Annotated in this window: 53 protein-coding genes and 2 pseudogenes (2 of these 55 only partly in view); 38 read left to right on the top strand and 17 right to left on the bottom strand. The window is 64.9% G+C overall.

Going from position 1 to position 57,301, the window contains the following annotated elements:
• The 4 genes from ACRYA2_RS19295 to ACRYA2_RS19280 all read left to right on the top strand — a co-directional run.
• Nucleotides 1-606, top strand: the 3' portion of a protein-coding gene (locus ACRYA2_RS19295; RefSeq protein WP_433631910.1) for a WD40/YVTN/BNR-like repeat-containing protein. It extends 372 nt beyond the left edge of the window; only the last 606 of its 978 coding nucleotides appear in the window; its start codon lies off the left edge, out of view; it ends in the stop codon at nt 604-606.
• Nucleotides 607-708: 102 nt separating this feature from the next.
• Nucleotides 709-948, top strand: coding sequence for an amphi-Trp domain-containing protein (locus tag ACRYA2_RS19290; protein ID WP_433631907.1), 240 nt, complete (start codon nt 709-711; stop codon nt 946-948).
• Between the two features lie 114 nt (nt 949-1,062).
• On the top strand, nt 1,063-1,233 hold the full coding sequence (locus ACRYA2_RS19285; RefSeq protein ID WP_433631905.1) for a DUF7501 family protein: 171 nt from the start codon (nt 1,063-1,065) through the stop codon (nt 1,231-1,233).
• A 147-nt stretch (nt 1,234-1,380) separates the two neighbouring features.
• A complete protein-coding gene (locus tag ACRYA2_RS19280; protein WP_433631903.1) occupies nt 1,381-1,608 on the top strand; it encodes a hypothetical protein in 228 nt (75 codons plus the stop codon).
• Between the two features lie 183 nt (nt 1,609-1,791).
• On the opposite strand, the gene fer is transcribed toward ACRYA2_RS19280, so the two are convergent.
• Together fer and ACRYA2_RS19270 are read right to left on the bottom strand one after the other, a co-directional pair.
• On the bottom strand, nt 1,792-2,433 hold the full coding sequence (gene fer, locus ACRYA2_RS19275) for a ferredoxin Fer (RefSeq protein ID WP_433631900.1): 642 nt from the start codon (nt 2,431-2,433) through the stop codon (nt 1,792-1,794).
• Nucleotides 2,434-2,530: 97 nt separating this feature from the next.
• Nucleotides 2,531-3,697: an MFS transporter gene (locus ACRYA2_RS19270; RefSeq protein ID WP_433631898.1), complete on the bottom strand. Its 1,167-nt coding sequence runs from the start codon at nt 3,695-3,697 to the stop codon at nt 2,531-2,533.
• Between the two features lie 95 nt (nt 3,698-3,792).
• Between ACRYA2_RS19270 and ACRYA2_RS19265 the strand changes: the two genes are divergently transcribed.
• Nucleotides 3,793-4,029: a hypothetical protein gene (locus ACRYA2_RS19265; RefSeq protein WP_433631895.1), complete on the top strand. Its 237-nt coding sequence runs from the start codon at nt 3,793-3,795 to the stop codon at nt 4,027-4,029.
• 87 nt (nt 4,030-4,116) lie between these two features.
• On the opposite strand, the pseudogene ACRYA2_RS19260 reads toward ACRYA2_RS19265, so the two are convergent.
• The 3 genes and pseudogenes from ACRYA2_RS19260 to ACRYA2_RS19250 form a co-directional block, all read right to left on the bottom strand.
• A pseudogene (locus ACRYA2_RS19260) lies at nt 4,117-4,318 on the bottom strand (DUF7835 family putative zinc beta-ribbon protein).
• 778 nt (nt 4,319-5,096) lie between these two features.
• The gene (locus ACRYA2_RS19255) at nt 5,097-5,837 is read right to left on the bottom strand and encodes a class I SAM-dependent methyltransferase (protein ID WP_433631892.1); all 741 of its coding nucleotides are present in this window, start codon (nt 5,835-5,837) and stop codon (nt 5,097-5,099) included.
• A gap of 112 nt (nt 5,838-5,949) precedes the next feature.
• Nucleotides 5,950-7,488, bottom strand: coding sequence for a SagB family peptide dehydrogenase (locus ACRYA2_RS19250; RefSeq protein ID WP_433631890.1), 1,539 nt, complete (start codon nt 7,486-7,488; stop codon nt 5,950-5,952).
• Between the two features lie 381 nt (nt 7,489-7,869).
• Here ACRYA2_RS19250 and ACRYA2_RS19245 point away from each other — a divergent pair, with 381 nt between their 5' ends.
• From ACRYA2_RS19245 to ACRYA2_RS19235, 3 genes are all read left to right on the top strand, one after another.
• A complete protein-coding gene (locus tag ACRYA2_RS19245) occupies nt 7,870-8,835 on the top strand; it encodes an ABC transporter ATP-binding protein (protein WP_433631887.1) in 966 nt (321 codons plus the stop codon).
• A complete protein-coding gene (locus ACRYA2_RS19240; RefSeq protein ID WP_433631885.1) occupies nt 8,832-9,677 on the top strand; it encodes an ABC transporter permease in 846 nt (281 codons plus the stop codon). Before ACRYA2_RS19245 ends, ACRYA2_RS19240 begins: the two co-directional genes overlap by 4 nt.
• Before the next feature lie 138 nt (nt 9,678-9,815).
• The gene (locus tag ACRYA2_RS19235; protein ID WP_433631882.1) at nt 9,816-10,733 is read left to right on the top strand and encodes a glycosyltransferase family 2 protein; all 918 of its coding nucleotides are present in this window, start codon (nt 9,816-9,818) and stop codon (nt 10,731-10,733) included.
• Between the two features lie 7 nt (nt 10,734-10,740).
• On the opposite strand, the gene ACRYA2_RS19230 is transcribed toward ACRYA2_RS19235, so the two are convergent.
• The 3 genes from ACRYA2_RS19230 to ACRYA2_RS19220 all read right to left on the bottom strand — a co-directional run bounded on the left by ACRYA2_RS19230 (nt 10,741) and on the right by ACRYA2_RS19220 (nt 13,794).
• Complete coding sequence (locus ACRYA2_RS19230; protein ID WP_433631879.1) at nt 10,741-12,054, bottom strand: TIGR00341 family protein; 1,314 nt, start codon at nt 12,052-12,054, stop codon at nt 10,741-10,743.
• 195 nt (nt 12,055-12,249) lie between these two features.
• On the bottom strand, nt 12,250-13,434 hold the full coding sequence (locus tag ACRYA2_RS19225; RefSeq protein ID WP_433631877.1) for an AI-2E family transporter: 1,185 nt from the start codon (nt 13,432-13,434) through the stop codon (nt 12,250-12,252).
• Nucleotides 13,435-13,608: 174 nt separating this feature from the next.
• Nucleotides 13,609-13,794 carry a hypothetical protein gene (locus ACRYA2_RS19220; RefSeq protein ID WP_433631874.1) on the bottom strand — a complete coding sequence of 62 codons (186 nt, stop codon included), beginning with the start codon at nt 13,792-13,794 and terminating at the stop codon, nt 13,609-13,611.
• A gap of 231 nt (nt 13,795-14,025) precedes the next feature.
• On the opposite strand from ACRYA2_RS19220, the gene ACRYA2_RS19215 reads away from it, so the two are divergent.
• The 8 genes from ACRYA2_RS19215 (at nt 14,026) to ACRYA2_RS19180 (ending at nt 21,281) form a co-directional block, all read left to right on the top strand.
• Nucleotides 14,026-14,427 (top strand): DUF5518 domain-containing protein, encoded by a 402-nt coding sequence (locus ACRYA2_RS19215; protein ID WP_433631871.1) that lies wholly within the window; start codon nt 14,026-14,028, stop codon nt 14,425-14,427.
• A gap of 131 nt (nt 14,428-14,558) precedes the next feature.
• On the top strand, nt 14,559-16,634 hold the full coding sequence (locus tag ACRYA2_RS19210; RefSeq protein WP_433631869.1) for a prolyl oligopeptidase family serine peptidase: 2,076 nt from the start codon (nt 14,559-14,561) through the stop codon (nt 16,632-16,634).
• Between the two features lie 120 nt (nt 16,635-16,754).
• Nucleotides 16,755-17,378 (top strand): HAD family hydrolase, encoded by a 624-nt coding sequence (locus tag ACRYA2_RS19205; protein ID WP_433631866.1) that lies wholly within the window; start codon nt 16,755-16,757, stop codon nt 17,376-17,378.
• Nucleotides 17,375-18,277 carry an adenosylcobinamide-phosphate synthase CbiB gene (cbiB, locus tag ACRYA2_RS19200; protein WP_433631863.1) on the top strand — a complete coding sequence of 301 codons (903 nt, stop codon included), beginning with the start codon at nt 17,375-17,377 and terminating at the stop codon, nt 18,275-18,277. Before ACRYA2_RS19205 ends, cbiB begins: the two co-directional genes overlap by 4 nt.
• The gene (gene cobS / locus ACRYA2_RS19195; RefSeq protein ID WP_433631861.1) at nt 18,268-19,008 is read left to right on the top strand and encodes an adenosylcobinamide-GDP ribazoletransferase; all 741 of its coding nucleotides are present in this window, start codon (nt 18,268-18,270) and stop codon (nt 19,006-19,008) included. The genes cbiB and cobS overlap by 10 nt, the downstream gene beginning before the upstream one ends.
• Nucleotides 19,008-19,577: an NTP transferase domain-containing protein gene (locus tag ACRYA2_RS19190; RefSeq protein ID WP_433631957.1), complete on the top strand. Its 570-nt coding sequence runs from the start codon at nt 19,008-19,010 to the stop codon at nt 19,575-19,577. Before cobS ends, ACRYA2_RS19190 begins: the two co-directional genes overlap by 1 nt.
• A complete protein-coding gene (locus tag ACRYA2_RS19185) occupies nt 19,574-20,584 on the top strand; it encodes an aminotransferase class I/II-fold pyridoxal phosphate-dependent enzyme (RefSeq protein WP_433631858.1) in 1,011 nt (336 codons plus the stop codon). Before ACRYA2_RS19190 ends, ACRYA2_RS19185 begins: the two co-directional genes overlap by 4 nt.
• Entirely contained in the window at nt 20,577-21,281 is a 705-nt protein-coding gene (locus ACRYA2_RS19180) for an adenosylcobinamide amidohydrolase (protein ID WP_433631856.1), read from the top strand. The genes ACRYA2_RS19185 and ACRYA2_RS19180 overlap by 8 nt, the downstream gene beginning before the upstream one ends.
• 74 nt (nt 21,282-21,355) lie before the next feature.
• Here the strand turns inward: ACRYA2_RS19180 and ACRYA2_RS19175 are convergent, their stop codons facing one another.
• Nucleotides 21,356-21,583, bottom strand: coding sequence for a DUF7576 family protein (locus tag ACRYA2_RS19175; protein WP_433631854.1), 228 nt, complete (start codon nt 21,581-21,583; stop codon nt 21,356-21,358).
• Nucleotides 21,584-22,345: 762 nt separating this feature from the next.
• Between ACRYA2_RS19175 and ACRYA2_RS19170 the strand changes: the two genes are divergently transcribed.
• From ACRYA2_RS19170 to ACRYA2_RS19150, 5 genes are all read left to right on the top strand, one after another.
• Nucleotides 22,346-22,714, top strand: a complete 369-nt coding sequence (locus ACRYA2_RS19170) for a rhodanese-like domain-containing protein (RefSeq protein ID WP_433631851.1) — start codon at nt 22,346-22,348, stop codon at nt 22,712-22,714.
• 305 nt (nt 22,715-23,019) lie between these two features.
• Nucleotides 23,020-23,703 carry a cob(I)yrinic acid a,c-diamide adenosyltransferase gene (locus ACRYA2_RS19165; protein WP_433631849.1) on the top strand — a complete coding sequence of 228 codons (684 nt, stop codon included), beginning with the start codon at nt 23,020-23,022 and terminating at the stop codon, nt 23,701-23,703.
• The gene (locus ACRYA2_RS19160) at nt 23,703-25,190 is read left to right on the top strand and encodes a cobyric acid synthase (RefSeq protein WP_433631847.1); all 1,488 of its coding nucleotides are present in this window, start codon (nt 23,703-23,705) and stop codon (nt 25,188-25,190) included. The genes ACRYA2_RS19165 and ACRYA2_RS19160 overlap by 1 nt, the downstream gene beginning before the upstream one ends.
• A gap of 70 nt (nt 25,191-25,260) precedes the next feature.
• Nucleotides 25,261-26,610: a cytochrome P450 gene (locus ACRYA2_RS19155; RefSeq protein WP_433631844.1), complete on the top strand. Its 1,350-nt coding sequence runs from the start codon at nt 25,261-25,263 to the stop codon at nt 26,608-26,610.
• A gap of 337 nt (nt 26,611-26,947) precedes the next feature.
• Nucleotides 26,948-28,054 carry an MBL fold metallo-hydrolase gene (locus ACRYA2_RS19150; RefSeq protein WP_433631841.1) on the top strand — a complete coding sequence of 369 codons (1,107 nt, stop codon included), beginning with the start codon at nt 26,948-26,950 and terminating at the stop codon, nt 28,052-28,054.
• Nucleotides 28,055-28,495: 441 nt separating this feature from the next.
• On the opposite strand, the gene ACRYA2_RS19145 is transcribed toward ACRYA2_RS19150, so the two are convergent.
• Nucleotides 28,496-30,736, bottom strand: coding sequence for a TrmB family transcriptional regulator (locus tag ACRYA2_RS19145; protein WP_433631838.1), 2,241 nt, complete (start codon nt 30,734-30,736; stop codon nt 28,496-28,498).
• Between the two features lie 286 nt (nt 30,737-31,022).
• Entirely contained in the window at nt 31,023-31,322 is a 300-nt protein-coding gene (locus tag ACRYA2_RS19140; RefSeq protein ID WP_433631835.1) for a hypothetical protein, read from the bottom strand.
• Nucleotides 31,323-31,376: 54 nt separating this feature from the next.
• Between ACRYA2_RS19140 and ACRYA2_RS19135 the strand changes: the two genes are divergently transcribed.
• From ACRYA2_RS19135 to ACRYA2_RS19100, 8 genes and pseudogenes are all read left to right on the top strand, one after another.
• Complete coding sequence (locus ACRYA2_RS19135; protein WP_433631832.1) at nt 31,377-33,206, top strand: glycoside hydrolase family 32 protein; 1,830 nt, start codon at nt 31,377-31,379, stop codon at nt 33,204-33,206.
• Nucleotides 33,207-33,269: 63 nt separating this feature from the next.
• Nucleotides 33,270-34,394, top strand: coding sequence for an ABC transporter ATP-binding protein (locus ACRYA2_RS19130; protein WP_433631830.1), 1,125 nt, complete (start codon nt 33,270-33,272; stop codon nt 34,392-34,394).
• 129 nt (nt 34,395-34,523) lie between these two features.
• Nucleotides 34,524-35,906, top strand: a complete 1,383-nt coding sequence (locus ACRYA2_RS19125) for a substrate-binding domain-containing protein (protein ID WP_433631827.1) — start codon at nt 34,524-34,526, stop codon at nt 35,904-35,906.
• 7 nt (nt 35,907-35,913) lie between these two features.
• Complete coding sequence (locus ACRYA2_RS19120; RefSeq protein ID WP_433631824.1) at nt 35,914-36,855, top strand: carbohydrate ABC transporter permease; 942 nt, start codon at nt 35,914-35,916, stop codon at nt 36,853-36,855.
• Nucleotides 36,848-37,744 (top strand): carbohydrate ABC transporter permease, encoded by an 897-nt coding sequence (locus ACRYA2_RS19115; protein WP_433631821.1) that lies wholly within the window; start codon nt 36,848-36,850, stop codon nt 37,742-37,744. The genes ACRYA2_RS19120 and ACRYA2_RS19115 overlap by 8 nt, the downstream gene beginning before the upstream one ends.
• A 67-nt stretch (nt 37,745-37,811) precedes the next feature.
• The gene (locus tag ACRYA2_RS19110; protein WP_433631819.1) at nt 37,812-38,426 is read left to right on the top strand and encodes a hypothetical protein; all 615 of its coding nucleotides are present in this window, start codon (nt 37,812-37,814) and stop codon (nt 38,424-38,426) included.
• Nucleotides 38,427-38,462: 36 nt separating this feature from the next.
• Nucleotides 38,463-38,678 (top strand): annotated as a pseudogene (locus tag ACRYA2_RS19105) (gamma-glutamyltransferase); the annotation flags it as partial.
• A gap of 47 nt (nt 38,679-38,725) precedes the next feature.
• Nucleotides 38,726-39,622, top strand: coding sequence for an NAD-dependent epimerase/dehydratase family protein (locus ACRYA2_RS19100; protein WP_433631816.1), 897 nt, complete (start codon nt 38,726-38,728; stop codon nt 39,620-39,622).
• Between the two features lie 181 nt (nt 39,623-39,803).
• Here ACRYA2_RS19100 and ACRYA2_RS19095 read toward each other — a convergent pair whose 3' ends face one another.
• Nucleotides 39,804-40,904 (bottom strand): nitrilase-related carbon-nitrogen hydrolase, encoded by a 1,101-nt coding sequence (locus ACRYA2_RS19095; RefSeq protein ID WP_433631814.1) that lies wholly within the window; start codon nt 40,902-40,904, stop codon nt 39,804-39,806.
• Between the two features lie 284 nt (nt 40,905-41,188).
• Between ACRYA2_RS19095 and ACRYA2_RS19090 the strand changes: the two genes are divergently transcribed.
• Both ACRYA2_RS19090 and ACRYA2_RS19085 read left to right on the top strand, forming a co-directional pair.
• On the top strand, nt 41,189-42,157 hold the full coding sequence (locus ACRYA2_RS19090) for a glycerophosphodiester phosphodiesterase (RefSeq protein WP_433631954.1): 969 nt from the start codon (nt 41,189-41,191) through the stop codon (nt 42,155-42,157).
• Between the two features lie 90 nt (nt 42,158-42,247).
• Nucleotides 42,248-43,252 (top strand): AI-2E family transporter, encoded by a 1,005-nt coding sequence (locus ACRYA2_RS19085; RefSeq protein WP_433631812.1) that lies wholly within the window; start codon nt 42,248-42,250, stop codon nt 43,250-43,252.
• Between the two features lie 92 nt (nt 43,253-43,344).
• Here the strand turns inward: ACRYA2_RS19085 and ACRYA2_RS19080 are convergent, their stop codons facing one another.
• Nucleotides 43,345-44,871, bottom strand: a complete 1,527-nt coding sequence (locus tag ACRYA2_RS19080; protein ID WP_433631809.1) for a (R)-citramalate synthase — start codon at nt 44,869-44,871, stop codon at nt 43,345-43,347.
• Nucleotides 44,872-45,206: 335 nt separating this feature from the next.
• Here ACRYA2_RS19080 and ACRYA2_RS19075 point away from each other — a divergent pair, with 335 nt between their 5' ends.
• Entirely contained in the window at nt 45,207-46,355 is a 1,149-nt protein-coding gene (locus ACRYA2_RS19075; protein WP_433631807.1) for an acyl-CoA dehydrogenase family protein, read from the top strand.
• Here the strand turns inward: ACRYA2_RS19075 and ACRYA2_RS19070 are convergent.
• A complete protein-coding gene (locus ACRYA2_RS19070; protein WP_433631804.1) occupies nt 46,337-46,477 on the bottom strand; it encodes a hypothetical protein in 141 nt (46 codons plus the stop codon). The genes ACRYA2_RS19075 and ACRYA2_RS19070 overlap by 19 nt on opposite strands.
• Before the next feature lie 75 nt (nt 46,478-46,552).
• Here ACRYA2_RS19070 and ACRYA2_RS19065 point away from each other — a divergent pair, with 75 nt between their 5' ends.
• Both ACRYA2_RS19065 and ACRYA2_RS19060 read left to right on the top strand, forming a co-directional pair.
• Nucleotides 46,553-46,717 carry a hypothetical protein gene (locus ACRYA2_RS19065; RefSeq protein WP_433631801.1) on the top strand — a complete coding sequence of 55 codons (165 nt, stop codon included), beginning with the start codon at nt 46,553-46,555 and terminating at the stop codon, nt 46,715-46,717.
• A gap of 149 nt (nt 46,718-46,866) precedes the next feature.
• Nucleotides 46,867-47,112: a DUF7127 family protein gene (locus ACRYA2_RS19060; RefSeq protein WP_433631798.1), complete on the top strand. Its 246-nt coding sequence runs from the start codon at nt 46,867-46,869 to the stop codon at nt 47,110-47,112.
• A 279-nt stretch (nt 47,113-47,391) separates the two neighbouring features.
• Here the strand turns inward: ACRYA2_RS19060 and ACRYA2_RS19055 are convergent, their stop codons facing one another.
• Nucleotides 47,392-48,489 carry a YihY/virulence factor BrkB family protein gene (locus ACRYA2_RS19055; RefSeq protein ID WP_433631795.1) on the bottom strand — a complete coding sequence of 366 codons (1,098 nt, stop codon included), beginning with the start codon at nt 48,487-48,489 and terminating at the stop codon, nt 47,392-47,394.
• Between the two features lie 26 nt (nt 48,490-48,515).
• Nucleotides 48,516-49,904, bottom strand: a complete 1,389-nt coding sequence (locus ACRYA2_RS19050; protein ID WP_433631792.1) for a TIGR00341 family protein — start codon at nt 49,902-49,904, stop codon at nt 48,516-48,518.
• A 634-nt stretch (nt 49,905-50,538) separates the two neighbouring features.
• On the opposite strand from ACRYA2_RS19050, the gene ACRYA2_RS19045 reads away from it, so the two are divergent.
• From ACRYA2_RS19045 to gdhB, 4 genes are all read left to right on the top strand, one after another.
• A complete protein-coding gene (locus ACRYA2_RS19045; RefSeq protein ID WP_433631791.1) occupies nt 50,539-51,111 on the top strand; it encodes a DUF2238 domain-containing protein in 573 nt (190 codons plus the stop codon).
• Between the two features lie 194 nt (nt 51,112-51,305).
• A complete protein-coding gene (locus ACRYA2_RS19040) occupies nt 51,306-54,167 on the top strand; it encodes a bacterio-opsin activator domain-containing protein (protein WP_433631789.1) in 2,862 nt (953 codons plus the stop codon).
• Nucleotides 54,168-54,249: 82 nt separating this feature from the next.
• Nucleotides 54,250-54,399, top strand: a complete 150-nt coding sequence (locus ACRYA2_RS19035) for a rubrerythrin-like domain-containing protein (protein ID WP_433631786.1) — start codon at nt 54,250-54,252, stop codon at nt 54,397-54,399.
• Nucleotides 54,400-54,419: 20 nt separating this feature from the next.
• Entirely contained in the window at nt 54,420-55,709 is a 1,290-nt protein-coding gene (gdhB, locus tag ACRYA2_RS19030) for a glutamate dehydrogenase GdhB (RefSeq protein ID WP_433631783.1), read from the top strand.
• Between the two features lie 241 nt (nt 55,710-55,950).
• Here the strand turns inward: gdhB and ACRYA2_RS19025 are convergent, their stop codons facing one another.
• Nucleotides 55,951-57,301, bottom strand: partial view of an outer membrane protein assembly factor BamB family protein gene (locus tag ACRYA2_RS19025; RefSeq protein ID WP_433631780.1) — the 3' portion only. Its footprint extends 302 nt past the window's final position; the window shows 1,351 of its 1,653 coding nt (coding positions 303-1,653); the start codon falls outside the window, past its right edge; its stop codon occupies nt 55,951-55,953.

The following is a 57,301-nucleotide window of genomic DNA, read 5'->3' as shown; positions in this document are numbered from 1 at the left end:
GCGGAGTGGGGAGTGCCGCGTCACGACGACGTCGCCCAGGTTCGAAGTCTCCGTACACATCCCGATTCGCCGCGCAGGATAATCGCCGGCGTCGAACCCGGCGGTGTCCACGTCAGTGACGACGCCGGAGAAACGTGGACGGAGCGCAAGGCGGGAGTTCACGACGACGTTCACGCACTCCACGTCGTTGGCCCCTCGGAGTACGTCGCGGCAACCGGCGTCGGCCTGTACCACACGGACGACGCCGGTCGGTCGTGGACGCGGCTCGACGAGACCATCGAACAGCGGTACTTTCGAACGGCCTGCACCCACGATGGCGTGTTGTACACGTCCGCAGCACGCGTCCCGCCGAACAGATGGGAAGACCACGACGCCGACCCCTCCCTGCTGGAGTGTCGGGACGGCCATACGCTGGCCGTCGTGGAGTCTCCACGCCCCGACGAGGTCGTCGTCGGATGGACCGAAGTCGACGGCACTCTCGTCGGCGCAACGCACCGGGGAACGCTGCTCGCGAAGCGAACGGACGGATGGACGGTCGTCGGTGACGTTCCGACTCCCGACGGCCTGTACGGTCGGTACGTCAACCTCTCGTGGTACGAAGAGTGAGGCGTCCGAGTTCTCTCCCGGCCTCGAAGACGCGGCGCTGTCTTTCTCGGCCGTACTGTTTGCCCAAAACCTCTGTGCAAAACGGTTGAATAGAACGTTTCGATGGCCGAAAAAACGCTACACGAGGAGAGAATCGCTCGCGACGAGGCAGCGGACCGACTCGAAGCGATCGCCGACCAGCTTCGCGGCAGTGAGCAGGCCGACATCGACGTGGGAAACAAGACGGTCACCCTCTCGCCCCGGGAGGAAATCGCCTACGAGGTCGGCGTTCGAGAGTCGTCGTCCGTGCTCCGGGGGAGCCGTGAAACCGTGTCGCTCAAACTGGACTGGAAGCCCGAATAAACTCCCGAGGACAACGTGACTGCCGGAAGTAAAATGGCATATTAACACATTATAGGTACATAAGCCATATTGGGACAGAATTTATACGCGAGGCCGAAGTCCATCCGTTCGTCCATGGCTCCAACCTGGAACGACCCGAACCACTGTCCGTTCTGCGAAGCGGAGCTTGCGGATCCGGGCGCCGGATTCGTAGACCACATCGACGACCATCCGGACTGCGAGTCCGGATTCGAAGCCTGGCGGAACAACGTCGCGGACGACATGCACGGTGGCTGGGCGAAGTAGACGCCGGCGGCACGCTCGCCGCCGTCGAACGCGCGACTGCTCCGGCAGCGACTCCCGGCTACTACCGGTCCGGGGCCAGCGGAGAGACCCGAACTCACGGAGGTATCGTCCCCGGGGTTTACTTGCCTCCTGGTCGAAACTACCGCTATGGCCTCGGATGGGGATTCCTCGCTCACGCCACTGGCCCAGGACGCCGTCGACGCCCTCGCCACGGCAGTCCCTGCGAACGAGAGTTTCGGCTACGACCGAGCGTACTCGATCCTCGCGGAGGCGGAAGGTCTCGACAAACCGGCCGCCGACGATATCCTCGAACGGCTGCTCTCACGGGGATATCTCTACGAGGTAGACGGGTCGCTCCGCCTCACCGACTCGTAACGAGCCGACTGCCGGTGACGACGGCCGCGGCCGGCAGACGCGAACGTCGAGTCGAACCACTGGACCTACCGCTGGTGGTCCCGGAGTGACGAGGCGAGCGTCGACGCCGTTCTCGGTCAGGCGGACGTCGTGATTGCGGGCGAACCTGGGGACGGGTGACCTGAACGGCGACCGGCGTGGCGGCTAATCGTCGGAGTGCGCTTGCCCGAACTGGCGGGGTGGTAACCGGAGTTCGTCGAGGTCGGGGAGGTGTTTGACGTTGTAGACGACCTTCATCTCGTCCGTCGTCGGCGTGCCGATGCAGGACAGTCGGAGACCGCGTTCGATCATGTCCGAGGAGAGAACGTGATTCGAGGGCATCTCCAGTTCTCCTTCCAGGACGGCGACGGCGCAGTTCGCACACGCGCCACCTCGACAGGCGTACGGCCACGCGTGTCCGCTGTCCTCGGCGGCCTCCAGAAGGGTCTCGTCGGGGGGCGCCCGGAACCGACCGCCGTCCGCCGGGTCCAGTCCCTCGTCTGCTGCTTTCTCGAACAGGCTTTCGTCGTCGACGTCCCAGGCGTAGTCGTCGAGAATCGCGTAATCTATGTACTCGACCTGGGTTCCCGGTTGCCGTTGTTCGACGATGCCCTCGCGCTCGGGGTCGTACTCCTCGGTCCCGTATCCGGCCTGGATTCGCTCGTACGCCGTCCGAACCGCCCGAAATTCGCTAACGGATCCACCCTGGTCTGGATGTGCCTCCTTCACCCGCTCTCGATACGATTCGACGATTTCCGCCTCGTCCGCATCCGGATCGACTCCGAGTACGTCGAACGGGGAATCCACACGTAATGATAGGAAATCAGGCCCATAAATCCTCTCCAGGAACCGTGGTAACGAGGGACGCGCCGAAACCGGCGACGACGTATCGGCGGTACCCGCGTCACCCGCCACTGGGGAGGCGCCCCGTCACGTACAGCGCCGCGACCACCAGTACTACCGCACCGACGAGCGCCGCCAGCGCGCCGAACACCGCGTCGAATCCGTATCCGGCTTCGGTCAGCGTGCCGACGGCTGCGGTGCCGTTCGCCTCGACCAACAGGGAGAGGCCGGTGAACGACGCGTACGCGGCGTCCCGGTTCTCGTCCGGGAGGGCGCTGAGGACGTAGGTGTCCAGGGCGGGAAAGAGGCTGTGGATGGAGTAGCCGATGGCGATCGAGACGACGAGCACGGCGAGCGGATCGCCGACGCGAGTGAGCGCGACTACCGAACCGACGAACCCCGTCAGGATGGCCAGGATGTAGGGAACGTGTGGCAGGCGGTCGGCGAGCCGTCCGCCGAACCAGAACGCGGGCAGTCCGGCCGCGAACACGACGGTGAGGAGGAGATTCGCCGTCGAAGCCGGTATCCCTTTGGTCGCTTTCAGATACGTGACGTAGAAGTTGAACAGTCCCTGCCAGGTGAAGCCGGCGACGCCGACCATCAGGAGTCCGGTCGCGACGAGTCGCCAGTGCGACTGCAGGGCGGCGAGGAACTCGCGGTCGGGCGTGGCGCCGTCGGCGGTTTGGGACTCTCGAACGACCGCGGCCAGTACGACGCTGAACGAGACCGCAGCGACCGCCAGGAGGGCGAACACTGCCCGCCACGAGGCGAAAAACAGGACGCCGATAACGATGCTCGGGGCGAGAACCGCCGCCAGTTGGGCGGCCGCGCCGTGGATGCCGACGTTTCGGCCGACCGCGTTCGGATAGAGTTCTGCGATGAGCGGCACTGCGGCGACGAAGTACGCGCCGGTGGCGACGCCGAGCAGCAGCGTCCCGGCCTGGACGACGATCAGGGAGTTCGCGACGACGAGGAGCCCCGACGCTGCAGACAGCAGAACGCCGGTGGCGAGGACCGCTCGACGACGGGACACGTGGGTGAGGACGTACCCCATCGGGATGCGCGGAATCGCGGTTCCGAGCCATACCAGCGAAACCAGCACGCCGACGGTCGCCTTGTCGACCGCGAAGGCGACCATCAGCGGCTCCAGCAACGGTGCGAACACCGTTCGCCCGAAGTTCATCAGGAAGACCAGCCCACAGAGGGTTCCGAACAGATGCCGTCTCACTAAGTGTCCGTACCGAGGCGGCCGACTCAACTATTCCGGCGACGGCAACGGAGCCCCCGTCGGCTTTTCCCGGTCGAGCGCCTACCGGACGACGCATGGTTCGCTCTCGAACGGTCACCGCGGTGGTCGGCCTCGTCGGCAGCCTCCTCGTCAGCGCTCTCCTCTGGTGGTACTTCGACACCGTCGCGTTCTTCCTGTTCGTCCCGTTCGTCCCCTTCCTGTTTCGAAGGGGCGAACCGGACGAACCCGTCCGGGAGTGTCCCGCCTGCGGGTTTCGGACGACGGACGACGCGTACGAGTACTGCCCGCGAGACGGAACGAGGCTGGAGTAGACGGACCCCGATCGGCGACGGCGCGGCCGCTCCGGGTCGCGGAGACGTCGAAATCGAAGAATCAGTTGTCGACAGCGAGCTGGGCGGTCACGCGTTGTTCATCCGCTGGCTCGCCGTTTCGCCGCACATCCGGCAGCGAGTAACTCGGTACGGTTCGCGAGAGAACTCGGCGTTTTTTTTCTTTGTCGCTTTCGGTGCGAATTTCGATAGATACGTCGTGCGGCGTCTGGACGGCGCAGGTCTCGCACCGCTCGACACCGTCACCCGCACTGTGGTCGGTTCCTATCATGGTTGTCGTTCCTCTTCGCCGGGGTTCGCCGGCGTGTCTCTGTCGGAAGCGCCGGCCGTGGGTAAGGATTCGCTCGAACTGATTAGGTCATTCCCGACGAATCGACGCGACATCGCCGAAGCCGACGGCGTTCTTTCCGACGCTCCGCTTCCGGATGGTTTCCAGAGCACCTCGGTACCGACCAGCACCCGCGACTCCTCCGGCAGAGGATAGAGAAGCGATAGCTAGTAGCAAGGAACGAGTCGCGCCGAGGACGTCGGCGACCGACGCCACAACGACCGCGGTGCCGCGTCGCCCCGTCCTCCGCACGACGATCGCGTCGCGGGCGGCCGTTTCGACGGGCCGGAGCGAAGCGCACGACTCCGACCCCCTTCGTTCGGCAGCGATGGCTGGACGCTACCGTTACGGAAGTGCGAGGAGAAAGCCCCGCCGTTTACGGCGGGGATAAATCCTCACCCCCACCACAGACCACGTTCGATGTGCAGGACGGCTGTTTTAAGTCATCCAATCCCGTACTATTAGTCGACCGAGGCGGCCTGCCCGCCCACTTACTCGGACAATATCGGGATTCCCTGATTCCACTCAGAAAGCACCCTCTTTCTGTGGTGGGACTTCGGGGTGCAGTCAGCAAAAGTACCTCCGAATCCCCTGCCAGGATAGGAGTAACGGCTGGTTGGCACAGCCAGTAGCCGTCCAACGCGGTGGCTACAAACCGTAAACATCCCACCCCAGCGGTGCGGTGCCGTGGGAATCCTCGCCCTTCAGGGCGGGGAGGATGTCAAGGGAAGAGGTTCCTGGCGGTGACGAGCTGAAAGCGCCGGAGTCGCGGGACGAGGTCCGTCACTCGCTCCGCGACCGTCATCTTCAGGGAGGCGTCGTCGTCGACGTAGTGCCAGTTCTGATAGTCGACGCTCACCACCGTCAACCCGTAGGTGGTCAGGAGTTTTCTGACCTCCGACGTCGACCAGTGTCGAACGTGACCCATGTGGCCTCGCTCGCTGAGTTCCGCGTACTCGCTGGTCGGCGACGGTCCGACGTTACCTCCCAGCAGATAGTCGTAGAGGTCGAAAATGGAGTGGGCGTTCGGGGTCGACAGGAACAGCGTCCCGCCGGGTTCCAGCACTCGCTCGATCTCTTCCATCGCGTGGAGCGGGTTCTGCCGCAGATGCTCGAGGACCTCCGAGAACAGGACGACGGAGACGCTGTCGTCCGCGAGGGGAAACGGTTCGGTCTCGATATCGCACGCGTGAACTGTCAACGCGTGCTCGTCGACGTACGACGCGTGCCGGGACGGGTCGAGGTCGATACCTGCGACGTCGTACCCCGCGTCGTCGAGGAGGTACGTGAAGTGGAACGGGGCGGCACCGACGTCGAGGATGGCGTCATCGTGGCTGGCTACCTGCGTCGTCCGGTCGTACAGTTCGTGATAGCGGTGGTCCGGCGTGTACTTCTCGCTCCAGGCGGCGTAGTCACCCTCAGCCTCGGAGAACGATTCCTGGAGCGCCTCGAAGTCAGCCATCTGGTGTGCCTCCCCCGGCTAAAATCAGGGAGTTCCCTTAGGTGACACGGCCGGCGGTTCGCGTCGGCGACCGCCGGACTGCGAGCCACGCCCCGACCGGGCCACGGACGAGTCACGTCTTCGGTTTCCCGAACGCAAACAGCGTCATCGGCGTCTGGTTCGCTGCCCGGGGGGAGAACTGCTCGGTCACGAGGTCGTCGAAGAACGTGAAGCCGCGGCCGCCCAGGGCGCGGTGGGCGTAGGTGGCGAGGTACAGCCGTCCCAGCTCGATTCCGGCCGCCAACTGGGCGACACGATAGCCGCGATTCCCGACCGCCTCCACGACGGCGTCGACGTCCGCCATGAGGTAGACGTTCACCGCGGCGTCGCCGACGACCGACTGGCCGAGCGCGAGGCGGCCGGCGGTGCGACGGTCGGCGTCGCCGAGACGTTCGAGGACGTTCGCCTCGGGATGGTACTGGTAGGCTCCACTCGGAACGTCGTCGACGGCGTGGACAAGACAGTAACAGTCGACCAGTCGCCGACTGCCGTCGGACCCGAGGCAGTCGAACGGCACGCCGCGAAGCGCCCGGTCGAGCACCGTGGCGAACTGTCGCGGACTGACGGCGTCGTGGCCGTACTCCCGCAACGACCCCCGGCGCTCGACGGTGGCGCTCACGGGACGACTCGACGCCGTCTCGGCGTCGACCGGGTCGAGCGCGATCGTCTCGCCGTCGCCCGGCCCGTGGGTTCCGAGGGCGTCTTCGGGGAGTTCGTCGAAGCCGTTGCGCCACGCCCGCGCCGCCTCGCCGTCCGCCACCCTGCTCTGGCGCCACGCGTCGGGGACCAGCGGATAGTCGACGACCTCCTCCGACGGCGGCGTCTCGTCTGGGTCGATAGCCGCGACGTCCGACGCGTCCGGGACGGGGTCCCCGCTGCCGACGGGAACGAGTTCGAGGGGCGCTTCCTCCTCGGGGTCGACGCCGAGCAGTCGGGTGACGGCGTCGTCCGCGAACCCGGTGACGACGGTCGCTCGGCGTCCGGTCCCGTGCGCGACGGCCAGCAGGTTGGCGAGGATGGTGCCCGAGTCCCAGAACGCGTGGCGATATGTTCGCTCGCGGTACTTCCAGGCGTTGCGCCACCACTCGGAGGTGGCGACGAACGTTACCGGTGCGTTCGACACCGACCGCTGGCTTCCCGCCGCCCGTGCGAGCGCGCCGCGGTAATCGCCCTCGCGGAGCACGTCGAAGGACCCGGAGTCGGGGTCGAAATGGTAGACGCCCGGGGCGACCCCGTCGACGTCGCCGACGACGGCGTACAGGTCCACGTGGTAGAGCTTCCCCGTGCAGGACGCGGCGCGAAAGCGCATCCGCCGGCCCTGCTTCTCCAGTTCCTTCGTGACGCCCGTGGCGTAATGGCAGAGCGTGACGACATTCCGGAAATCGACCGAGGATGCGTTTTCCCCGTCCCGCGGGTCGGCGCTCGCGTTCGCGACGGCCGACAGCGCCGGCTCTTCGACCGACCGCATCGGCTCCGGCGGCGAGACGCGCGGGCGGTCCTCGTACACCTTGTACGGCCGCGGCTTGTTCGCGTAGTCCAGCGAAAAAGCGTCGTTGCGGACGCTCTCCATCGAGTGTTTCGTTCGTTCGTGGTACTCCCGTGCGTCGACCATCGGTTCGTCAATGGACCACGAGTCACAAACCATTTCGGACCGTCTGGGGTCTGGACCGGTCTCCCTCCGGAGACGGGTGAAACCGTGGCGACTACCGAACGGAGATGGTCGACACGTACGGGTCCCTCCTTGCGGACGACCACCCGAATCGGACCTGGTTCCGTCGGTGTCCGGCACGCCCTCCGGCTCCCTCCCGACTTCTGTCGACTCGCGGGGAGGAGTCGTCTTCCGGTCGCCGTACTCGTCCGTCGTGACCCGTCGAACGCTCGTCTCGGCGGCTGCTGCAGGGACACCCTCAGCTATTTAATCTCTCCCCGAGCACACATATCCGATGTCAGCCCTCCAACTGCTCCCCGCTGCCCGTAGAGAACGGGAGGACCCATGCCAGCGATAGAGATCACCGAGCTCACGAAACGGTACGGCGACGTTACCGCGCTCGATTCGCTCTCCCTGTCGGTGCCCGAGGGTACCGTCTTCGGATTCCTCGGCCCGAACGGAGCCGGAAAGTCGACGACGATCAACGTGTTGACGGACTTCATCCGACCGACGTCGGGGTCCGTTTCGGTCCTGGGGTTCGACGCCCAGACGGACAGCATCGCGGTTCGAGAGCGAACCGGCGTCCTCCTCGAAGGGTACGACATCTACGAGAATCTCACCGGTCGAGAGCATCTCGAACATGCTATCGCGATGAAACGGGCGGACGACGACCCCGACGAGTTGCTCGCCCGGGTCGACCTGGAGGACGCCGGCGACCGCGAGGCCGGCGGATACTCGAAGGGGATGCGGCAGCGACTCGCCATCGCGGCCGCGGTTATCGGCGACCCCGAACTGCTGATCCTCGACGAGCCCTCGACGGGTCTCGACCCGAACGGGGCCCGTCGGCTCCGCGAAATCGTCCGCGAGGAGAGCGAGCGCGGCGCGACCGTCTTCTTCTCCAGCCACATCCTGGACGAAGTCGAAGCGGTCTGTGACAGCGTCGGAATCTTGCTGGACGGACGACTCGTCACGGAAGGGACCGTCACCGAACTCCGGGACGAACTCGCCGCCGAAACGACGCTGACGGTGACCGTCGAGCGGACGCCACAGTCGGTTCTGGCAGACCTCCGGGGAATCGACGGCGTCGCCACCGTCTCCGCCAGCGGTTCCCGTATCGTCGTCGAATGTCGCGGCGGGGAGACGAAACTCGCCGTCCTGGAGCGCATTCACCGGTCCGACGCGGGATTCGTCGACTTCACGACCGAAGAACCGTCGATCCAGGAGATATTCTCCAGATACACGACCGAATCGGGCGGCCGCCACGCCGACGATACGCCCGTCCTGCAGCGCGTGGGCGGTGACCCGACGTGAGACGGAAAGTCCTGCTCGTGATGCGACGCGACGTCCTCCAGTCGAGGCGGGACCAAACGCTGCTCGGTCTCGGCGTCGCGTTCCTGCTACTGACCGCCGTGACCGCCTTCGTTCAACAGTTGCTCCACAGCCCGTACGCTCCACCGCTCACGACCGACGAGACGATCTTCGCGGGCGGGTCGTTGCTCTCGATTCTCGGCCCGCTCGTCGTCCTCGTCGCGACGTACGGGGCAGTTCTTAACGAGCGGGCCTCCGGTGCCGTTCGGTTCACGCTCGGCTTGCCCGTCTCGCGAGCGACGGTGTACGCCGGGAAGTACCTCGGCAGAATCGGCATCGTCCTCGGGACCGCAATCGTCGGATTCGCGGTCGCGACGGCGGTCGTCCTGCTCACCTATCCGACGGTGTATCTCGGACAGTATCTCCTGTTCGGCGTCGTGACGCTGCTCTACGCGGTCGTCTGGGTCGGGTTCGGTCTCAGCATCTCGGGGACGTTCAGCTCGGTGACGCGTGGCGTGGCGGCTCTCGTCGGCGTCTTCGTCGTCTTTCGGCTCGGCTGGATGGGCGTCCAGATGGTCGGTCTCCGCCTCGCCGAAGCGTCGGTGTACCGGGACACCCCCGCGTGGTACTTCCTGCTCGGGCGCATCAATCCGATGAACGCCTACGTCAGGGTCTCGAACGAACTGATGGTCGAACCCGAACGGTACCATCCGCTGCTCACGCATCCGGGGAACGTAGAGACCGTCTGGGTCTCCGCGGAGTTCTCGTTCGCCGTTCTCGTGGTCTGGGCCGTCGTCGCACCCCTGTTCGGATACGTCCGATTCGGTCGGGCGGACCTGGATTGAGCGTTCGTCGCCACCCCGCCTCACGATGGCGTCGTCGTATCGGGTACTCGGGGCGCGTCCGATGCGACCGCTCGCCGACCTCCACGACTCTGGTATCAACGAAAACACATTTCTCCCTCCCGGTCCGAGACGGAAACGATGGACGAAGTGCCGCCGACGAGCGTTCTCCTTCCGACCACTCGATGGACGTCCGCCTGCGCGGACGTGGCCGACCAGCTTCGTCCGGCCGACGAACTCCTCGTCATCTGTGACGAGGACACGGACGCCATCGCCGACCGCAGCGACGACCTTCCCGGAAACGCCCGCCTCGTCGTCGCCGGGGAACCGACGGGCTGTTCGGGGAAGGCGAACGCCATCGCGACGGGGATGGAGAGCGCTCGACACGACCGACTCGTGTGGACTGACGACGACTTTCACCACCCGCCGGCCTGGCTCGCCGGTCTCCACGCCGACTACGAACGGCACGGCCCGGTGTCGGAGCTTCCCTTCTTCGTCGGGCGCGACCCGCTCTCGCTTCTCCTCGAACCGGTCTACGCACTCGGCGGGACGCTCGGGGCCTACGCGAACGACAAAGCGTGGGGCGGGGCCGTGATGTTCGAGCGCGACGACCTCGACGTCGACGCGTTCCTCGCCGAACTCCGGCGGACGGTGAGCGACGACGGCCTGCTCTCGGAACATCTGGACGCGACCCCTCTCAGACGCGTTCGACGGGTTGAAATCGGCGGAACGATCCGCGAGACGCTCGAACGACACGTCCGCTTCACGCAGATCGTCCACCGGCACGAACCGAGAGACACCGCGCTCATGGGGACCGTAACGGCGGCGGTCGCCGCGTTCTGTCTGCTCCTGCCGACGTACGCCTTCAGCGTCACCACGCTGCTCCTCGCGGGAATCTACACCATGTTCGGCGTCCGTCGCTGGACGGCGCTGCTGGCCTATCCGGCGATACTCGTCCAGTTACCGCTCATGGCCTACGCGCTCGCTCGCCGAACCTTCGTGTGGGGAGGCCGGCGATATCGCTGGCGGAGCAAGTTCGACGTCACGGTGGTCGAGTGAGCGCACGCTACCCAACGCTCCTTGAGACATCGGCCGCCCCGGACCGCTGCTCCTCGATGAACCCGACCCGGACTCCGGTCTCCCGTCCGGTGGCGTCCGTTATCCGGCGGTCGAGCCGACTGGCGACGTCCGGCGGCGGCCGATAGCCGGCCGGACGGCCGACGACGACCTCCACCGAGGCCGGGCGACTGAGCAGCACGTCGGCGGGCGAGTAGTCGACCTCCGCGTCGACGTAGTCGAGCCTGTCGTACTCCGGACTCCCGAGCGCGGCTTCCGCCTCCGCGGTCGCTTCCTTCTCGAAGGTCGTCGCCTGGTACGAGGCGAACGTGACTGCCGCGAGCACGACCGAGAGCACGACGATGCCGGCTACGATGCGGATCGTGTTCGACCGGACCGCTGCCCTCGCGTGGTCCGCGGCCGCCGCCTCGGGCGGTCGGTAGCCGGCGAACCAGAACACGAGCAGCGCCGAGAGGTTGATGCCGAGCAGGTTCACGAGCACGAGGACGGTCGCGGTGACGGCGACGCCGAAGTCGAGCCACGCGATACCGATGCCGGCGGTCGCGGCCGGCGGCACGAGCGCCACGGCGATGGCGACGCCGACGAGCGCCGACCCGGCACCCCGGAAGATGCTAATGGCGCCCGCGACGCCGGACCCGAGCGCGAGGAACAGCGACAGGAAGTTCGGGTTGGTCCGCTCGGCGATCTGTGGTACCTGCCGGATTTCGAGGTCCGGCGGCACGAGGACCGTCCCCCGGACGAGCGCGGCGAGCGCAGCCGCGACGGCGATGGCCAGCAACAGCCCGGCGACCTGGAGAGCGACGCCGCGCCGATACATCGCCGCGTTGTCGATTACCGTTCCGACGCTCGTGGAGATTGCCGGTCCCATCAGCGGTGCGACGACCATCGCGCCGATGATGGTCGCCGTCGAGTCGAGCAGCAGTCCGGTGGTCGCGATGACGGTGCTCAGGATGAGCAGGGCGACGTACGTCGACAGCGCCGGTGCGAGGTCCTCCGCTCGCGCCATCAGCTCCTCGCGCGAGATCCGAAGGCCAGAATACCGCTCAGTTAGCTTCTCGATGCGTCGGGAGACGACGGTCTCGGTCGGCAGGACTATGGTGTAGGCATCCCCCTCGACGCCGGCGGCGCGCAGGTCGTCCATCACCGGCTCGACGCCGCTCGGCGGGACGGGAAACGACACCAGCGCCTCGAACTCGCCCCGTCCCGTCTCCTCGACCACTGCGTAGTCGATGTCCTGTCCGTCCAGCGCCGCCAGGACCGAATCCCGTCGTCCCTCCGGAATCATCACTTGAACGAGACGCATACCACCCGCACGACATCCAATCCGATAACGTCACGGGTGCGTCACTTGTCGGCGCGTACGCTGACGCGATTTTCTGAACCAGGCCCGGTACGGCGTCGTCGGACTGCGTCGCCCGGCCGCGCCGTCGCCGACTGTGCCTCTGACTACCACCGGGCCCTCCCGCCGGCGCGACCTCGCGGCGCGGACCCGTTCGGTTCAGACGGACGGGTCCTCGTCCCGACGGCTCTCGTCGGACTCCGCTCGTTCTCCTTCGGCGCTCTCGTCTGGAGGACGCTCCTCACCGGCACGTTCGCCCGTGGTCGGGTCATCGGCCGGGCGTTCGCGGAGTAGTCGCGGAACCACCACCCAGAGAAACTGGACGACGACGACCATGACGAACGGTCCGAGGAAGATACCGTACCAGCCGAAAATCGGCGGCCCGAGCAGGTACGCGAACATGACCAGCCCGGTATGAAACAGCCGTCCGGAGAGGTACGGCCGGACGTACGTCCTGATGACGTTGTCGAACGCGAAACCCATGACGACGAAAAAGAGGAGCGGGAACCAGAGCAGGGTCGGGTCGGTCCGGACCGCGACGACGCCCAGATAGAGGACGACGAGGAGGTACACGATGGATCGTCCGACCAGCGGAACGAGCGTCGCGAGGCCGGTGGCGATTGCCACGAGCACCGTCATCGGAATCGCCATACTCGGCGGTGCGACGAAATTCAGGAGATTGTAGATTATCGCGGACGCGATGACGATGACGAAGATGGTGAGCGTGTACCCGAAGAAGACGGAACTGAGACCGCGGTCGACCGCCTGCAGGTAGTCGTAGGTCGTCCCCTCGTCGGTGACCGTGCGCCGGAACCAGTCGGTGATCGCATCCTCGTCACGGACGAGGAAGAAGACGAAGATGAGCGTGAGAAACAGGTTGTACATCTGGGTCGCGAACGCGCCGACGAACGCGCCGAACTGGTTGAGAACGGACTGTATGGACGGGTCGCTGAGCAGTTCCGTGACCGTTTCGTACACCCGCGCCGGTTCGGTCGGTATCGTCTCGACGTCGAACCCCGGGAAGAACGTTCGTGCGAATCGCTCGATATCCGCCGGACGTACCGCCGAGAGTTCGCCGACCGCGACGACGACGACCGCGCCGAGCAGTCCCACGAACGGGAGGACGATGACCGCCATCGTGACGAACGACGCGACGCCCGACGAGACACCGCGGTGCTGGAGCCAGCGGGAAATCGGTCGCGCGACGTAGTACAGGAACAGACCGAATATCAGCCAGCCGAGGTACGCGCCGAGCGACGCCACGAGGACCAGCGCGAGCGCGACGGCAAACAGCGTCCAGCCGAGTCCCGACCGTCCTGACTCCTTGTCGTTCCGGAACTTCATCTCCCTCCCCCGAGCGTGAGCGCTACGCTAGACGTTCGGATAATTCGTTCGGGCGAACACGACCGCCGTCGACCCGACGTTCGGGCCGCAGGCGACGGTGGCGACCGCTTCGTCGACCTCGAAGCCCCGAAAACGCGAGAGCCGAATTACCTCACGTGGAGACGTGAGAGGCACTCAGAGGGAACTACGGTGCAGTTCGACGACGGGCTCTAACCCGTCTCCCTCGTTCCGCGTCCGCCAGATTACCTCGACGACGTTGTAGACGTCGTCCTGAAGACGGACCACCTCGTTCTTCCGCGGCGGAGCGTCCATCTCGTAGGTGATTTCTTTGAGGCCGTCGGCATCGAAGACGACGCGCATACGAATCGACGACGGCACGTACGCTCTTAACACTATCCGGGGTTCGGCTGACAGCGCCGTCCTACCGCTCGTCGACGCGTCGCTCCGGACTCACGTTGCGGGTCCGAACGACTGCGAGTCGATCCATCGGAGGTGCTTCAGTACCGACGGAGGGAGGGAAACCGAAACCGCGAACGTACCGTACCTTTTAAAGAACACTTATCGATTCCCGGCGCCTCCCTCCACCCGAGCATGAACATCAACTGGAGAGCCGTCCTCACCGGATTCCTGACCGCGTTCGTCCTCGGAATACTCGTCGCCTGGCTCGTCCCGCCGGCAGGGACGTCCGGGCTGGCGCAGGCACTCCCCGGCCTCGTCGGCGGCCTGGTCGCCGGATACATGGTCGTCGGCGCGGGACGCGGGGCCGTCCACGGTGGCCTCGCCACGGTCGTCGGAGGGCTCGTCCTGCTCGTCGCGTGGCTGGTGCTGGGGACCCTGTTCGCCGGGGTCTTCCCGGCGGTCACGGGATTCGCGCTCGGTCTGGCCGTCCTGCTCGCGCAGGCGATTCCCGGTGCCGTCGCCGGCGCTATCGGCGGCTGGGCGAAAGGCCGCCGCACCACGACCCGCGAGACCGTCGGAACCGAGACCCGCTGACGGACCGCGCTGGACGGCGGCGACCACCGGTCCGCGGACGCCGAGAGCGGGTACGACTCGCCAGACCGCACGTCCGTCGCCACGACCCCCTACGCTTTTCAGATAGAGGCCGGAACTATCTATTCGACGTCATGTCGGGCCACGAAGAGTCACCGGAACCGCCGCCGACGCGACGAGAGGTCGTCACCGAGACCCTCCACGGAACCGAGATTCCGGACCCCTACCGCTGGCTGGAGGGCGACGGCGAGGCGGTGCGGGAGTGGACCGAGGCACAGAACGACTACGCCGACACGCACCTCGACACCGCTACTCGCGAGCAGTTGCGCCCGGAGATGGAAAAGCTGGCTGAGGTCACGGAGTACGGGGCGGTCAAGGCGGAGAACGGCCGGTACTTCCAGACCGTCGAGGCGCCCGACGACGATCACGCTCGACTGCTCGTTCGGGAGTCGCCGGACGGGGACGGGACCGTCCTGGTCGACCCCAACGCGTGGCCGGCCAACGACGACGAGGGCGCGCCGACGCGGTCGATGAGCTGGTTTCTGCCGGCTCCCGACGGCAAGCACGTCGCCTACGCCGTCACCGAGGGCGGCGACGAACACGTCGACGTCCACGTCGCGACCGTGCCCGACGCCGAGACGGTGGCCGTGCTGGAAGACCGGGGCCGCGTGCATCTCGGACTGATCGGGTTCGACGCCGTGAGTCCCGGAATGCTCGCGTGGGACGCCGACGGCGAAGGGTTCTACTACGTCGCCACCGGCGGCGCGGATGCGGGCGCCCAGATGGAGACGGAACTGCGCCACTGGCGGTTCGACGGGAGCGAGGAGACGCTGCTCGAACACGACGACCAGCACGTCTGGCCGACGGTCAGGACCGACCGGGCGTCCGGGACGCTGGCGGTCGGCTTCTCGGCGGTCGGCGGCGGCATCGACTGGTACGTCGAGGTCGACGGAGCGTTGCGACCCGTCGTCGCGGACGGCGACGCCGAGACGTTCGTGGTGTTCCACGAAGACACCGTCTTCCTCCAGACCGACCACGAAGCTCCGCGCAAGCGCCTCCTCACCTGTTCGCTCGGGCGGTTACGCGAAGGGGACCTCGCGTTCGACGAGTGCGAGACGGTGCTGCCGGAGCGTGCGGGAATCCTCCAGTCGTTCGCCGTGACGACCGAGCACGTCGTGGCGCAGTACCTCGAAGACGCCCACTCGCGGCTCGCCGTCTACGACCGCGACGGCGGCCACGTTCGCGACCTCGACCTGCCCGACTACGCGTCGGTGTCGGACCTGCGGGTCGACGACGCCGAAGCGGTGCTCTACCGGGTGGAGTCGTTCCACCGACCGCCGACGCTCGTTCGGGCGGACCCGGCCACCGGCGACCGTCGCGAACTCGCGCGGGCCGACGTCGACGTCCCCGAGGGGCTGGTCGTCCGCCAGGAGTTCGTCGACTCGACCGACGGAGCCGAGGTCCCCGTGTTCGTCTGCCACCGGGCGGACGTCGAACGAGACGGGGACAACCCGGCGGTGCTGCACGGGTACGGCGGATTCCGCTCCAGCAGGCCGCCAAGCTTCGACCGATTCCGTCTCCCCTTCCTCGGGGACGGCGGCGTGTACGCCCAGGTGTGTGCCCGCGGCGGGCAGGAGTACGGCGAGGCGTGGCACGAGGCCGGGATGCTGGCGGAGAAACAACACACCTTCGACGACTTCGTCGCGGCCGCCGAGCATCTCCGCGCGGTCGGCTACGCGGACCCCGACCGGCTGGCGGTCACCGGCCGCTCGAACGGAGGCCTGTCGGTCGGTGCCGTCGTCACCCAGCGCCCCGACCTCTGGGCCGCCGCGCGCTGTACGGTGCCACTGCTGGACATGCTGCGGTTCCACCGGTTCCTGCTCGGGGAGTCCTGGACCACCGAGTACGGCCACCCCGAGGACCCCGAGGCGTTCGAGTACATCCGCGAGTACTCGCCGTACCACAACGTCGAGCGGGGCGTCGACTACCCGCCGGTCCTCTTCACCACCGCAGTCGGGGACACTCGCGTCCACCCCGCCCACGCCCGGAAGATGACCGCGCGGCTGCAAGCCGAGGCCGACGGCGGTCCGTTCCTCCTCCGGACCGAGACCGACGCCGGCCACGGGGGCGGGCCGTCGACCGCCGCGCTCGTCACGGAGCAGGTCGACGAGTGGACGTTCCTCTACGACCGACTCGGGATGGGCGAGTAGCACCGCCGTCGGGCGTCTCCTGGACCGACGGCAGTCGGCTCGACGTACGACTCCCGGAGACGCAGCCGGAGCGGTGGCGGTCCCCGAGGTTGAAATATCCCACCTTCGTACGGTACTGCAGTGGCAGTTTCGTTCGATCTCTTCGGGACGCTGGTCGAGGTGACGCCGCCGGACGACCCCGCGCGAGCGGTCGCGACCGAACTGGCCGCGCGGGACGTTCCCGTCCCGTCGGACTGGGAGCGAGCCTACGCCGAACGACACGTGGAGACGGAGTCCGGCGCGGAGCTCTCGCTGGTCGACCACGTCGTCGCGGGGCTCGACAGCCGCGGCGTCGCGGCGTCCGAGGCGGAGGTACGGGCGACGCTCCTCGACGCGTTCGCGACGCCCGTCCGGACGAAGCGGGGGGCTCGCGCCGCCGTCGGTGCCGCCGCCGAACGCGGACCAGTCGGCGTGCTCTCGAACTGCAGCGTCCCAGGTCTCGTCCCGCGCGTCCTCTCGCGGTCGGAGCTCCGCGCCGACGCCTTCGACGCGGTCGTCAGCAGCGTCGGCTGCGGGTGGCGAAAACCCGACGAGCGGGCCTTCGAATGCGTCGCCGAACGATTGAACGTCTCCCCGTCGGAGCTCCGTCACGTCGGCGACGACCCGGACATGGACGGCGGAGCGACCGCGGCGGGCGCGACGAGCGTCCTGCTCGAGGACGTGCCGCTGACGGCGGTACCCTCGCACCTGGAGAGCGCAGAATGACGCTCGCCGGGGTGGCTGCGGTCGCGCTCGCGTTCGTGCTGGACCGGGCCGTCGGGGAGCCGCCGCGACGACTGCACCCCGTCGTCTGGTTCGGAAGGGCGACGGCGACTGTCGACCGCGACTGGCCGTCTCCCCGCGCGGCGGGCGTCCTCGTCGCGCTGGCGTTTCCGGCGGTCGCCGCGGTCGTCGCCGGACTCCTGGTGTGGCGCGCGGTGGCGGTGCATCCGTTCGTCGGCAGCGCGCTCGCCGGAACGGTCCTCTTCTCGACGACGAGTATGCGGATGCTCCTCGAGACGGCCGACGAGGTCAACGGCGCGACGGAGACGGACCTCGACGCTGCCCGGGACGAACTCCGGGCGCTGGCGGGGCGCGACGCCGCGACCCTCTCGGCGGGCCAGGTGCGGAGCGCGGTCGCCGAGAGTCTCTCCGAGAACCTGGCCGACGGCCTCGTCGCGCCGCTGCTCGCGTTCGCCGCCTGTGCGCCGTTCTCGCTCCCGGTCGCCGCCGGCGCCGCCGCGTGGGTCAAGGCCGTCAACACGCTGGACTCCATGCTCGGCTATCGCTCGAAACCCGTGGGCTGGGCGAGCGCCCGCCTCGACGACGTCGTCATGTGGGTGCCGGCCAGAGCCAGCGCCGTCCTCATCGCGTTCGCGGGAACCGCGACCGGCGGTTTCGGAGCGGTGTGCTCCTGGGCGAACGAGCCGCCGTCGCCGAACTCCGGCTGGCCGATGGCGACGCTCGCCGCCGCGCTCGGAACGCGCTTCGAGAAGCCGGAGGTCTACACGCTCAACCCCCGCGCACGGCTGCCCGCCGTCGAGGACGTGGAGCGGGGCGTGCGCGTCGTTCATCGAGCCGGCCTGCTCGCGTACGCCGCGACGGGGGTGGTCGCGTGGTTCTGACCGCGCTCCGCGGCGCGCTCGGATTCCTGAGTCGGCTGCCGGTCGGCCAGGACCGGGGAGCGTGGGAGGCGTTTCGACGGACGCCCGCGGCGTTCACGCTCGCCGGATACGTCATCGGTGCGCTCCTCGCGGTGCCGTTCGTCCTTCCGGTCCCCGCGTCGGTCGGCGCCGTCCTGTTCCTCGGGGTCACGTACGGCGTCACGGGCGTCAACCACGTCGACGGGCTCGCCGACCTCGGCGACGCGGCCGCGGTCCACGGTGCCGAAAAACGCCGTGCCGTGATGAAGGACACGACGGTCGGCGTCGGCGCGGTCCTCGCCGTCGGTCTCGGCGTCGCCGGTCTCGCGCTGGCCGGCCTCGGCCTGGCCCGGCTTCCGATCGTAGCCGCCCTGTCCGCCGTCGTCGCGTCGGAAGTCGGTGCGAAGCTCGGGATGGCCGCACTCGCGGCGGTCGGGTCGCCCGCCCACGACGGACTCGGGGCGGCGCTCGTCGACCAGACGGTCGGCGGATTCGCCGTCGCGCTCCTCCTTGCGGTGCCCGCGGTCGCTCTCGCCCGGCCGACGGTCGTCGGTGCCGGTTCGGTGAGCGCCGGGCTGGTCACCGCTCTCGGCGTCGGATGGTGGGCCCGGTCGTGGCTCGACGGCATCAGCGGCGACGTCTTCGGGGCCGCGAACGAACTCGCTCGCGTCGTCGCACTGCACGCGGGGGTGGTCGCGTGGACGCTCTCCTGATGTGCGGTGGCGAGGGGACCCGGCTCGACGCGCCCGTCGAGAAACCGCTGTTCGAGGTCGGCGGCACGCCGATGGTCGACCGGGTGCGAACCGCGCTGGACGACAGTCGCGTCGACGACGTCTACGCCGTCGTCTCCGGGCACACGCCGGCGACGCGCCGGCACCTCGGCTCGACGTCGGCGTCCGTCGTCGACGCGCCGGGCGACGGCTACGTCGACGACCTCGGGTACGCGCTCGAACGTGTCGATCCGCCCGTCCTGACGGTCGTCTCGGACCTCCCGCTGCTCGACGGGGCGGTCGTCGACCGGACGCTCGCCCGCCACGACCACGGCTCGCTGACGACGTGCGTTCCCGCCGTGCTCAAGCGGCGACTCGGCGTCGGTACCGACACGACGTTCACCGCCAGCGGGCGGGAACTCGCCCCGACGGGAGTCAACGTCGTCGGCGAATCGGACGCGGAAACCACACACGTTACCTACGATGCCCGCCTCGCCGTCAACGTGAACCGACAGTCCGACGCCGCGGTCGCGGAGGCGTTCGCGCGAGACGCCGGAGGGGGACGACCGTGAACTCCGACGCCGTCGACGGCGCGGAGCGCGTTCCGCACGGGAGCACCGACGACCCGGCGCTACTCGACTTCAGCGCGAACACCAACCCCCGGACGCCCGACGGCGTCGAGGACGCGTATCGGGACGCGCTGGAACGGTCGCGGACGTATCCGCCGGACGACTACCCGGCGTACCGTCGCGCGGCGGCCGCGTACGTCGACTGTTCGCCGGACCAGGTCGTCCCGACTCCGGGTGGCCTCGCGGCTATCCGGTTGACCATCGAGACGACCGTCTCCGCGGGCGACCCGGTGCTCGTTCCGTACCCCAGTTTCGGCGAGTACGCCCGTGAGGTGCGCCTCCAGGGCGCCGACGCGGAGTACGTTCCCTACGACCGCATCCTCGAAACGGACCCGGCCGACTACGCGCTCGTCGTCGTCTGTAACCCGAACAACCCGACGGGCGACGCCTACGACGGCGACCGACTGCTGGCGTACGCGGACCGCTGTCGGGCGGCAGACACGCCGTTGCTCGTCGACGAGGCGTTCCTCGGCTTCACCGACCGGGACTCGCTGGCCGGCCGTCCGGGCGTCGTCGCGGCCCGTTCGCTGACGAAGCTGTTCGGCCTCCCCGGACTGCGCGCCGGCTTCGCTGTTGCGACCGGTTCCGCCAGGGAGCGTCTCGAAATCGCCCGACGGGCGTGGACGCTCGGCACGCCCGCAGCCGATGTCGGCGTCCACTGCATGGACGCCACCGAGTTCGTCGCGGAGACGCGAAAGCGCGTCCGGGACGAGCGCGCCCGGATGCGAGCGTCGCTCGCCGACCGGTTCGACGTCCATCTCTCCGACGCGCCGTTCCTGCTGCTCGACGTGGGCGAGCGAGACGTCGAGGAGGTCGTGCGACGCGCCCGCGAGCGCGGCGTCGCCGTCCGCGACGCGACGACGTTCCGCGGCCTCGACTCGCACGTTCGCGTGGCGGTTCGGGTACCGGCGGAGAACGACCGACTGCTCGACGTCCTCGAAGATGTTTGAGCTCACCGTCCGGAACGGGGTTTTGCAGGCCCGTCGGGGCGGGACCCGGTGGTTGAGCAGCGGGTGGGGCGGCGGATACGTCGATGCCGACGCGGCCTACAACGTCTCGGTGCCGGAGGGATTCGAGCGGACGGACCTCGACGCCTACATCGGGGAGCGACGCCGAGAGGCGGGGTTCGAACGCGCCGGCCCGACCCTGCTCACGGGCGTCGACTTGCGCCACGCCTGCGGGGCGCGATGCGATGCGGTCAAGGCCGTCGTCACCGCGGGCATCTCGAACCCCGCGGCGCTTCCGACGAGCGGGGACGACGACGGTCCCTCGACCGAGGCCGAGTCCGGCGAGTGGACCCCAGGCACGGTGAACGTGATCCTCGGCACGTCCCGCGCCGTAGACGACGGGAGTCTCGCGACGCTCATGTCGGTCGCCGTCGAGGCGAAGACCGCGACGATGCTGGCCGAGACCGGATTTCCCGGCACGACCACGGACGCCGTGATCGTCGCGTCCGACCCGGACGGAGAGGCGGCGACCTTCGCCGGGAGCGGGACGTCCATCGGCGCGGCGGCCAGAGCGAGCGTGCGCGACGCCGTGCAGGAGAGCCTCCGGTCGCGGTACGTGGCCACGGATCCTCCCGAGTCGGTCGAGGCGGCGGAACACGGCGTACGAACCGACCGGCGCACGGAGACGTTCGAACCCTGAGGTCGCCGGCGTCGGAAGAATCGTCGGCCGCCGCTGACGTGGGGTCCGCGCCCGAGTAGCCGTCGTCCGTCCCGTCAGTCGTCGACGTCGACGCCGGACTCGCGTTTCCAGTGCGTACGGCAGTCGCCGGAGCAGAAGTGCATCGTCTCCGTTACGCCGTTCTCCAGGTCGTCGTACACGACCCTGAGGAGTATCGGGTGCGTCGCGGCGATGTCGACCAGGTTCTCACAGTGAGCACAGGACAGGTACTGGTCTTTCGCGCCGACCTCCGGGAAGTTCGTCGTCGATTCGAGCAGTCGCATGGTGGAAAGAAGGCCTTGCGCAGATAAAACGATAGTGGAAGGTTTCAGGACGTACTCGGCCGGGAATACGGTCGCTCTTCTCCGGTGTGAATTCGAGGTCCGAGAGACCGTCTGGACGTGGCGGGGCAGGCATCAGACCCACCACGTCCGCATCTGGCGTTCCGACGGAAGTCGGGTGACAGACACAGTAGATGGCCAGACGCATTTCTATATATGAGGGAGTTGGTATTAGACCCCGGCAATCGTTTTCGTTCGTGAACGGTTTGAACGGTTACGGAAGTGCGAGGAGTAAGCCCTGCCGTTTACGGAGGGGATGAATCCTCACCCCCACCACAGACCACGTTCGATGTGCAGAATGGATGTTTTAAGTCATCCAATCCCGTACTATTAGTCAACCGAGGCGGCCTGCCCGCCCACTTAATCGGACAGTATCGGGATTCCCTGATTCCACACAGAAAGCACCCTCTTTCTGTGGTGGGACTTGGGGGTGCAGTCAGCAAAAGTACCTCCGAATCCCCTGCCGGGAGAGGAGTAACGGCTGGTTGGCACAGCCAGTAGCCGTCCAACGCGGTGGCTACAAACCGTAAACATCCCACCCCAGCGGTGCGGTGCCGTGGGAATCCTCGCCCTTCAGGGCGAGGAGGATGTCAACGATTGCCCTGCCCTCCGCTCTCGACGCCTGGAGATGCCGGTGTCCGCTACGAGCCTCGACCGTGGAACGAACGGGAAGGTACTAACGCCTCCAGTGCGATATTGGGTCCGATGAGCAAGATTGGTCCGTCGGAACTCGACGAAAGGCTATCTCGCGACGACGTTTTCGTCCTCGACGTTCGCCCGTCGGACGACTACCGCGAGCGACACATCGACGGGAGCTACAACGCACCGGTGTACGACGACCTTCGGCAGGGCGAGACGGAGGCGCTCGACGCTCACCTGGACCGGGTTCCGGAGGACGAACGGGTCGTGACGGTCTGCAAGGCTGGCGTCGTCGCGCGCGAGGCCACGAACCATCTCCAGGAGCGGGACTACGAGGCGGCGACGCTCTCCGGCGGGTTCACGGGGTGGCGCCACTACGAGGACGACACGCTCCTGTACCGCGTCCTGTCGCTCGTCCGAACCGTGACCGGGTAGCGCCACGTCGTCTTCCCTTTCTTTCGCTGGGGGCTACTCGTGACGGCCGCCGGCGTGGTCCCCCGATTCGAGAGTGCGGAAAATCGTCCGGGCGAGGCTCCTTCTTCGCCGCCGGGAGAACTGCACCGAACAACTAAAGCCTGGTTGCACTAATTACAGGAGAGGAGGAGTCGACGCGAGAGCTCACGACGAGGGTCGCCGAGAACCGGCTGTCGGGGGCAGCGTCTACGAGCGTCGCCGTCGACTCCGGTCGCTGCCCCGTCGTCGAGAGCGGCACCTACGACCACCACACACGCACTCTAACGATGTCACACGACAGTTCCGACGATACCGACCGCGGAGAACGGGCGGAAAGACCACCGGAGGCCAGGGCCGTCGAACCGTCGGCACCGGCGGAGTTCGGTCTGGTCCAGGTCTGGTGGGGCGACGGCAAGGGCAAGACGACCGCAGCGATGGGGATGGGTTTTCGCGCTGCGGGCCACGGCTACCGCGTTCACATGCTCCAGTTCATGAAAGGCGGAGCGTCGAGCGTCGAGGACGTTCGCGGGGAGTACAACGCCATCGGACAGTTCCCCGGCTTCAGCTACGAGAACACGGGCCACTACGGCTGGCACGGGTTCCTTGACGGGTCGGACGACGACGAGCACGCGGCGAAGGCGGAGGCCGGTCTCGCGCGCACCGAGGAGCTCCTGCGGGCGGCCGGGAAGGCGGCCCTCGACGAGCCGCTGGCACTCGACGCCCCGCCCGAGGAGGGCGTGCACATGCTGATATTGGACGAAATCCTCTACGCGGTGGACCGGGAGCTGCTCGCCCCCGAGACGGTCGTCGAACTCGTCGAATCGAAACCGGACGACCTCGAACTCGTCCTCACCGGTAGCCACGAGCGGCCGGAGTACGTCGTCGAACACGCCGACCTCGTCACGAACGTCCGGAAGGAGAAACACCCGATCGACGCCGGCCAGCGCGCCCGCAAGGGCACCGAGTACTGATGACCGAGACGGTGCTCGTCGCGGGGACCGAAAGCCACGCCGGGAAGAGTACCGTCGCGGCGGGGCTGTGCCGACTGCTCGCGCGACGCGGCGTGGCGGTCGCGCCGTACAAGGCCCAGAACATGAGCAACAACGCACGGGCGGTCGCCGATACCGACGGCGACTGGGGGGAGATCGGCGTTTCGCAGTACGTGCAGGCGCGAGCGGCCGAAACGCCGGCGGACACGGACATGAACCCGGTCCTGCTGAAACCGCGCGGTGACGGGGAGAGTCAACTGGTGATACGGGGCGAGGCCGTCGACCACGTTCCCGCCGGCTCGTACTACGAGACGTACTGGGAGGAGGCGCGTCGGGCGGCCGTCGAGTCGTACGAACGGCTGGCCGACCGCTACGACGTCGTCGTCGCGGAGGGGGCCGGAAGCATCGCCGAAATCAATCTCCGGCACCGCGACCTCGCCAACGTCGAGACGGCCCGGTTCGCGGACGCGTCCGTCCTCCTGCTCGTGAACGTCGAACGCGGGGGTGCGTTCGCCAGCCTCTACGGGACGCTGGAACTGATGCCGGACGACGTCCGTGACCGCGTCTTCGGCGCGATACTCACGAAGTTCCGCGGCGACCCGACGCTACTGGAGTCCGGCATCGACGAGATCGAGGACAGAACGGGCGTGCCGGTTCTCGGCGTAATTCCGTACGACGACCCGGGCCTTCCCGAGGAGGACAGCGTCTCGCTCCCCTCGCCCGGCGAGTCGGCGACGGTCGGAACCGGCGACGACGTCCCGCCGGACCGGTCGGTGACGGTCGGCGTGCCGCGACTCCCCCGAATCTCGAACTTCACCGACCTGGAACCGCTGGCGAACGAACCCGGCGTCCGCGTCGCGTATCTACCGCTCGAGTCGGACTGCGACCGGGTCGACGCCGTCGTGCTTCCGGGAACGAAGAACACCGTCGACGACCTGCTCGCCCTCCGGGACGCCGGCTTCGACGAGCGACTGCGCGAGTTCACCGGTCCCGTCGTCGGGATATGCGGCGGCTACCAGATGCTCGGCGAGCGCATCACGAACGCAGCGGTCGAGAGCACCGCCGACCACGAGGTCGTGGACGGGTTCGGTCTGCTCCCGGTCGAAACGCGGTTCTCGACCGACAAGCGCGTTGAGCGAGTGACGCGGACGCTTGACGGCGCGGGCCCGCTCGCGGATGCGGACGGAACGGTCAGCGGGTATGAGATTCACATGGGGCAGTCGACGCTCACGTGCCCGGTGGAGCGTCCCGTCGGCGGAGAGAGCGCTGCGACGGACCGCATCCTGGGGACGTACCTCCACGGTCTCTTCGAGAACGAGAACGCTCGAACCGCGTTTCTCGACGCCGTGTTCCGGACGACCGACCGAACGCGTCCCGGCGTCGACGCCTCGCGTCGGTCGCCGTACGACCGTGCTGCCGACCTGCTCGCGGACAGCGTTCCGGTCTCGGACCTCCCCTGTAACCTCTGAGCGGCGACTAGCCCGACAGAACGGGCAGGGGAATTTATCGACGTCGAACGGTACAGTTCCACACGGAGCGATGTCGACGGAAGCACGGCAAAGGGGTTCCGAGGCGGGGATTCGACGACCGCCCGGTCCCGACGGACTACCGGTTGTCGGGAACCTCCACCGATTCCTCCGCGGTCAGTTGACGTTCATCGAGACGTGTGCTCGCGAGTACGGCGACGTCGTGTACACGAACGTCGGGCCGATCGAGTCGTACATGGTAGCTCACCCAGAGCAGATCGAGCGCATTCTCGTGACCGAGGACGACCGATTTCGAAAGGCCGAGATGGGGCAAGGACGGTTGAAGCCGCTGTTCGGCAACGGGCTGGTGGTCAGCGACGGCGAACACTGGCGTCGGCAGCGAACCCGGATGCAACCGGCGTTCCGGCCCGACCGGATCGCGACCTACGCGGAGATCATGGCCGATCAGGCGGCCGCGGCGATAACGGCGTGGTCGCCGGGCGAGACGATCCGCATCGACGAGGAGATGCGACGAATCACGCTGTCGATTCTGGTGCGGTCGCTGTTCGGCACCGACCTCGGCGACCGCGAGGCGGAGATTCGCGAGGCGTTCGAGATGGCGATGGCCCGGTTCGAGGGCGCCAACATGTGGCTTCCCGGATGGGTGCCGACGCCCGCGAACTGGCGGTTCAGGCGCGGCCGAAAACGAATCGACGAGATAGTCTTCGACCTGATCGACGAACGGCGAGACGAGGCCGAAACGCGGGACGACCTGTTGTCGGCGCTGCTTCTCGCCGAAGACGAGCAGGGCGAGCGCATGTCGGACGAGGCCGTCCGCGACGAAGTGGTGACGCTACTCGCGGCGGGCCACGACACGACGGCGCTGGCGCTGACGTATGCGCTGTATCTCGTGGGGACCTCGCCCGCTGTCGGCAGGAAACTCCGTGCGGAACTCGATGCGAAACTCGGCGAGCAGGTTCCGACGCTGTCCGACGTTACCGAACTGGAGTACGCGGAAGCGGTCGTTTCGGAGGCGTTACGGCTGTATCCGCCGACGCACGCGACGGCCCGCGAACCCGTCGAGGACGTCACCGTCGACGGCTACTGGATACCGGCGGATTCGACCGTGTTCCTGCCGCAGTGGATCGCCCACCGGGACGAGCGCTGGTGGACCGACCCCGAGACGTTTCGTCCGGACCGCTGGCTCGACGACGCCGACCGACCGGAGTACGCGTACTTCCCGTTCGGTGGCGGCCCTCGTCACTGTCTCGGCCATCGATTTGCGACCGTCGAAGCACAGGTCGTGCTGGCGACGATTGCCTCCCGGTGGCGTCTCGACCCGGAGATCGACGATCTGTCGGTTCGTCCGGTCATCACGCTCAGGCCGACCGAACCGGTTGCGATGACCGTTCGCGAACGGTAGCGTCGGTCGTCTTTTCCGTCAACGCCGGTAGCGTCCGGAAGTGACGCTGGCTTCGGATGAACCGCCTCAGTGTCAAACCCCGAGCTCCCCGTAGCTTGACTGCAGACACTAACTCTCCCTCCTCACGGAGCAACGCAGGGAGCGGAGCGACCGAGTAGCGCAGTGGGGGAGGGGATACACTGCTGTCATCGTCTCTCGATTGCTCAGACACTCTCACGACGCCATCAGCGCGAAGAGAGTGTCATTCTACGGTCTGGGTTTAAATCTATTGGAAATATTCTCAGTTAGAAACCCTTCACTGGCATTAACCCTGACTAAAATAAAATATTTCGCTACAATGTCCGAGAAAAGCCCCGATGATTTTGGAACGGAAAGACGAGCGTTTCTCAAAGCCGCTGGAGCGACGGGGTTAACGACGGTTGGCATCAGTGGGACAGGCTCGGCGCAGCAACAGCAACCGTCCCCCACTACGTCCACCCCGAATGACGCGAATGTGTACGTGACCGTCCTCGGTTCGGGTGCGTCCGCATTGAAGAACGGACGGTCATCGGTCGGCTATATCGTCCACATCGAGGGCGAACCGAAGATACTCGTGGATGCCGGCGGCGGAACCGCGTCGGCCATCAGTGAAGCCGAAATCGACGTTACGAAACTCGATCTTGTACTGTTCACGCACCTTCACGTCGACCATTCGGCGGATTTTCCGGCGATTCTCAAAGCAGCCTATCAACAGGGTCGAAATAGCCGTTCGTGGGGAATCTATGGCCCGACCGGTGCCGAAGCCCGCCCAGGGACAGAAGACTGGGTCTCTAGGATGTTCGACGAGACGAATGGCGCATACAGTTACCTCCGCGAGTTCGTCACGCGGTATCTCGGAACGGAGGTAAATCTCGAGGCACACGAGATTACCGCACCAGTCGATTCGCCTGGGAAGATTCAGACTGTGTACGCTGACGACGGTCTTACCGTCGACGCGGCCCCAACCAAACACGGTTCAATGCCGTCACTCGCCTATCGTGTCTCATACGAGGGCACGTCGTTCACGTTCACGGGCGACTACAGTTCGAAGCTCGGAAACATCCCCGAACTGGCGACAGAGACCGACATACTGGTGCAGAATCGCTTACTCAAGCCCGAATCAGAAATGAGTAGGTGCGCGCCGAAGCGGGCTCTTCACTCAACACCGAGCGAAGTCGGCACGAACGCCCGGAAAGCTGACGCAGGAATGCTCGTTCTCTCCCACGTGAGTCGTGACGAAGTTACTGACCTGCGTGAAGAACTAGGAATCATCACCGACGAATACGACGGGACGATAGTCGTTACGGAAGATCTCCTCGACGTGTACCCGAACGGACGTGTTATAGAGACGAAAGCGAATCCCGAAACCGGGACGCCGAAGGACAACGGCGACGATCTCCTGTTCCTTCCCAACGCAGATCCATGAACGCGGTGTAGAGCCTCTCTTTCTGGTGGTGAACTTCGGTGTCCCGGCGACTTACATTCATCCGCTATCGGATGTTCGAGAAATCCGTCACGGAGATTTCCTCCCGTGGGATGGCAACTGTACGAGAAGTACAGTTCCGGCGTCGAGCGGACCCTGCGTTTCGTTCGGCCGACCCGAGTTCGAGCGGACCGACGGAGCCCGGAATGTCGGTCTCGAGGCAGCACTCTCCGAGGTGACGTCCTGCTCGCCGCAAACGGCGAGGCTTCCAACGCACGAAACACAAGTCGGTCGCTGCTGGTAGCGGGTTCCGATCCTCGAAACGCCGTAGGCAACGGCACGGAGACGGATGCAGTCTACGACATTGGTGTGGAAGTCGCAGGTTAGCAGGTGGGGTTACGGGAGAGCAAGGAGAAAGCCCCGCCCTTCAGGGCGGGGAGGACGTCAATCACTAGTGGGGAGATGTGTTTCGTATTCGTCGAGGAAGGCGTGGAGATCCGTACCGGTCGGCGGTTCACCGTGTCGAGTAACGTATCGGGCGATGGCATGACCGAGGACGAGGGCAGGGCCGGGCGAGAGATCTTCGAGCAGTGCCAGTGCGATACCGAAGTCGAAATACTCCTCGACGATCCTGAGGTTCGTCGAGTTAGCCGAGCGTGGAGCTCTGGCGCTGACTGTAGTGTCTTCTCCGACGAGCACTGCTTCGTCGAACGTGTGGACGATGCACTGCGAGATATCCAGTTCGTCTTGGAGAGCGCTGGCGTTCGCAACGAGTGAGTTGGCGTTCGGTTGCTGGTCGAGGACGTCAAGGAGATGTTTCGTCTGGCTACGGGAGACGGTGACCGTGACAGGGACGATGTCGTCGAACGTCGAGAGCGGGTCGACGCCACGTTTGAGGACGCTCTCGGAGAGCCATTCGATGTCGGCCGGCGAGAAGTGAACTGCTCGCGGCGGTGATTCGAGGAGTGGCCAGAGGTCGGTACGGAAGCCGTCCCAGATAGATGGCAGCGACGGGGTCGACGACCAGGAGCCGACCGTGAGGATTTCGCGGTTGTCGATGTAGTTGGCGAGCGTTTCGACGCCGACTTGTGAGACGATGGTATCCCACTCGAGTGGATTCCAGTTCGGTTCCGTGAGCAGGAGGCGGCGGTCGTCGAATTCGACGTACTCGGTCGCAGTTATCGATCCAACGGTGAGCAGATCGCTCTCTGTGAACTGTGCTTCGAACTCGGGGGCGATAGGGTCGCCGAGACGCCCGATGATGGAGACGTCGTAGCCGAGGTTGTCGAAGATGGTACCGACGTGGGCAGTGTGGCCGCCGGGAGCGGTTGTTTTCCGGTGCCACTCGAGTCTGGGGGTGCGTTCGCTGGCTTCGAACTCGACGAGCGTTTCGATAAGTTCGGAGAACTGCCGGACAGGTTCGTAGTCGCCGGTTGCGGTGCGGTCGGCTACGATTTCGCGCTTGCGGTCGATGAAGGCGTCGAATCCGGCAGTGATCCGGCCGTCACCGAACGATGCCGGGAGCTGGGCGTGGCAGGCGTCAAGGTGGGTCCGTGTCTCGTTGTCGAGCGATTGACGGGAGTCGCCATTGCGATCGCGGATCGTGATCGTGCGCGCCTCGTAGTCTTCGTTGCGCGCGTGCCAGCCGCCAACCGTGACGGTGTCCTGGCCGCTCGTTGCACGTGCTTCGTCGAGCTCGACCGTGATGTACGCCGTGAGGTCGTAGTCCGTCAGATAGTAGTCGACGAGCATCCCCTGCTTGGTAACCGCGTCACCGGTCTCGGTATCGTAGCCGTCGAACTCAACCTCGAGCGAGTCGAGCGGGCGGGTTTTCGCCGCTTTCTTGACGTCTCTGAGGCAGTCGCGAATACGACTGTAGCGGACGGGGAACGTCGGCGCAGTACGGTCGTCCATTCCGTCGACTGGTCGTGTGAGTGGCCAGATCATCTCCGAAAGGAACCGGTCGAGGATGAACGCCAGTTCGGGGTTCGTGAGATAGAAGCCTTGGTGGCCCGTCGTGGTACCGTCGTCGGGTGTCGGCCAGTAGACGGCGGTCGAGCGATCCGTGGTGAGAATCAACGGTTCGCTCGACGCCATGCCGTGTACGTCGTCGGCGAGGTCCGTACAGGAGTGCTCTAGAGCGATCGTATCGTCGACGACGTGGTCGGAATCGATGTTCGAGATGACAAGTCGAATACGGACGTCGGTCGACTGTTTTTGCAACGAGTCCGTTAGTTTATCCATGGTCGTGAGTGGAGCGAGGAGAAAGATGTCTTCGTCGGCGTCTTGAATCGAGTTTCGGAGGTATTTTTCGATCGTCGGTCGACTTTTGAACAGCGTTACGCCGCTGTCAACCGGGTCGACTGTCTCGTGCAGTTCGTCCAAGTACGTCTCGGTTTGTTCCAGTCGGCGCTGGATTGGCGTGAGCGCTTCCGTCGGGTCGACGGCGTACGCCTTCTGTGGATACTCGTCGACGATTTCGACGAAGCCTTCGCCCTGGAGTTTGTCAATGATGTCGTAGACGCGCTGTTTCGGCACGTCACTCGACTCGGCTAACTCGGTCATCGTCTGTCTTCCACCCCTGACAAGTGCCAAATAGACGCTTGCTTCGTACTGGGAGAGACCAACGTTCTGCTGCAGCGTCTCGAGTAAGAGCGCCGCCTTGGCGTCTGAATCGTCGCTCATTGGTCGATGGATGTGTGTTGAGCGACAAGTGCTTTATTTTCTCCGGCACCGCCGGAGTAGCGATGGGTAGTCAAACGAGTCATCCTCATGGTTCTCCTATAGACTCACAATGGCCGTGGTGAATATTTTTATTACGGTGGGTAGATAACGAGCCTGTAGACGTGAGTAACGACAACCATACACACGATAGGAAACTCCCGACTTCCGGACCGAACACTCGCGCCCAGTCCAGAAAAACGAGCTACTCTGGCCGTATTAACGGCGGAGGTTCGCAGTGATGACCGAATCAGCGGACGAACCGACGGTAGGTATCCTCACAGACGAGCCTCCGAGCGACGAGCAGCGAGCCATCGAGGAGACACTCGCTGCGGCGGGTGTCGATACGACCATCGTGGTGCCGAACGCAGCCGGCCGGAGAGACCCGGGTTTCGTCGATGTAGACGTCGTCTGGTGGCATCGCCGAGAACAGCCCGACGGCGTTTCCCCGGGGCTCCGGGAGGAACTTCTTTCGTATCTCGAGGACGGCGGTGCGCTCGTACTCAGCCGTGGTGCCGTGGCCGCCGCCGCTGCGCTCGATATCGAACATACACCGCCAGATGGAGAGTACGATGGTACTCGACCACCGGCGACTGGGTTACTCGTGAAAGCGCTCTATCGGGATCATCCGCTCTTCGCGTCGTTCGACGACCTCCGGATCACCACAGGAATGGCGACGACTTCACCGGGTGCGACGTGGTATGAGACGTCCACGCCGCAGGACGGCGACGTGCTCGCCTCGAGCTTGGAAGGGAAGCGTGACCGTCCGTCGCGGCAGTCGGTCGTGCAGTGGCAAGTCGGCGATGGTACGGTTCTCGGAATCGGTTGTGGCGTACACTTCGACGACAGCTCAGACGATGACGCGCGAGACGTGTTCGTTTCGAATGCCATCGAGTACCTCGCGGATGGAGTACCGGACGATCCGACGCTCGGCCGGCCGAAAGGTACGGCGGAGTTCGCAGCGATGCGCGAACGAGTGTCCGATGACCGACATCGACCACGCTATCACTTCACTCCGCCGGCGAACTGGCTCAATGACCCGAACGGCGTCGTCGAGTGGAACGACCGCTACCATCTGTTCTACCAGTACAATCCAGCCGGGCCGTTCCACGGAACGATTCACTGGGGACACGCGGTGAGCGAGGATCTCTTCCGCTGGGAGGACGAACCGATCGCACTCACGCCAACGCCAGGCGGTCCCGACGCGGACGGCTGCTGGTCAGGGTGTTTCGTCGACAACGACGGTACACCGACGCTGATGTACACGGGCGGAAGTGAGCGTCATCAGCTACCGTGTCTCGCGACAAGCGACGACACTGAGCTCCGGGACTGGCAGAAATCGCCCGAGAACCCCGTCGTCGACACGCCCCCGGAAAATGAGGATCTGCTCTCAAATGCCGATTGGACCGCCGAGTTCCGTGACCACTCCATCTGGCGGTCCGAAGCAGGCGACGAAGAGGGCCCATGGCGACAGCTCATCGGATCGGGCATCGACGGTGTCGGTGGAACGGCACTCCTCTTCTCGTCCGAGGACCTCCGGGACTGGGAGTATGAGGGACCATTTCTCGTCGGTGACTGGCGTCAGACGGGCCCGATGTGGGAGTGTCCGGAGTTTCTGTCGTTTGATGGCGGCGATCTGCTGCACGTATCGGATTACTCGACGGTGTCGTACTTCCGTGGCGAATACGACGATGAACGCAAACGGTTCGAGACCGATGAGACGGGCCAGCTTGATCACGGGGTATTCTACGCGCCACAGTCGCTGACCGACGACGATGGTCGGACGATCATGTTCGGATGGCTCAGAGAGGACCGGGACGCGAGTGCCCAGTGGGATGCTGGATGGTCTGGCGCAATGTCGATTCCTCGGCGGCTCACGACGACCGATGACGGCTCGCTTTGCGTCAACCCGGTCGATGAGATCGAGCAACTCCGGGGCACCCATCATCGGATCACCGACCTCGAAGTCGCTCCAACCGACGAGGACCTCGTTACTGTCGAAGGTGACACGCTAGAGATCGACGTCGAGTTTGAACCCGGCGACGTTGCCGAAATCGGCCTCGTGTTGCGAGCGTCGCCGGACGGACGTGAGCGGACACCCGTCGTGTTTCATCCGCGCCACCGGAAGGTGTCCGTCGAGCGCGGCCAGTCGAGTCTGGACTCGTCGGTGAACACCGCCCGACAGTGGATGCCCGTCAAGTACACCGAGCGAGGCACTGTCCGCATGCGCGTGTTTCTAGACCGGTCCGTCGTCGAGGTGTTCGCGAACGAAGCGCAGTGTCTATCGAGTCGGATTTACCCCACGTTGCCTGAGAGCACGCAGGTCGATCTCGTCGCCCGAGGCGGTACCGGACGGGTGTGCTCACTCGACATCTGGGAACTCGAACTCGACCCCGGGTACGAACAGTCGCTGGCTGCACTCGAACTGTTATGAGATACGTATCACACTACAGCGGTCGCGGGAGAACGGAATGCGGTGAAGGAAGGTACGAGCGCCATGAGCACGATTAACATTGAGGACGCGTACAAGGAGTACAGCTCGGACGAAGGAACGATCGTCGCCGTCGACGAGGTCAGCATCGAGGTTGAAGATGGGGAATTCCTGACGATAGTGGGGCCGTCCGGCTCCGGCAAATCGACGCTCCTGCGAATGATCGCTGGGCTAGAAGACATCACGGATGGGACGATCAGTATCGACGACAACGTCGTGAACGACGTCGCCCCACAGCGCCGGGGCGTTGCGATGGTGTTCCAGAATTATGCCCTGTATCCACATATGTCGGTCAGGAAGAATATGTCGTACGGGCTCAAACTTACTTCCGATCTTTCGAGCGAAGAGATTCGCAAGCGGGTCGAGAAGACGGCGACGATGATGGGAATCGAAGATTTGCTCGAGAAAAAGCCGAGCAATCTCTCGGGCGGCCAGCAACAGCGAGTCGCGACTGGACGTGCCATCGTCCGTCAACCCGATGTGTTCCTCTTCGACGAGCCACTGAGCAATCTCGACGCAAAACTCCGTCTTCACATGCGGACGGAACTGCAGCGCATCCAGGAGGAACTGGAGACGACCTCGGTGTACGTCACCCACGACCAGACGGAGGCGATGACGATGTCCGATCGAATTGTGATTCTCGACCAGGGCGAGATTCAACAGGCCGGTACCCCCGAAGAAGTGTACGCGGAGCCCGCGAACCAGTTTGTCGCGGATTTCATCGGTAGTCCGTCGATGAACTTCTTCGAGGTCGGCTACGAGAATGGGACCTTCGTCAACGACGCCTTCGACTACGACCTCTCGGACGAGATCGCCATGCGAATCGAGCGCGCGGCCGAATCCGACGACCTGACGCTGGGTATTCGTCCGGAACATGTAGACGTCGCTGACGGTAAGACGGCGAATGGAATCACCACCTACCTTGACGTGCTCGAACACGAGGGAAGCGACAATTACCTCTATCTGACGAAGGGAGAGACGGAGTGGACCGTTCGCGTTCCGGGTAGCGTCCGGTACGAGGCGGGCGAATCGATCGACCTGCTGCTCCCAGAGGAGCACATCCACGTGTTCGACGGGTCGACGGGAGAGAATCTTCTCTTGCAGGAGGGTCGTCGTACGAAACCGGCGTAATCGCGAACTGCTCGATCCCGAGGTGGCGTGATAGCCCTATTCCTACTTACTAGTCTCTCTAAACGTTATTTTTTGGCATCTTCTGAATACATCCAAAGGATTAATAACGATAGTGGTTATGAACTTCGTATGCCAGAAGATGGCACAGGAGAGCGGGAGTCACGAAGCACCGGTATCGAACGGCGGCGCTTACTCAAAGGGCTTGGAGCGACCACTAGCCTCGGTGCCCTCGCGGGTTGTGCAGGCCTCACCGGCGGTGGTGGTGGTGGCGGTAGCGGGAACGGAAACGGTGGCGGGAACTCCGGTGATACTCAGATCGACTACTGGATGTATTTCGGGGCTCAGGAACAGACGGAGATGGCCAAGTTGGTCGAGGAGTTCAACTCCCAGGACAACGGGATTCACGTCAATACCCAGAGCGTCCCGTTCCCCGAGTTCCTCAACAAACTGTTCACCGCAGTCAACGCGAACAACGCGCCACACATCGCCAGCTACTACGGCTCGTACGGCCACTACCTGAAAGATGCGTGCCAACCGATCGATCAGTACCTCTCGAACGGGGCCAAAAGCAAGTACTTCGAGACTGCATGGAACAGCCTCCAAGTGGAAGGCAACACCTACGCACTTCCAATCGACATTCACGGCAAAGCTCTGTACACGAACGATGCCATTCTGAAGAAAGCTGGTGTCGACCCGGACTTCAAACAGTGGTCCGAGTTCAAGCAGGTCTGCAACACCATCAAGAGCAAGACTGACGCGAGACCGTTCTCGTTTCTCAACTGGAAAGTTGGACAGGCCGCGCTCCGGACGTATCTTATCGCGCTAATCCAGGCCGGCGGTACAGTTCTCGAAGGGAAGCCCGGTAATCAGACCGTTGCGTTCGACAACGAGACCGGGATGCAGACGGCCGAGTTAATGGCGAGCATCACCGGCGAACGTGGCTGGGACGTCCCGAAGATGCAGAGTGAATCAGCACGCATCGAGGACTTTCTCGGCAACGAACTGGCGATGTTCATCGGCGGTACGTGGTCGATCAACAACTTCGAGAACGAGTCGGGCAATCTCCCGAAAGACCTCGATTTCAGCTTCCACGAACCGTTCTTCTTCCCCGGAGACGGGGACGACATCGGCTGGGCCGAAAGCAACTCGCTGTACTTCCCCCACAACAAGAACCACACCGAGGAAGAAAGGCAGGCCGCAGTGAAGTTCGCCGAGTACGTCACTCAGAACAACACGCTGTGGGCGAAAGCCGGCGGGCACCTGCCAGCGGCGAAATCGGTTGCGACGTCGAAGGAAGTCAAGGATACGAAACTCTGGAAGGAGCACGGCACCATCTCGACGATGTACGACATGGTGAAGAACAAGAAAGTTCGCTATCAGCCCATGTCGACGGTCCATCTCAACAGTGCCAAATACTGGAGCCCGTTCGTCGACATCTACCTCGGGAACACCAGCGTGAAGAAGGGCGTGCAAAAGAGCGCGAAAACACTCGGTAATGCACTGAAAGGGTAACGGGACAATGGCCAGATCAAGCGTCGACTCCGCCTCCAGGAACGTGATCAGCGACCGCGTCACCGCTGTCCGCGAATCGGCCACGAACGTCTCGGGCCGAGAACTGATTATGGGTCTGCTGTTCGCGCTACCGTACCTGGCACTGTTCAGCGTTTTCCTCCTGTATCCGCTACTGAAGGGCCTCTACATGAGCCTCTTCGACTGGAACTATTTCCAGCCGGCCCAGTCGGAGTTCATCGGCGCCGCAAACTACGTGCGACTCCTCAACGACGCAGCGTTCTGGAACGCGTTGTTCAACACGCTCGAGTTCGTCTCCCTGACGGTCCCGCTGATCGTCGGACTCAGTCTTCTCCTCGCACTGGGACTCAACCAGCGACTTGCAGGGTCACGGCTCCTCCGGTTCGTCTACTTCAGTCCCTACGTGCTCACCGTCTCGGTGGTCGGCATCGTCTGGACCCAGATGTTCTCCCAGGACGGCGTGTTCACGGCTTACCTTGGCTGGATATTCCACGGGTCACCCCTGAATTCGGAAATGTGGGCGATGCCGGCACTGGTGTTCACGACCGTCTGGTGGCAGACCGGCTTCTACTTCGCTGTTCTCCTCGCAGCACGACAAAACGTCCCAGAACGGCTCTATCAGGCGGCGAAGCTCGACGGAGCCGGCCCCTGGCGGATGTTTCGCGACATCACTCTCCCGCACATGAAAAATGCCCTGCTGTTCGTTGTCGTCGCGTCGACTATTTTCCAGTTTCAGGTGTTCGGACAGCCATACCTCATGACGAGGGGTGGCCCAGTCGGAACGACGGAGACGCTCGTGCTCTACCTCTATCAACTCGGGTTCCAGACGCGCGAACTCGGATTCGGCGCCGCAGTCGGATACACACTGCTGGTGATTCTGATCGGCGTATCGTTACTCAACTACTACCTCGTGGGGACGAACGATGACTGACACTGACACTACCGCACCAGACACAACGTCGGCCAGAACACAATCCTGGCGTGCACAGTACGTTGACCGGCAGACACTACAGCGGGCGGCACTGTATGTCGTCATGTACGGAGTCGCCGCGCTGTTCTTCCTCCCCTACTGGCGGATGTTCCAGTTGTCGGTGACGCCGTCAGCAGTGATCGCTACGGGTGAGTTCCACTGGATTCCACCCGCGGTCTCGTTCGACATCTGGAAACGGTATCTGCTCAACGAGCCGATTCTGCTCCAGTGGACCTGGAACACGTTCGTCATCTCGGGGTTGACCACGCTGATCGTACTGGTTGTCGACTCGATGGTCGCGTTCTCGCTCACCCGGCTCGACTGGCCGGGTCAACGTGCGCTTCTGAGCGTCATCATCGCGAGCTTCATGATTCCTGCCTACGTGAATATCATTCCGCTGTTCACGCTCATTAACGATCTCGGAATGATCAACAGCTACTGGGCGATTATCCTGCCGTTCGCGGCCGGCCCGCTCGGTGTCTTCTTGTTGGTGCAGTTCTTCCGTGACATCCCGGAGGAACTGGAGGAAGCGGCACGACTCGACGGGTTCTCGGTACCGCGCATCTACGCTCAGATAATCCTCCCGTTGTCGACACCGATTCTCACGGCACTCGGACTGTTCGTGTTTATCTGGAGCTGGAATCAGTTCCTCTGGCCGCTCATCGTCCTCAACAGCGACAAGCTCTACACGCTCCCCATCGGTGTCGTAACGCTCCGTTCGGTGAACGCGTTATCTCCAAACGTCATCATGACGTCGACAGCCATCGCATCTCTGCCACTGTTCATCGTCTTCCTCCTGTTCCAGGACAAGCTCATCTCCAGTGTGCAGATGCAGGCCTCTACCGGATAATATGGTGTATTCGAATCACCCCCACGACTCGGCGGCGCCATCCGACGAAAAGAAGGACGAGGGTTCGGTGAGCGACCGCACCGACCGTGAAACGCTCCGTCGAGCTCTCGTTGACACGCCGCGGTTCGTGTACGCCAACGCCTTCCGTCTCGTGTTGATTAGCGTCGCATGGTTCTTCCTCTCGCTACCGGTCGTCACGATTGGTCCGGCTACCCTGGGCGCGTACGTCGCGATCATCGGATTGAAAAGCGACGCCAACCGAATCGATTGGAAACGCGTCGGGACGGTTCTTCGTTCGTCCGGTCTACCAGCAGCACTGCTCACCGGCGTACCGATGGCGCTTGGACTGGCCGGTCTCTCGTACGTGCTGTCCTTCGCGGCGACGCCGTCCTTGGTCGCTGAAGTCGTCGCGCTGACCGCGTTCTACGGCGCGACCTACCTCGTTCTCGTGTTCATCCCGACGTTCGTGTTCCTCGCCCGGGGCGACGACGAGATCACAGCGTTCAAACACGGCATCGCCTGGACGAGTGCTCACCCAACGCTCGTGCTCGTCACCGGACTCGTCACCCTCTGTCTGCTGGCGGTGTCGGTGGTACTCACCATCGCGTTCGTTCTGCTGTTTCCGGCGCTGGCATTTTCGTTCCAACTGGCCGTAGTCCGGACGAGTACGGCCCCGAACTGATGGACTGGGGGATGGACACTCCTTGTAGACGAGGCCGTCGCGGCACTGCGCATCTACAAGGACGCCGAGCCGGCAGTGCTGTACGAGCCGGGGGTCCCCGACGACGTCCGGGGACGGCTCCGGGACTACGGATTCCAGCTCACCGAGAGACCGACGGACCTCGGCAACGCCCAGGCCATCAGGGTGACCGAAGACGGCCGCTACGTCGGCGTTGCCGACGGACGGCGCGACGGTGCCGTCGTCGGGCTCTGACGGGCGCGGGCCGGGGCGCTTTAGGGTCGCGAGGAGCCATACGGACCATGACCGAGACGGTCGCTGTCACCGGAGGAAACGGCCGCGTCGGGCGGAGCGTCCTCGCCCACCTGAACGAGGAAGGCTACCGAACCGTCGACCTCTCTCGGGGCAAGCGAGAGGAGGAGCGCGCCGACGTCTACTTCACGACCGACCTCCTGGAGGCGGGCGAGGTCTACGGCTCGCTGGCGAAGAGCGACGCCGACGCGGTCGTGCATCTCGGGATGATTCCGACGCCGGACGCGACGCCGGGGTATCGGACCTACGAGAGCAACGTCATGTCCAGCTACCACGTGCTGGAGGCCGCGGGAGCGCTCGGAATCGACACCGTGACGCTGGCGTCGAGTTTCAGCGCCATCGGTGGCGGATTCGAGCCCGAGACCGTCACGGTGGACTACCTGCCCGTCGACGAAAACCACCGCCTCACGCCGTCGAACCCCTACGGAGTGGGGAAACAGACGCTCGAAATCGCCGCGGACGGGTTCGCCCGTCGCACCGACGACCGGCCGCGGACCATCACCTCCCTGCGGTTTCCGTGGGTCGTCGACGACGACCTGGCCCGCGAGACGTTCGTCGAGGCCGACCGTACCCTGGCGGGGATGCGCGAGTCGGCCCACTTCCACACCCAGCGCAACACGCTGTTCACCTACGTCCACGCGTCGGACGCGGTCGACCTGGTGCGCCGGACCGTCGAGGCCGACTTCGACGGACACGAGCGCGTCTGGGTGTCGGCACCCGACACGAGCGCCGAGACCCCCAGCCGGGAGATCGCCGCGGAGGTCTTCCCGGACGTCGAAATTCACGGCAGTCTCGAAGCGCACGACTACGCGCCGCTGGTCGACACCGCGAAGGCGGAGGAGCTGTTCGACTGGGACCCCGAGTGGAGCTGGCGTCGTCTGTCCTGACCGTTTTTCCGCCGGCGAAACACGCGACGAGTTTCTCGAAGGACGTCTCCACGCACGTCTGTCGAGGACTCACCCGTCTACGCCGCGAAACGCGTAGCGGGAGCGCCGTCCATTCTCCTCCTGGGATTCCAGGGGCGAGGTGCTAGATTTCACCGCCCCTGCCGGGAGAGCGGGACCTGGACTACTCGGACGACTCGTCTTCGCGCTCGTGGTACGGCGGCACCCAGATGTCCCGGTCGACCATCTCGTCGATGCGCGCCTGCGTCACCTCCTCGGCGTACTCGTCGTGGTGCGGCGGCTGCTCTTCGAGATACCGGTTCTTCGGGTAGAGCTCCCGGTCGTACACGACCTGACAGAGTTCGGTGCGGAGGTCTTTCAGCCAGTTCGTGAGCGGCGAACTCGTCCGGTACTCGCGGAGGCCCTCGACGTCTATCGGCGCACCGACGTACGAGGAGCCGGCGCCGTAGTCGTGTTCCGCGACGACGTCGCCCCTGTAGTCGACGACCATCGATCCGCCGCCGAACGTGTCGACGGGCGTCTCCTCGTCCGGCGTCAGATAGTAGGTGCCGAGGTTCGGAGCGACGACGTAGGCGGTGTTGTCGAGTGCGCGGGCGCGGTTCTGGACGCGCCACCCGTCGTTGGCCACGAGCGGTTCCGGACAGGAGATGCGACAGACGATCTCCGCGCCGTTCATCGCGAGACCGCGGACGTACTCGGGGTACGCACCCTCGATTGCCAGCGAGATGCCGATGCGGCCGATGTCGGTGTCCGCGACCGGGAAGAACGCGTCGAGGTCGTCCCCGTGTTCGTCGACCCACGCGTCCCACACGTCATGCGGACTCACCGACCGCTCGACGGGCAACAGCGGCGTCACCTTCCGGTGCTTCATGACGAGCCCGTCGTCGGGACTGATAACGAACGCAGTGTTGAAGAACTTGTTCGGGAACTTCGAACCCGCTCGCTCCTTCGCCGACGCGACGATGTACGTCTCGAACTCCTTCGCGTACTCACAGAGCGTGTCCGTCTCGTCGCCGGGGACGTCGATGGCGATCTCGTCCGCGTACGTCGCGTGGTCCATGTCGAAGACCTCGTCGGTGAACCCCTGCAGCGCGCCCTCGGGGACGACCGCGAGCTTCACCGGCAGTTCCAGGCTGCTGAGCCAGGTCGCCGCCTTGAGGTTGTCGTGGATGTGGTCGAGGTTCTTCTGGATGTCGCTGCGCTCCGTCGCGCCCCAGACGGTCGGCGAGAGACCGACCGCCGCGTACTGTTCTATCTTGGCCATGCAGGAACAGATACGACCATGACATGGCATGACTTAACGTTAGCGTCGACTCCCGACGAACGAACCGCCCTCCCCTGAATCCGCCGCGTCCGAACTACTCCGGAGAGCAACGTAGCTCGCACCCTCGTACGGCGATGTATATAGGATGTATTTGTATATTTTAATTATCTATATAGAAAATACAAAGACATTAGTCGGCGCGAAGAGGAGCGTCAGTCGTAATGCCCGAACATGACAACGGTCACGGAGCCCAGAACCCAGTCGAAACTCCCGACGCGGCCAGCATGAAGCGGCGGACGTTCGTCGCCGGCGCAGGTGCAGCGGCCGTCGGCGCGACGTTCGACGCCGGCACCGCGGACGCCCGGGAGAAGTCCGGCGGGGCGGCCCACGACCGGAACGACGCTAGTCCGGCGATCATCGCCCACCGCGGGTACGCCGGCATCTACCCGGAGAACACGGTCGGCGCGGTCGCCGCCGCTTCCCGAGGGGGACAGAGCGACGACGCGGCGACGCGCGGTGCGGACATGATAGAAATCGACGTGGTTCCCACCGGTGACGGCGACGTGGTGGTGTTCCACGACTCCAGGCTCTCAGAGCGCGACGGCGGGGAGCGTGGGCTCACCGACGAGAGCGGCGTCGTCTGGGAGACGTCCACCGACGTCGTCACGAGCGCCGAGGTTCTCCGGAGCGGCGAGACCGTCCCCCTCCTGACCGATGTGCTGGACGCGATTCCGCCGAGCGTCGGCGTCAACGTCGAGTTCAAGAATCCCGGCTCGTTCGACCTCGAATTCGCGTCGAAACTGTCCGGAGAGACCCTCGAAGCACAGAAAGATATCTGGCGACCGTTCACCGAGGACGTACTCGCCATCGTCGACGACTACGAGAACGATGTCCTCGTGTCGTCGTTCTACGAGGCGGCCCTCGCCACCGTGCGCGAGCAGTCTACCCTTCCGGTCGCGCCGCTGCTCTGGGACTCGATCACCGACGGCCTCGACATCGCCCGGACGTACGACGCCGAGGCAATTCACCCGCCATACAACATGATCCAGGACACGCCGTTCTACGCCGACTCCTACTACACCGAGGGCTCCAACTGGGCGGACGTCGACCTCCTCGCGGTCGCTCACGAGGAGGGGCGAGACGTGAACGTCTACACGCTCGGCACGTGGTTCCAGGCCGAGCGGCTCGCGGCAGCCGGCGTCGACGGTCTCATCGCGGACTATCCGGGACTCCTCGGCTTCGGCACGCAATAGTTCCTTCCCGACGGACGCTTCGGAGAGACGGCAGCACCGTTCGGCTCTCCCCCACAACGCCTTCGTCCGTTCGAGGGCACGTGTTCGCGCATGGACGCTCGAACGACGTTCGCGTGGATACTGGTGGCCGTACTGGCGGTGATCACCTGGCTCCTGGTGCAACCGTTCCTCTCGTGGTTACTCGCGACCGGACTCCTCGCGTTCGTCTGCTTTCCCCTCCACCGACGGTTCGAGGACCGCATCGGACCACGTCTCTCCGCGGGACTGCTGTCCGTCCTCGTCGTGCTCGTCGTCGTCGTTCCCCTGGCGCTCGGCGTGAACGCGGCACTGGAGCAAGGGACCGCTCTCCTGGAGGGCGTCTCCCAGGCGAGGATACTCCGGCAACTGGAGCGCTTTCTCGGACGATACGCGGGCATCTCCGTCCCCGTTCAGTCGTACGCAGAGCAGGGGGTCGAACGGCTGGGGGACTACGTGAGCGGTCGCGCATCGACCATTCTCAGCGCCGGGCTCCACGCTTTCATCGGATTCCTGCTGCTGGTGTTCGTCTTTTACTACCTCCTCAAGGACGGCCACCTGTTCGTCCGGTGGCTGCGGGAGATGACGCCACTCGAACCGGCCGTGCGCGACGAACTGTTCACGTCGGCGAACCACATGGTCTGGGCCGTCCTCAAGGGTCACATCCTCGTCGCGATAGTCCAGGGGCTCGTCGCGGGCGTCAGCCTGTTCCTCACCGGCGTCCCCGAGGCCCCGCTCCTCACCCTCGCGATGATGGTTCTCGCTATCGTCCCCGTCATCGGCGTCGCACCGGTTCTCGGCGGTGCGGTCGTCTACCTCTTCTCGAACGGCCAGGTGCTGTCTGCGGCGTTCGTCGTCGTCTGGGGGATGACGTCCGTCGCCGTCACGGACGACTACCTCCGAGCGCTGATAATCGACCGGGAGTCGGAGATGCACTCGGCGGTCATCTTCGTCGGCGTCGTCGGCGGGACGTATCTCCTCGGAGCGATGGGGTTGTTCGTCGGACCGATTCTCATCGGCCTCTTCAAGACGTGCGTCGAAGTGGTAGGAGGGTACTACGGTGTCGTTCATCGCCCGTGACGGCCGGCGGGAGGTCCGTCGTCACCGTCTTCGACGGCGACTCCTCGCCTCACCGAGCCGGCGGGCGGCGGGCCCTGCGAGGTGGGGCGCGCTCACGCGACGGTAGCCGGGTTCGGGTCGTCCGCGAGCAGGCGATCGAACGCGTCGAGCATCGCCTCGACGCTGGCACGGGTGATGTCGGCGTCGCTCGCCTCCATGGTCACCGACCGGTCGCCGCGGGACACTTCGACCGCGACGGTGACGAGCGCGTCCGTTCCGCCAGTGATGGCGTCGACGTGGTAGGATTCGAGCGTCGCGTCGATGTCGAGCGCTTTCCTGGTGGCGGTGATGGCGGCGTCGACGGGGCCGCTCCCGACCCCGCTGGCCACGCGCTCGTCTCCATCGACGGTCAGTCGAACGCTCGCGGTCGGCGTCGTGCCGCCACTCGTGGCGGTGAGGTCCCGCAGTTCGACGCGTCGGTCGCGCTCGCGACCCCGTACTTCGTCGGCGATGGCGAGCAAGTCCGTGTCCGTGATGCGTCTGCCTCTGTCGCTGATCGCTTTTATCTGGTCGACGATGGCGCCGAGTTCGTCGTCGTCGACATCGACGCCATGTTCGTCGAGCGCGGCGCGCACGCCGGCCCGCCCGGCGTGCTTTCCGAGGACCAGCCGTCGCTCGCGACCCACGGTCTCCGGCGGGTACGGTTCGTACATCGCGTCGTCCTTGAGCGTGCCGTCGGTGTGGATGCCCGACTCGTGCGTGAACGCGTTCTCGCCGACGACAGCCTTGTTCGGCGCGAGCGGGACGCCGGTCGTCGTCGCAACCGTCTGTGCGAGGTCGTAGAGTCGTTCGGTGTCGACCGTCTCGACGTCGTAGCCGTGGGCGAGCGCTATCGCGACCTCTTCGAGCGCGACGTTGCCTGCGCGCTCGCCGATGCCGTTCACGGTCGCGTGAACGAGGTCCGCCCCGGCCGCGACGCTCACGAGCGCGTTCGTGACCGCGAGTCCCAGGTCGTCGTGGGTGTGGGTGCTCGTCGGCCCGAGCGCGGCGAGTCGGGAGACGGCGTCGAGGGTGCGGTCGGGGGTCGCGTGGCCGACCGTATCGCAGTAGCAGATGCGGTCGGCACCGGCGTCGAGGGCGGCATCCATCAGTCGCTCGAGGAAGTCGAGGTCGGCACGGGAGCCGTCCTCGCCGAGCACCTCCAGCCAGAGACCGTGGTCTTTGGCGTACTCGGCGAGTTCGACGGTGGTCTCGACGACCTCGTCGCGGGTGGTACCGACCTTGCCCTCGATGTGTCTGTCGCTCGCTGGGACGACGAGGTTGACGCCGTCGACGCCACAGTCGAGGGCTAGGTCGACGTCTCGTTCGACGCCGCGGGCGAAACTGGTCACCGTCGCATCGAGGCCGAGGTCAGCGACGCGGGTAATCGTCTCTCGTTCGCCCGCGCCCGTACACGCGCTGCCGGCCTCGACGACGCTGACGCCGGCGGTGTCGAGCTTCCGGGCGATGTCGGCCTTCTCCGCCGGCGTCAGCGAAACGCCGGGCGCCTGTTCGCCGTCGCGGAGAGTCGTGTCGAGGAACTGTACGTCAGAATCGGAGAGGGGAGTTGTTTCGGGGGAACCCCCGAATAAATCGACCACTGGTCATGATATCCATCCGAGCGTGGGAGCCGCAAGCATATAACCCAACTGTGTCTGGCAGATATTGCGTGTCAATGACAGCGGACGATACCGTGAGGTTGCGGTCGTCGGTGGCGTCCTCCCCCTGCTGGTGCTGGCTCCGGCCTCACCCCGCCGTCCCCTTCCGAACTTTGAACATTGCACGAATCGCACGATTCGTAGCGCGATTCGTCGGTCCGACCCGTCCATTACTGGAGACCTCCTACGCATCGTGAGATTCGCACGATTCGGAGACTCGCCGAAACGAGCGGGTCCGCCGACAGCACCGTTTAGTGATTGTGGGACGGAGGTGTCGCATGGAACTGCTGGACGACTCCATCGTCCCCGAGGAGGCCCGTGCAGTGAAAGCGGACGCCCGCGAGTTCGCCGCCGAGTACATCGCACCGAACGCCGAGGAGTACTTCCGGAGTGGCAACTACCCGTGGGACGTCCTCGAAGCGGGTCAGGAGGCAGGGCTGGTCGCCCAGGACCTCGGCTCCAAGGTGGGCGGTCGCGGGCTGAGTCTGGAGCAGACGCTCGCTATCGCGGAGGAGTTCTTTCGGGCGGACGCCGGCATCGCGCTCACGCTCCAGTTGGCGAGCTTCGGCGGTGAAATCGTCGAGAAGTACGGGAGCGAGGAGCAGAAAGAGGAGTATCTCCGTCCGGTCGCCGAGTGCGAACAGATCACCGGTCTCGCCGTGTCCGAGCCCGACACCGGCAGCGACCTGGCCGGAATGAGTACGCGAGCCGAGCGGGACGGCGACGAATGGGTGCTCGACGGCGAGAAGTACTGGATCGGCAACGCCGTCGAAGCCGACTGGCTGACCCTCTACGCGAAGACGGACGACTCCGACGACCGGTACTCGAACTACTCGATGTTCATCGTCCCCACGGACGCTGACGGCTACGAGGCCGAACACGTCCCCGAGAAGATGGGGTTCCGCGCGTCGAAGCAGGGCCACATCGTCCTCGACGACTGCCGCATCCCCCAGGAGAACCTCGTCGGAACGGAAGGCACCGGATTCTACATGCTCGCCGAGTTCTTCAACCACGGCCGGGTTATCGTCGGCGGTCACGGGCTGGGTCTCGCGGCGGCGGCCATCGAGGAGGCCTGGGAGTTCGTCCACGACCGCGAGGCGTTCGGCCGCGACGTCAGCGAGTTCCAGGCCGTCCAGCACGACCTCGCGGACATGCTCGTCGAGTTCGAACGTGCACGAGCGCTCAACTGGCGAGCCGCCAAGAAGGTCGCCGACGGGGACGACGCTGGCTACTGGGCCGCCCTCGCCAAGACGACCGCCACCGAGGCTGCCGTCGAGTGCGCCGAACGGGGGATGCAACTCCACGGCGGACGTTCGATTCTCACCGACCGCCGCATCGCACGGGTCTACCGCGACGTCCGCGTCCCCGTCATCTACGAGGGTGCGAACGCCGTCCAGCGCAATCTCATCTACCGCCAGCGACCGTAGCGCCCGCGACGCCGGGAGGACGCCGTCACCCGGCCGACGACCGACTCCTCGCCGCCGTCTCCGGAACGGAAGTGTGGCCGGAGCGCCGACAGCCGGTGGCGGTCTCGTCTCGCTCCCCGCATCGTTCGCGCGTCGTCGGGAACGTGATAACCGTCGGCAGCGGGTGGTTTATTCTGCTCCGTCGATAACTATCGCGTATGTCACCGACGACCTACACATGCACCTGTGGGGCCGTCCTCCAGTTCAAACAGGACCTCACAAGGGAACAGGCAGAGGTCTATCCGACCTGGAAGTGCAAACACTGCGGGACGCCGGTTCCCGGCACGGTGGCCGAGCAGATCAAACACCAACACCCCTCCTGAGCGTTCCGTGTCGGGCGTCGGCGACTGCTCACCGGCGGCCTCGAAGCCCTCTTCACCGGGTCCACGACGCCCCACTGGGCCGTCGTCCGACAGGCGGCGTTTCGTTCCGCGGGCGTGGGACTTACCCGTCTGAGACGCCAAAACGGAGCGTGGAAGTACCACGTTCGCTCGAAACCATGGCCGGCCTGAAGGAGGCCGTCACGACGACCCACCGCGACTACGAGGGCGGCGGCGTCATCGCTGTCGACTTCGGTCCGGCTGCCGGAGAGCCGGCAGTCGACGTCGTCGGGGAGACGGCGATCGTCGTTCTGGACGACGACCAGTTCGAGTTCGAAATCCCCGGCACTGCGAGCGTCGTCGACGTCAACAACGGCGTTCTCACCCTCGCCGAGTGAGTCGTTCATAGCGCATCGCAACCCAGCTTAAATCCGTTCGTGTCGTTCTTTGGTCTCTCCGAAGCGTTTCTGACCTTACGACGAGGAGCGGTATGAGGTCGCGCTCCCCGAGAAACGCGATCGTTCTCCGAATTAGGATTGAATCATCTCCCCGCACCGTCACTGTCGACATCTGAACGACGACACGTTTGTCGCTTACATCGCGTCGACCAAATCAACAAGTCCAGCGGACAAGCGTCGGCCGCTGGACCTCTGAGCTCCCGAAGTCCAAATCCCCCATCAGATATTTTTCAATACGTCTCTTAGGTCGTCCTGCCATTCGCCACGCCGTCCCTGCGGCGACCAGTAGAACTCGACCCCGACGAGACTGCTTCCGTGAAGCACTCCCGATTCGCCTGTGTCGACGTGGAAGATGTCCGGAGAGGGAATCACCACGTCATCGCCGTCGACGTCCAACACGATACGTTCGACGTTGAGGGTACTGTCGTCGAGTTTATCGAGTGTGGCGAGGAGCTCCTCAGCGTCAGATTCGGGGACTTGCTCCTTGAACGGTACTCCGGTGGTGAGCGGCCGAACGTTCACGTTCTCGCTTCGGTTGGCGGTGACGGCGTTCACCACGGCGCCGAGCAGGACGACGACACCGCTGAGGTAGAGCCACGTGAGGAGTAGGAGAAACGCCGCGACGATGCTCTGGTTGGGCGATTTACTGCTGAAGGTGATGTAGATGTGAAACAGCGACTCGAGCACCGTCACTCCGACGGTTGCGATTAGCACGCCGGGGAGAATTTCGGGGATACTGAGGTCGTCCACGTCGGGGAAGACGTAGTACATCGGGAGGAACATGAGCGCCAGGCCGCCGACGAGCACCAGCCGCCGGAGCGTCCAGTCGAACCCTCCGGCCGGAAGCATGGAGGTCTTCCATTCGACGACGATGGTGACCACGATGATGGCGGTGACCGTGGCGAGTACGACCAGACCGTCGACGAACTGGTCGAAGAGCGTGTTTCGCGCCTGGGACGCGTAGATGTCGGAGAACGCCGTGTCCAGTCCTCGAAAGATTCGCATGGTTCCCCAAAACAGGAAGCCGACGCTGACTATCGAAATTCCGGGTGAGGCGCTCGCCCGTCGTAGTTCGTCGACCAGCACCTCGCTCGCGCCAGGGGTGAGCATCGTCTGCGCGAGTTGCATGAACGCCTGCTTTAGCGAGAGGTTCCCGACCGCTGAAATCACCGCGAGCAAAAGGAGCAACAGAGGGAACAGGGAAATAAACGCGTGATAGGCGATGCTGGCGGCCATAAACGTGACATTTTCTGCCCGGGCTTCGTACGCGATGGATTTGACCAGCGTCACTGCGCGTTGCGTTCGAGTTGAAAACATTGTGTTCTTGGGAGTCGGAGAGTACGTTAGGTGGTACTGTTCGCCAACCACCGTTTCTCCTTCTCCATCGGCTGTTTGCGGTGGGCTTTCGAGGTGTCTTGCTTACGGGTATTCATCGTGACGGAGACGGTGACGGGGATTCCTGCATCGTCCATAATCTCCTTCTGGATCTGGGTGGCCAACTTTGGATACGGGGTCCCGTTCTGTTCACCGATGACGACATTGACGCGAGTCGGTGCGTCACGTCCCATGTCGAGGTAATCCTTTTCGACGGTGACTTTCATCAGTTGAACACCATTGTACTTATTCTGTTCGAGAACGTCGTCAATCGCCGACTTGGCAGTCTGTTCGTAGGTGACTTGCTGAGTGAACGCGGCACCGCCAGTGCTCATCGCACCGATCAAGAGGAGTATCGCGACCACGGAGCCGGTGTATCGTTTCATCGTCTGAAGCGAGTCTTGCGGATTACCGACCCACTCGATGGGATTCTCCTCCCAGCCTTTCGGCCGGTAGCCCATCAGCCAGAGGACGAACGGACCGGCTATATTGATCGTGACGAGGTTGATGACCAACAGCACCGTTGCACCGAGCGCGACGCGGGGGTAGTTCCAGGCGATACCGAGCCCAGCCGTCGCGGCTGCCGGGATGAGCGCTGCTGAGACCATGACGCCTACGAGTGCTCCCGAGGGACTGTCGTGAGTGGCCAGGCTTACCACGGCTGCGGCACCGGCCGCAAAGCCGACCACGATCGCGAGTGGCCCCGGCGACGTTCGGCCACCGATTTGAGCTATCGTCGCGATATTGAGGGTGGGTGTCACGAGCATCGACGAGCGAAGCAGTGTCGCGAACGCGGTCGCCCCCACGAGTCCGAGTCCGAGCCCTGCGATCTGTTCTAAGAACCCGCTGACAATCATCTCACGTTCGTTGGTGACGATACCGACCGACGCCATTAACGCCGCACCGAGCTGTGGGGCGACCACCATCGAACCCACGACGACGGCGGGCGAGTTCAACAGGAGACCAGACGTCGCGACGATGACGCCCAGTAGCGTCATCAGGTAGTAGGTGAAACTACTCGAAGTCGAGTCGCGGGCCCGTGCAATTAGTTCCTCGCGGGAGATGTAGTTGCTCTTCTTCTCGCCTTTGACGAATCGTTCGATAATACTGTCGACGTTTTTCGTCTTCGCAACCTCGGCGTGGAGGTTGACGCGATATTCATCGTCGACTCCGACGCCAGCCTCGCGAAGTTCGTCGAGTACGTACTCGACCGCTTGTCTGGGAATCGGAAATTCGATTAGATTCTCTCCGCTCTCGTCCTGGATGTCGGTGATTCTGTAGTCGATTCCTTCGTCGTTCAGAGTCTGCTTAGCCGTATCAATTTTGTTGTCAGATACTTCAATTTGGATGACGCGCATTGTGATATCGATTTATCGGAGGGTTTGGCCACGGCCGTGGAGCGATTTCCACTTAGTAACAGGGCCAGGTCCGCACTACGCCCTCTTTCGGTTGCTTCGTTATTTTCCCGACAAGAGTCTCGAAACCGAGTCTCCCGTTCGCTGAGTCCGCGCATTACTTTACGGGGAGGTTCGCGTGTTACTTTTCTGGAGAGTCGACTACGTTCTATCCTCATGGCTATCCCTCAACGCAAGTTGCCGTTTTAACCCCCGCCCGGTTAAACCTTATTCAACTTTTCAATCGTTAGTCCATTCGGAATTCATTATAAGTTCTAGAAACACGTCAGAGCGACGTTAGAAATACGATGGAGGTATACGAAGTCGGTTAACCGAACGGGAAGCCGCACTCGCCCCGCTTCTTGGCATCGAGAGTCAATTGGTGGTCTTCACCCAAACCCTGCAAAACGAAAGGCACACGATTTCAGGTGTCGGTTTAGCACCTACCGAATCCGCAGTACGACGTTTCGTTACATATCCATGGAGGAGTTCGGTCTCGTCACCGTCGACACTCGATGACGTTGCGACTAGTGCTCTGGTTGGCAGAAACGGGAATCTATTTCCCGGACGGCTCCCTTACGACTGGTGACCTAGACCCGTGACGGTAACCACCCAGACGTCGATAGTGCAGGAGACCGAACGTGGAATCAGGTACGGGATTTTCGCCGTGTTCGTCGTCGGGCTCCGTCGACGGAACGCGGGCGCGGTCGTGAACGCCGTGCTCGCGCTGGCGGCCACGTACCTCCCCGGTATCGTCGAACGGCGGTATGACGTCGCGCTCCAGCCCTGGCAACGCGTGTACACGCAGTCGGCGATGCTCACGCACGCCGTCGGGATGCTCGGCCCGTACGACGACACGTGGTGGTGGGACCACCTCACCCACACGCACTCGGCGACCCTCCTCGGCGGGCTCGTCCACGTCGCCGCCCGCCGCCGCGGCCGCGACCCGCAGCCCCGCGTCGTCGCTTCCGTCCTCGGCGTCGGCGTCCTCTGGGAACTCATGGAGTACGTGATTCACGGGGTCGCGCGGCGACTCAACCTCGAACCCATCCTCCTTCCCTACGGTGCGGTGGACACCGCTCTGGACCTCCTTTTCGACCTCCTCGGCGCACTCCTCGTGCTCGCGTTCGGCGACGACCTCCTCCGGAATCTCGTCCGGTCGTCCGATTGAACTACGGGCCACGTCGCCTCGCTTTCCGGGAACGTCGACGACAAACGCATCCGTCCGAGCGAGGGAGTCGCCCGTGCTGGCACGGAGCCGACCGCGGACAAAGGGTGGAGGTGGCCGACGAGACGGTACTGGTCACCGCGTACCGGCACGGGTGAGACGTGAATTTTATCGCAGCGAAGGCCAAAGCCGTCCCGATGGACAGGACGCCGCTCCCCCGTACGTCCGTGGGCGACATCGAGATTATCCTCGTGGGACCGGACGCGTGGCAGCAGACCGTCCGCCCGGCCCTCGCCGGTTCGGCGACCGTCGTTACGGAGTCCGTGCGAACCGGCGAGCAGGTGATCGCGGCGGTGACCGACAAGACGAGGACGGTCGACTGCGTCATCAGCGCCGAGCGCCTCGACGACGGCACGGGACTCGACCTGCTGCAGGCGATGCGAGCGCGGGCGATCCCAACCGCGTTCGTCCTGGCGCCGAGAGAGAGCAGCGAGTCGCTGGCTCGCCGAGCGATCGAGCGAGACGTTGCCGACTACGTCCCGGTCGACACGAGTCCGGACGACCTGCAGCGACGATGCCGGCAGGCAGTGCAGCGACGGCGAGCAGAGCGACGCCGGAGCGCCGAAGCGAGTCAGTTCGAGGCGTTCTTCACGGACCCGTCTCGGTTCGTGGCGGTTCTGGACCCGGACGGCACCGTCAGGCGCGTGAACGACGCCGGACTGCGGTATCTCGGTCTCTCCGAGCAGGCTGTGCTCGGGAAACGGTTCTGGGCGCTCCCGTGGGCCGACAGCCACACGTCGCGCCGGCAGGTTCAGCGGGCGGTCCGGGACGGCAGAGTCGGCACGTACACCGAGTTCGAGGCCGGTCTCGCCGGTGACGAAGCGAAGTTCGAGTTCACGGTTCGCCCCGTCGGCGACGGAGACGTCTCCTCGCTCGTCGTCGAAGGACACGACCTCGAAGAACGCGCCCGTCTCGAGGAAGAGCTCCGGGAGTCCGAGGAGCTCCACCGCGTCACGCTGAACAACATGACGGACACGGTTCTCATCACCGACGACCAGGGCGAGTTCACGTACGTGTGTCCGAACGTACACTTCATCTTCGGCTACAGCGTCGAGGAGATCTACGAGTTCGGAACGATCGACGCGCTCCTGGGAGAGGACCTCTTCGACAGAGCGACCCTGGAGTCCGAGAGCGTGCTCACCAACATCGAGTGCACGGCGACCGACAAGGACGGCCGCGACCACACGCTGTTGGTCAACGTCCGCACGGTCTCGATCCAGGGCGGGACGACGCTGTACAGCTGTCGCGATATCACGAAGCGGAAGAAGCGGGAGGAAGCGCTCACGCAACTCCACCAGACGAGTCGCGACCTGCTCTACGCGGAGACGTATCCCGAGATCGCCGACCGGGTCGTGACGGACGCGAAATCGATTCTGCCGACGGCGGCGACGGCAGTTTACCAGTTCGACCGGGAGGAGAACGTCCTCGCCCCGACGCGGGTGGCCGAAGAACTCGCGTCGCTTCTCGGAACTCTCCCGGCGGTGAGTCTCGACCAGATCAACGCCGTCGAGCGGGCTTTCGTCGGGGAGGAGACCCAGCGCCCTGCCGACGCGACGTGGGACGATCAGGGACTGTCGCCTCTGTCGGGGCTCGACGATTACATCGCCGTCCCGCTCGGCGGGCACGGCGTCTTCGTGGCCGCGGCGGCGAATGCAGACGTCTTCGACGCGGTGAGCGAGGAGATCACGGAACTGCTGGCGGCGACGACGGAGGCGGCCTTCGACCGGGTGGAGCGTGAAACGGAGCTCAGAGAACGCGACAGGGCGCTTCAGGAGCAGAACCGCCGCCTCTCGCGACTGAACCGGGTCAACGAGTTCATCCGCGAGATCGACCAGGCGCTCGTCAGGGCGGAGACGCGCACGACCATCGAGGAGGCGGTCTGCCAGCAGTTGACGACCGACGATCGGTTCTCGTTCGCCTGGGTCAGCGAGACGACGGCGTCGAACGGGACGCTCCAGGCGCGCACCTGGGCCGGCGACGAACAGAGGTATCTCGACAGCGTGTCCCTGACCCGCGACGCCGACCCGGACGGCGGAGAGCCGACCGTCCGCGCCGCTGAGCGGCGAGAGGCGACGTACGTTTCGAACGTCGCCGACCACCTCAGGACCGAAGAGTGGTGCAAGGAGGCGGTGTCGCGTGGCTTCCAGTCCGTGTTCGCGATTCCGCTGGTGTACGACGACGTGCTGTTCGGTACAGTCGGAGTCTACGCCGGTCGACCGGACGCGTTCGACGAGATGTCGAGGTCGGTTCTTCGCGAACTCGGCAACACAGTCGCTTCGGCGATCAACGCCGTGCAACGCAAGGAAGCGCTCCAGAGCGACACCGTGGTCGAACTTGAGTACACGATACCGGGGTCGAGCACCGTCCTCGGCCGTCTCGCCGACGCGGCGAACTCCTCGATTACGGTCGAAGGCAGCGTCAGACGCGACGACGAAACGACGCTCGTGTTCGCTCGCGTCGACGACGGCGCGGTCGAAGCGGTCGTCGACGCCGCAGCGGAACTCGTCGGCGTGTCCGGTGCGAACGTGCTCCAGTCGACGGACGACGGAGGACTCGTCGGTCTCCGGGTCCTGGACCCCTTCGTCACGACGGTCCTGGCCGACCACGGAGCGGTGTTGCGATACTTCGAGGCGACGCCGAGGGACGTCCGTGCGACCATCGCCGTTCCCGAGTCGGTGCCGATTCGGTCGATCGACGAGGTCATCACGAATCTCTACGCCGCCGCAGAGTTGGTCGCACAGCGCACCGAGCCGCAGACGCCGGGGAGGGCGTCCCTCTCGGACGACGTGCTCGAAGAACTCACCGACCGACAGCGAGAGGTCGCGCGAATGGCGTATCACAGCGGTTTCTTCGATGCAGACCGGGACGTGACCGGACGGGACGTCGCGGCCATGCTCGACATCTCTCACACGGCGTTCTACGACCACGTTCGCCGGATTCAGCGGAAACTGTTCGTCTCGCTGTTCGAACGGCCCTCGACTCCCGGCGGTGTTGAATAGTAAACCGTGACTCTCTGTCTCCCTGTTTACTATTCAACTGGGGTTCCCATGTGCCGGCGGCGATATAGCAAAAATTGCTACCGTGAGTTACCAGGACTGCGGACACGACAGCGACGGTGCGTACGAGTACGAGTGTCTCCACTGCGGCACGATAGCGACCGCCACTAGCCACCCTGGCAGTTGCCCTGAGTGTGGAGAGGCGGTTCGCAATCGAGGGATGCCCTGCGAATAACTCGTCGAAGCATCAGGACAATGTCATCGCAAAAACTCAACGACGCCGACGCCGACGTTCGCTCCGCCTCGGAATCGGCCCTCGAGACCGCTCGTCGGCAACTCTCCGAAGCCGCGACGCAGGTCGACGTCGACAGCGGCGTCATCGAACGGCTGAAACACCCGACGCGAGTCGTCGAGGTGACAGTCCCCCTCAAGCGGGACGACGGCGAGGTCGACGTGTTCACCGGCTATCGAGCGCAACACGACGACGTTCGCGGTCCGTACAAGGGCGGCCTCCGGTACCATCCGGACGTGACGGCAGAGGAGTGCGTCGGTCTCTCGATGTGGATGACCTGGAAGTGCGCCGTGATGGATCTGCCGTTCGGCGGCGGCAAGGGCGGCGTCGTCGTCGATCCGAAGACCCTCAGCGATGACGAGAAAGAGCGGCTAACGCGGCGGTTCGCGGAAGAGATCCGGGACACCATCGGTCCGAAACGGGACATCCCCGCGCCGGACATGGGCACCGACGCCCAGACGATGGCGTGGTTCATGGACGCCTACTCGATGCAGGAAGGCGAGACCACGCCCGGCGTGGTCACCGGCAAGCCGCCCGTCGTCGGCGGCAGCGAGGGCCGCGACGAAGCCCCCGGCCGGAGCGTGGCTATCATCGCCCGCGAGGCGGCCGACTACTACGACTACGACCTCGAGGAGACGACGGTCGCGGTCCAGGGGTTCGGCAGCGTCGGCGCGAACGCCGCCCGCCTGCTCGACGACTGGGGCGCGACCGTCGTCGCCGTCAGCGACGTCAACGGTGCCGCCTACGACCCCAGCGGACTCGACACGCACTCCGTCCCGTCGCACGAAGAACAGCCGGAGGCCGTGATGCAGTACGGCGCGCCGAACACGCTCACGAACGAGGAACTCCTGGAACTCGACGTCGACGTGTTGATACCCGCGGCGGTCGGGAACGCTATCACCGCCGACAACGCCAACGACGTCGAGGCCGACGTCGTGGTCGAGGGCGCGAATGGCCCGACGACCGCCGCAGCCGACTCCATTCTCGACGAACGTGACGTCCACGTCATCCCGGACATCCTGGCGAACGCGGGCGGCGTCACCGTCTCGTACTTCGAGTGGCTGCAGGACATCAACCGCCGCCAGTGGTCGCTCGAACGCGTCAACGACGAACTCGAATCCATGATGCTGGACGCCTGGGAGACCGTTCGACGCGAAGTCGAAGCCGGCGATACGAGCTGGCGGCAAGCAGCCTACATCGTGGCGCTTGATCGCATCGGCGAAGCCAAAGAAACTCGGGGACTCTGGCCGTAGTCGGCCCCCGACGCCCGGAAGCGAGCCACAGTTACGGTGGGCGCATCGCACTCGCTTCGCGCGGATGGGTTCGCTTGTTCGAGGCGCCGTGCGATGCGCCGGGTCAGGGGCGGGCAGACGCTAATGGACGCTTCTCCGCGCGTATTCGACCTCGCCGTCGACGAGCGCGAGCCGACGCGTCGACGTCCGAAAAAGGAGGGGCGCCAGCGCGGACCGAGAGGGCGCGCTTCGGGGGCCGCCTTCACTCCGACGGAATGGTGACCGCCGTCGCGTCCGTTCGACCGCGTGCGTCCGTGACTCCGAGCCGGACCGTCACCGACCCGCAGTCCGGTACCGTCACGCGGACGCAACTGCCGAACTCGTCGTATCGACCGTCGCCGTCGGTGTCCCACTCGTATCCCAGTTCCCGTCCCGCCGAGCAGGAGGCGTCGAGCTCGATAGCGTCGCCGGGCTCGAGCCCGCACGAATCGAGGTCCGGCATCGCGTCGATACAAGCCTCCACCGCCGGGCACCGGTCGTCGCCGGGCGGGTCGGCCGGGGGCCGGCACTCCTCGCCCGGCCGCCGGTCGGCAGAGCGGAGGGCGTGGAAGTTGGAGTAACGGACGTACCGGTAGTCGAGCGTCGACTCGCCCGGGTACGTGGCGATGTACAACCGCCCGTCGACGACGGCGGGGGTGCCGGCCGCTGGCGGATTTTCCGGCGAGGTCGCGAGACCGTCACTGTCGAGGAGGTACGCCCACTTCCGGCGGCCCGTCGACGCGCTCGACGCGTCGACGAGCGCTCGACTCTCGCGGTCGGCCGACGTCGGCGCGTACCAACCGCCGACGTACACCGTCCCGTCGGCGACGGTCGGGTCGCTCCGGAGTTTCCCGCTCGTCGTCCGCGTCCACGTCACCGTCCCGGTGTCGGCGTCGAGCGCCTTCACGACCGAGCTATCGTCGCTCGAATCGAGAAGGAACAGGCGTCCGTCGGCGAGCGCGAGTCGTCCGTCCCGTTCGTTCATCTCGTCGTGGGTCCACTCGACCCGCCCGTCGGCCATCGAGCGGGCTTCGACGCGGACCTCGTCGTCGTCACCGTCAACGTAGTCGGTCCGGACGAAGTACACCCGCTCGTCGCCGGCCACGTTGTTCCCCAGGATGGCGTCGTCGTCCACCTCCCACTCGACCGAACCGGTGTCGGCGTCGAGCGCGGTCCCGTCGCTAAAGAAGACGGTCCCGTCCGCGTAGCTCAACGCGCCCTCCGCTCGCTCCGCGATTCCCCCGACGTCCTCCGCATGCCAGACCGTGTCGCCGGTGTCTGGGTCGAGCGCGAACGCACCTCGCTCGTTCGCGAGGTACACGCGGTCGTCGGCCACGACGGGCGTGGTACAGTGTGGCTGCTGGAGACGGGTCCACTCGATGTCGCCGCTCCGAGCGTCGAGCGCGTAGACGCCGGCCTCTTCGGCGCCCGACGTCTCGTAGTCGCGCGTGACGACGTAGAGCGTTCCGTCGCCGAGCGACGGCGTCTTCGTCGCTGGAAGGTCGGACCGCTTCCAGCGCCGGTCGCCGGTCCGGCCGTCGTACGCGCCGACGTACCCCTCCTGCTCGCCGGGG

The sequence above is a fragment of the Halomicrococcus pelagicus genome (assembly GCF_050954125.1).
This window is presented reverse-complemented; position numbering and strand designations above follow the sequence as displayed.

Bases quoted from the DNA above. Each gene is read 5' to 3' on its own strand.
- ACRYA2_RS19290 (WP_433631907.1), top strand. From the start codon at position 709: ATGGCCGAAAAAACGCTACACGAGGAGAGAATCGCTCGCGACGAGGCA.
- ACRYA2_RS19055 (WP_433631795.1), bottom strand. From the start codon at position 48,489: ATGTTTTCAACTCGAACGCAACGCGCAGTGACGCTGGTCAAATCCATC.
- ACRYA2_RS19230 (WP_433631879.1), bottom strand. From the start codon at position 12,054: ATGCGTCTCGTTCAAGTGATGATTCCGGAGGGACGACGGGATTCGGTC.
- cbiB (WP_433631863.1), top strand. From the start codon at position 17,375: ATGACGCTCGCCGGGGTGGCTGCGGTCGCGCTCGCGTTCGTGCTGGAC.
- ACRYA2_RS19235 (WP_433631882.1), top strand. From the start codon at position 9,816: ATGGACGAAGTGCCGCCGACGAGCGTTCTCCTTCCGACCACTCGATGG.
- ACRYA2_RS19225 (WP_433631877.1), bottom strand. From the start codon at position 13,434: ATGAAGTTCCGGAACGACAAGGAGTCAGGACGGTCGGGACTCGGCTGG.
- gdhB (WP_433631783.1), top strand. From the start codon at position 54,420: ATGTCATCGCAAAAACTCAACGACGCCGACGCCGACGTTCGCTCCGCC.
- ACRYA2_RS19065 (WP_433631801.1), top strand. From the start codon at position 46,553: ATGTCACCGACGACCTACACATGCACCTGTGGGGCCGTCCTCCAGTTC.
- ACRYA2_RS19140 (WP_433631835.1), bottom strand. From the start codon at position 31,322: ATGTTCGATATCGAGCGCAGCGGCGGCGGCCACGGCACCACGGCTGAG.
- ACRYA2_RS19210 (WP_433631869.1), top strand. From the start codon at position 14,559: ATGTCGGGCCACGAAGAGTCACCGGAACCGCCGCCGACGCGACGAGAG.
- ACRYA2_RS19175 (WP_433631854.1), bottom strand. From the start codon at position 21,583: ATGCGACTGCTCGAATCGACGACGAACTTCCCGGAGGTCGGCGCGAAA.
- ACRYA2_RS19215 (WP_433631871.1), top strand. From the start codon at position 14,026: ATGAACATCAACTGGAGAGCCGTCCTCACCGGATTCCTGACCGCGTTC.
- ACRYA2_RS19100 (WP_433631816.1), top strand. From the start codon at position 38,726: ATGACCGAGACGGTCGCTGTCACCGGAGGAAACGGCCGCGTCGGGCGG.
- ACRYA2_RS19145 (WP_433631838.1), bottom strand. From the start codon at position 30,736: ATGAGCGACGATTCAGACGCCAAGGCGGCGCTCTTACTCGAGACGCTG.
- ACRYA2_RS19255 (WP_433631892.1), bottom strand. From the start codon at position 5,837: ATGGCTGACTTCGAGGCGCTCCAGGAATCGTTCTCCGAGGCTGAGGGT.
- ACRYA2_RS19120 (WP_433631824.1), top strand. From the start codon at position 35,914: ATGGCCAGATCAAGCGTCGACTCCGCCTCCAGGAACGTGATCAGCGAC.
- ACRYA2_RS19165 (WP_433631849.1), top strand. From the start codon at position 23,020: ATGTCACACGACAGTTCCGACGATACCGACCGCGGAGAACGGGCGGAA.
- ACRYA2_RS19285 (WP_433631905.1), top strand. From the start codon at position 1,063: ATGGCTCCAACCTGGAACGACCCGAACCACTGTCCGTTCTGCGAAGCG.
- ACRYA2_RS19115 (WP_433631821.1), top strand. From the start codon at position 36,848: ATGACTGACACTGACACTACCGCACCAGACACAACGTCGGCCAGAACA.
- ACRYA2_RS19265 (WP_433631895.1), top strand. From the start codon at position 3,793: ATGGTTCGCTCTCGAACGGTCACCGCGGTGGTCGGCCTCGTCGGCAGC.
- ACRYA2_RS19125 (WP_433631827.1), top strand. From the start codon at position 34,524: ATGCCAGAAGATGGCACAGGAGAGCGGGAGTCACGAAGCACCGGTATC.
- ACRYA2_RS19250 (WP_433631890.1), bottom strand. From the start codon at position 7,488: ATGGTCGACGCACGGGAGTACCACGAACGAACGAAACACTCGATGGAG.
- ACRYA2_RS19245 (WP_433631887.1), top strand. From the start codon at position 7,870: ATGCCAGCGATAGAGATCACCGAGCTCACGAAACGGTACGGCGACGTT.
- ACRYA2_RS19085 (WP_433631812.1), top strand. From the start codon at position 42,248: ATGGACGCTCGAACGACGTTCGCGTGGATACTGGTGGCCGTACTGGCG.
- ACRYA2_RS19040 (WP_433631789.1), top strand. From the start codon at position 51,306: ATGGACAGGACGCCGCTCCCCCGTACGTCCGTGGGCGACATCGAGATT.
- ACRYA2_RS19180 (WP_433631856.1), top strand. From the start codon at position 20,577: ATGTTTGAGCTCACCGTCCGGAACGGGGTTTTGCAGGCCCGTCGGGGC.
- ACRYA2_RS19155 (WP_433631844.1), top strand. From the start codon at position 25,261: ATGTCGACGGAAGCACGGCAAAGGGGTTCCGAGGCGGGGATTCGACGA.
- ACRYA2_RS19050 (WP_433631792.1), bottom strand. From the start codon at position 49,904: ATGCGCGTCATCCAAATTGAAGTATCTGACAACAAAATTGATACGGCT.
- ACRYA2_RS19130 (WP_433631830.1), top strand. From the start codon at position 33,270: ATGAGCACGATTAACATTGAGGACGCGTACAAGGAGTACAGCTCGGAC.
- ACRYA2_RS19170 (WP_433631851.1), top strand. From the start codon at position 22,346: ATGAGCAAGATTGGTCCGTCGGAACTCGACGAAAGGCTATCTCGCGAC.
- ACRYA2_RS19090 (WP_433631954.1), top strand. From the start codon at position 41,189: ATGAAGCGGCGGACGTTCGTCGCCGGCGCAGGTGCAGCGGCCGTCGGC.
- ACRYA2_RS19220 (WP_433631874.1), bottom strand. From the start codon at position 13,794: ATGCGCGTCGTCTTCGATGCCGACGGCCTCAAAGAAATCACCTACGAG.
- ACRYA2_RS19070 (WP_433631804.1), bottom strand. From the start codon at position 46,477: ATGCGGGGAGCGAGACGAGACCGCCACCGGCTGTCGGCGCTCCGGCCA.
- ACRYA2_RS19095 (WP_433631814.1), bottom strand. From the start codon at position 40,904: ATGGCCAAGATAGAACAGTACGCGGCGGTCGGTCTCTCGCCGACCGTC.
- ACRYA2_RS19160 (WP_433631847.1), top strand. From the start codon at position 23,703: ATGACCGAGACGGTGCTCGTCGCGGGGACCGAAAGCCACGCCGGGAAG.
- ACRYA2_RS19150 (WP_433631841.1), top strand. From the start codon at position 26,948: ATGTCCGAGAAAAGCCCCGATGATTTTGGAACGGAAAGACGAGCGTTT.
- ACRYA2_RS19075 (WP_433631807.1), top strand. From the start codon at position 45,207: ATGGAACTGCTGGACGACTCCATCGTCCCCGAGGAGGCCCGTGCAGTG.
- ACRYA2_RS19280 (WP_433631903.1), top strand. From the start codon at position 1,381: ATGGCCTCGGATGGGGATTCCTCGCTCACGCCACTGGCCCAGGACGCC.
- ACRYA2_RS19190 (WP_433631957.1), top strand. From the start codon at position 19,008: ATGTGCGGTGGCGAGGGGACCCGGCTCGACGCGCCCGTCGAGAAACCG.